Raw genomic sequence first — 56399 nt, 5'->3', positions numbered from 1 at the left:
CGGCCTGGTCCGCGAGATGGTGTACGAAGGCTTCGCCCGCATGGAGAACTACTTCTCGCACGTCACCCCCACCGAAGACCCGGTGGCGGACATGGCGCTGTTCGGCCGGGCCTACCGTCACAACGCCCTCACCAACCCCCACCTGTACGCGGTCATGTTCGGCGGCGCGTCACTCGGCGGCTTCTCGCTGTCCGCGGAGGACCGCCAGTACGGCCGCTTCACGCTGAGCACGGTCGTCGAGTGCGCGACGCGCTGCATCGAGGCCGGCCGGTTCCGCACCGGCGACGCCGAGCTGGTCGCTCACCAGCTCTGGACGGCCATCCACGGCCTGGTCACTCTCGAACTGGGCGACTACCTGATCGAGCCGTGCGACGCCGACCGCGTCTTCGAAGCCCAGCTCACCTCGCTCATGATCGGCGTCGGCGACACCCTGGAGGCCGCCACCGGCTCCGTCGCCTCCTCCGAGGCCCGCCTCGCCACCGAGATCGAACCCGCCGAACCGGCCCCGCCCACGGAAAGACCCGCCAACGACCACGACCGCACCGCCTGACCTCGCCCCGTCCACCTGATGTGGCCCCCGCGGGCTTCTTTAAATTGCGCACTTTCGCCTGTAGCGGTTGGTTTCGCCCCTCTGGGTGCACAATTGCCGATGGCCTGGTCGGGTGAAGGATCGGAAAGAGGCTGATGTGACGCCTTCGCTCCCCGGTTCAGGTGGCGCGGGTGTCGTACGTCGCACGGTTGGCGAGCACGTCGTCCATGTGCATCTCGGCCCAAGTCTTGAGGCCGCGCATCATCTGGTGCAGTGAGAGACCGAGGTCGGTCAGCTCGTAGGAGACCGTGACAGGCACGGTAGGCGTCGCAGTGCGGGTGATCAGACCGTCACGCTCCAAGGAGCGCAGCGTCTGAGTGAGCATCTTCTGACTTACGCCGGCCAGCAGGCGGGACAACTCCGAGTAGCGCATCGACCGGGGCTCACCGGCGCAGTCGGCGCCGAACTGATGCGAGCCGTCGCTGCCCAGCGCGGCCAGGACCAACGTGACCCACTTGTCGGAGATGCGGGCGAGCAGCTTGTGGCTAGGACATACCGCCAGGAAAGCGTCATATTCCGCCTTGGTCTGTGCCCTCTTCTGAGCCGCCGTCATCGTTGCCACCAACCGCTCCTTCAACCATGGGTGCGTTACGCACTCGGAGGCAACGCCGAGGGACCCCAACCCGGATCGCTCGCTGAGCCGTTCGAGACCCTCGTCGAACTCCAGCAGCAGGGCCTGATCCGGCACCTAGGAGTGAGCACCGCGACGGCGGAACAGGTCGCCGAGGCACAGGCGATCGCGCCGATCGTGTGCGTGCAGAACATGTACAACCTCGCCCACCGCCACGACGACGAGCTGATCGACATGCTCGCCGAACAGGGCATCGCCTACGTGCCCTACTTCCCGCTCGGCGGCTTCAGCCCACCGCAGTCCTCGGCGCTCTCGAGCGTAGCCGCCCGGTTGGACGCGACGCCGATGTCCATCGCCCTGGCCTGGCTACTGCAGCGGTCGCCGAACATCCTGCTCATCCCCGGCACCTCGTCCACGGCGCACCTGCGCGAGAACATCGCCGGCGCGGGACTCTCGCTCTCCGACGAGGACCTTGCCGCGCTGGACAAGATCGGCCACTGACGAGGCATCCGCCGGCCCACTCCACGTAGCAGACGTGCCCGACACCCGTGGCGTCGGGTCGTCCCGGTGAGTCCTGCGCAGCCTCGCGTCGTTCTGCTCGTGGAGTGAGGGGCCGCGAGAAGGCTGCAGATTCGACAGGGGGCGCTGAGTTAGGGTTCCCGGCGGGGTGGATAGGCGGATCATCCGTGCATCCACCCCGCCATACTTCCTTGTCCTGGCAGAAGTGGGGAGATGTGGTGAAGTCGAGGTCGGCCAAAGCGCTCAGTGTCCTGGTCGCATGTTTACTGGCGCTGGCGTCATGGATGCTCGCCGCCAGGCAGGAGACCGCGAACGTACGGTCGGCCGGCGCCCCGTCCGATCCGGCCGCATCCCCTCGTATGGTCGGGGGTGGGGGCCCTGCGCCTCGCCCGAGATCGGGCCACGGTTCGGTCGGCTACAGCAATGCCCCAATCGACGCGTGCCCGTCATTCAATGGTTATACGATTTGCCGATTATATTTTGGCACATTCGATGCGAAGCGAAATGAAGCCGGTGTCGCCCGCGTCCCTCGCCCCGTGCTCATACCGAACCGGATTTCTCTCACACTTTCCCTTAAGGCCCATACGACCGGTCAGGGACATTGCGGTGATGCCCTTCAGCGTAAGTACTGTCACCATTCTATCGTCGCCCTGCGTTCCAAGGAATACCTGATGTTCGACCGAACGAGGGAGACCGACTGCGGACCCGTCCCGGGGGATCGCTATGCCAGCCCCTCCGCGACCGGCAAGGAGAGATACGTCGCAGTTGTGGTGCGCTACCTGGTTGAGTTCGACTTCTCCATAGACAGCGCCGGGAACTACGGGTGGGGATGGACCTGCAGGGTGGCGAAAGCGACACCGGTGACCGAGGCTGCGTCGACAGGCTGACATCTGTCGCGAACGCCGCAGGCCCGTATGGCTCGCGGTATCGCCCCGGCGCCCTCGGTTGCCGGGACGGCGAGCTTTGCGACGGCCCGTAAAAACCGCGAATCGCAGCCCTTCTCTGTCAAGTACACTAATTAGTGGATGCGAGATTGAAAAAGATCGGAATCGGTGCGCTCGGTGCGCTTCTCTCGATCGTCGTGGCGGCCATCTGTGTAGTGCTGCTGCTGAACTTCGTAGAATTCGACCACAAGAGCGGATCGGGGGAGTCCAAGGCGAACGATCCATGCAACGGAGTGGTCGTGGTAAACGTCGCCCGGGTAGGTTATGTTCTCAATCTCAATTACAAGTTCTGTCCATCCGGGACTGGACGAATCGATTCTCTGTCCACCTCAAATCCGTATCTGACGGATGGGCGCCATTGGGTGGTCAGCGGGTTTGCGAAGGCGAAGAGCTACGCGTACGACTATAAGGGGTTAGGGCATGAGACGGGCCAAGCCCTTGAGTCCAAGGTAGCCCTTGTGCGGGATCCTTCATCGCGAGAAGGTTCGGGGACTATGCGCCCGCGTGGTCCTTCGCCCAGCGAAGGGGCTTTACGGTGGTTACGCCTCTGGCCATCCACCGCTTCGAGGAGCCCTGGGCATGCTGCGAGGTGTGCAAGCCGCTGGTGGTCAAGCGGCAGCTCCACCTGATACTCCAGCGGGCCCAGCGCGGCATGGTCGAGGGCGAGCTGCTGGACCGCCCCGGTCGGCGGGCGCAGCGGGCCTTCCTCAAGAAGGTGTTTCAGACGGCCTTCGAGGTGGGCCTGAAGCCCCCCGTGCCTCTCAACGACAGCAGCGACAACGACAAGCAGGAGGCGGACGGCAGTGGCGAGTAAGAAGGTCGAGGAGCGGTCCCGGGCGATGACATCGTTCTCTGGGCCAGCCTCGGTGGCGAGATCACCGCACTGGTGAAGGAGGTCCGCCGTCTACGAGCAGATGGGAGTAGTCGAGCTGCTCCTGGACGAGATCGAGTGGGCCGAGTTGAGCGCGCCCATCGGCACGGACGTCGACATGGCGAGCTGACCCCCTGAAACGACGAAAGGCCCCCGGTCCGAAGGCGAAGACCGGGGGCTGGGCTCTCCTCTGAGAGCGGGCTACGAGAGTGCCACCCACGGGACGAAGCCCTGGTGAGCCCACCCAGAGGGGTCGAACACTGTGGGCGGCGTGGTGACGCCGCTCGGAGAGCTTGCGCTCCAGTACTGGCTGGGGTTGTTGGCGACCATGGAGTTCATGTGCCTCCCAGAGAGATTGGAGTTCGACAGCGGGTAGGTGTGCAGTACCCAGACGTACCTAACCTCGTCCGAGGCGGGGATAGGCGTGGCCAGGTTGATCGTCGCGAGGCCGTTGGTCTTGAAGAGGTTGGGGTCGTTCGCCGTTCGAGCGATCTCGTTGCCGTCGTCGTCGTAGACGATGAACAGTGCGTCGCCTGTAGCTGAGGCACTGCCTAGGGCGTGAACCGTGATGGAGTTCACAGGCATACCTGCCGGAACCCCGACGCGTACGGCATAGAACTTCGTAGCCATGGCGGTCGAGAGCATCGAGTCTGCCAGAATCTCGGCGTAGCTTCGCGCCTTGAAACCTTGCTCACCGAACTCCGCAGGGACGGGGTCCGTCTTCAGGTGAACGCCAGTGAAAGTAATTTCAGCCATATGGTCTCCTGCGTCTAGGGGATTATGGGGCCGCGGTTGATAAGGGTAATGCGGGTCGGGCACACCGCGCTGTTGAGCACCGTTCGGGTACCTCCGGTCACGTGGCCGTAGAACCGGACGGTCACCTGGCCGTTGACCAGGTCACCAGCCTTAACGGTGTAGTGCGCGGAAGCTCGCGGGCCCGAGTAGTTGCCCGTGGGTACGTACCAAGAGGAGATGCCTCCGGGAGCACGGGAAGTTCCGTCCCCGGTTGACCAGTAATTAGTGTCGGTACCCGCCACGTTGGTGGCGGCCTCGAACTGGACGTCCGACCCATCGGTGTGCGCCATCAGATCCGGGATGACCTCAAGCACGTCGCCCACAGCAGCGTTAAGGGTTAGGTCCGTACCGAGTTGCGTGAACGTGGTGGTGACCGTTACCGGGCCGCTGGTGATGAAGCCGGTGTCAACCATGCGGATGCCTGCGGCCCCGCCTGAGCCGGGCTCTCCGGATTCACCAGGCGGCCCCTGCGGGCCGACGAGGGAAGCCAGCCATTCGACCTCGGTACCGGAGAAGCCATGGGACACAGCGATCTGATACGCGCTCGCGCCATCTTCGCCATCTTCGCCATCTTCGCCGTCCTGGCCGTCCGCGCCGTTGGTGCCTCCGTGCCAGCGGCCCCGGGCGGTCCCTGGATTCCCTGGACGCCTTGCGGGCCTGGGGCCCCATCGGCTCCAGCCGGTCCGGATGCACCATCGGCACCTGCCGGACCCCATGGCCCTTCGAGTCCCTGAGGCCCACGGTCACCGGTCGGCCCTCGGTCGCCGGGCGCACCGGGTGCGCCGGCCGGACCCTTGAGGGATGCGAGCCATTCGGCTGGCGTCCCCGTGAAGCCGCCCTGCACGGCGATCTCGTAGGCGCTGTAGCCTCGATCGCCCTTCGAGCCTACGCCCACGCCAGCGGGCAGGTAGCCGACCTCTACGGCCTCAATCTCCTCGGGGAACTCGAAGCTGAGCGTCCCGTCGTTGGCAATCTCGATGACGTCACTCACCGGTCGTCACCTCCGCAGAGATGGCCACCGAGCCTTGGAGCAGACGGACGACGGTCCCGTCCTGGAGAACCACCTCCAGGTCGTAGACGCCCTGAAGGGTCGTCCAGGCCGAGGAAACGGCAGGCGGTATGTAGATCAGGATCGTGCCATCCACGCCACCAAGGGTGAGGCCACCGTTGACGGTGTCGAGCCGGTGCAGCAGCGTGCCCCGGCCGCCGTGCGAATCTCCATGCGGGCTGTAGCGCCGCTGAGACCCACGGGCTCGCCAGCGCGGAGCCAGCGGAGGACTCGGCGTACTGTCGCGCCCTGGTCAATCTTGAAGCGGTAGGTTCCCGCCACTCTCAGCCCTTCCTGTGAATGAAGAAAGACCCCCGCCGCGAAGGGCGAGGGTCGAGGTCTTTCTTCTTGCGCTACGGGGTCACGTGGAGAAGCCACCTCGCACTCACTGGACAAGAGGCCCGCTGAGTTGGGAGCAAGGGCCTTCTCTTGTGGCTACACTGATAGCCAACGCCCTTGGAGTGTGGGGGCGCCGTGTGCGGGCCGACTATTATGATCTTCTTGTAACTATTGGAAACACGTACGACCTATGGGTAGCGAAACGGCCCTAGCTACCTGGTGCTTGCCGCGATCGCGGCGAGAGCACCTATCCCGTAAGGGATCGAGGTTGGCGTGCGTTCCTATCCTGCTCCAGCCTCGATCTAGTGAACTCGGAACGAGGCAGGAAGTGTGAGCAGTCAGTTTCGCGCAACCCTCTGCGTGATCATCGACATTCTGTTTTCCCTGGTGATGGGCGAGATGGCGTTCATCGTCGCCCGAGAAGGCTTCAATTTGCCTGGGGATGTGTCCCTCGCATGGGGCGCCGCTACCTTCATCGGGATGGCCACGCTGACGACGTCATTGATGGCCGCACTCGGCGCATTCCAGCAGCATCTCAAGGCCCCACAGAGCACCCCCTGATTGCGGGGCCTACAGGTCACTCGGAGGTCTGGGACTCCGCGGTCTTGTCGTTGTGCAGGAAGGACACGATGGCCGTCAGCGCGGCCTGGCTGAGGGACAGGCCCAGCAGGGTCCAGTTGATCTCGGCGTCGACCTGGAGGGCGGTGAGCACCCCGCCCACGGAGATCAGGACGGAGGCCAGGACACCCTGGATACCGGTCCGCTTGGCGCGGTAGATGGCGTTCGCAACGTTGGTGATCTTCACGTCTCCTGCTTCCTCGTTGACTTCGATAAGGTGGTCGTCGAACTCGAAGGGGTCGTATATGGGCTGGTTCGCGGTGGAGTCCATGGGCGCGAACAGGTGGTCGTCCAACGTTCCTAAATTCACCACCGGCGGTGCGATCGAGTGCGTTACCGTCCACTTCGACGCACACGGCGACGGTACGTATCGCTGGAGCTGGACGGTATCCCCGTAGTTAGATTTCCGATCTTTGCCTGGGTGCGTTATCGCGGCGACGGCGGCATGTGCTGGCCTTGTTCGTTTCCTCATGGCCGCTCTTGAGACGCGGCCGGAAGTCGTGAGCCGGGTGAACGCGCCCGAGGGGGATCGGGACCTCCGGCTTCGCGCTGCTCTGAGGCCAGCGTGGCGAAGCCGGCCGCCGCTGGGCGGCCGGCACCCGAGTCAGCCGCAGGGTCTCCCCACTCTCTATGGGCCGGGGAGACTACCTCTGGGCTGATCCAGCGTGCCCGCGTGCGCGTCGGCTCGCGGTGGTCTCGCCTGCGTTCACGTTGATTCCGTTCGACTGCCGGAGGGGCGCCGCAGATCCCAGCGAGCCCAGACGGTCTTGCCTGGGGACTCCGGGAACGGGGTGACGCCCGACCGGTCGGCGAGGGCGTCGACGATCGTCAGCCCGCGACCATGTACGGCCTCGGCCCCGAGGTCGAGACGACGGGGAAGCCCCGGCCCGTGATCGGCCACCTCGATGACGAGCTCGCCACCCTCGTCCCGCAGCGAGACCCGCACGGGAGGCTCACCGTGGCTGATCGCGTTCGCGAGTAGCTCGGCCGCCGCCAGTACCACGTCGTCGGCCAAGGCGTGCAACGCCCAAAGACGCAGCACGTCGTGCATCATGTTGCGGGTCTTACCGACCATCGCGGGGTCCGGCGGGAGGTCCCAGCTCACGGTACGGGCGTCGTCATCGGCTCGGGCCACGGTGGCTCCTTGGGAGTGCGGGGACTGCGGGGGTGAGGGGGACGCGGGCCGCTCGGCCTCGCGCATCAGGTCTCGCAGCTCGTCGGTGGTGCGGGCCTTGACGAGCAGGGGTTTCGGGGCGGTCCAGGTGGCGACGGCGTAGAAGTGCCGCGCCCCGACGCCGTACCACACGCACCAGACGGGTTCGATCAGATCCACGTGCCGCGCCTCGGCCCGCTCGGCCGGATCCCACCGCCGCGGCTCGACGTGGATGGCAGGCCCACCTCGCCGATGCCGCCCCTGTCGGCGTATCGGTTCCTCGCGGCCCGTCATACCGCCGCCCTCGCTTTAAACGGCCTCAAGAATCGGCTGCCGGGCTCAGGTTCTCCCGTACCTGTGACGCTCACATGTCACCTCTTATTCGGACATAGCTGGCGATTTTTGGCGACCTTGGCAAGCGCTCATTGAATGATGGCGAGACGATTGCGGAGGGCCCCTCTGACTTTCTGGAACCGCTTCACAGAGTGCCTCTGACCGGCTACGTTGTGCATCGGAACCTGGATTACATCGCGGGACAGTTTGTGCTCTCCGTGTGCTCGCTGTGCTGGCGGTGTAGTGATTTCTCATCGGACGGAGTCGAGATGTCCGTACCCCCCGAGCCTGATCCGACCGTTAAGCCGCTCGTCATTCTGGGCGCCGAGATGCGCAAGCATCGAATAAGGGCTAATTTGTCCCAGCTACGTCTGGCGGGGATAATGCAGTTCAGTCAAAGCCTGGTCGGCTTCACCGAACGCGGCATGCGCACGCCGAGCCACAACTTCATGCAGCGCTACGACGACGCCGTCGGCGCGAGGGGCGAACTCGTCCGCCTGTGGGCACACCTCACACGCGGCGCGAGTCCCAGATGGTTCCGCAACTGGCTGGAGATCGAACAGGAGGCTCATGCTCTTCATGCTTGGGAGCCGCTGTACGTGCCGGGTCTTCTGCAAACCGAGGAGTACGCCACCCTGGTCATACGGGGAGAACCCGGTATAACCCTGGATCAGGTGGAAAAGGCCGTTACCGCGCGCATGGAGCGACAGGCAATCTTCGACCGTCCGGAGCCACCTATGCTGCGTGTGCTCCTGGACGAAGGGATTCTCTACCGTCCGATCGGCGACAAGCAGGTCATGCATTGCCAACTGCTGCGCCTGCTGGAAGCGGTAGAGTCCCCGCGGATCGGCATTCAGATCGTGCCTATGTCGCTGGGCGTTACCACGGGCCTTCTCGGTGGCTTCGCCATAGCCCAGCTATCGGGGAGTCCAGATAGGGTGTATATCGAATCCGCGACCCATGGGCACGTGTCGGATCGTCCGGAGGACGTCGAAGCGATCCACAGCAGATATGACGTTCTACGCGCTGCGGCGCAACCGCAACACGTGTCCCTTGAGCTGATCAGAGAGGCGGAGAAACTGTGGACCTGAACGATGAACTGAAGACCGCGGCCTGGCGTAAGGCGACGAAGAGTGGCTCCAACCAGGGCAACTGCCTGGAGGTAGCTCCGTTGTCCGGAGGGCGGGTCGGGCTGCGGGATACGGAGGCCCCTGAGAAGGCTCCGTTCGTGGTCAGCGCCAGTGTCTGGGACGCCTTCATCGACGGCGCGAAGAAGGGTGAGTTCGATTGCGACACGATGTCGCAGGAGGTGAGTGAACCGAGGCGTATGGAGGCCCCCTGATCAGGGGTTCCTCGGCTCCGAGCTAGTGCCTGGAGCCCGTCCCCACTCTGGCATGCGTCGCGGGTAACGGCGGGGTGTGGAGCGCAGAGGGAAAGCCCAAGGGGCCCGGTTCCATCCCGGGCCTACAGGCGAGGGGAAGACCGAAAGGGCGAACACCAGTGAACCCTCGAGAAATCGGGCATGTCCGGTTCGGAGGGGGGCCGTCGGAAAAGGACTCGCACACCACGGGCACCTTGCCGCGCGGCCCACCCTTTACGGAGTATGTCCGGTCAACGACCGTACAGACGCGCTTGCTGGCGGGTATGACCGGCCGGTGATGCGGGCGATGTGGGCGTCGCGTTCCGCCTCGGTCCTGGGGCGTCCGGCGATCCCGGGCCGTTGTTGCCACGGTTTCGGGCCCTGCGGCCGGCGGAACTCGATCCCCATGGCTTCCAGACGCAGCAGGTCAGTTCCCATGCGCTCGCGGAAACCGGGCAGGTCACGCAGGCAGGCCGGAGTCCACAGGACTTCCGCCATCGCCGCCAGGCGGGGAAGGCGAAATAGTCGACCACACGTCCGGAGTCCATGTACTCCGTCCAGATGTTGGCCTGGCCCCCGATCACATGGCCGGCTTCCTCGGGAGAAAGCTCCGCGGGCACGGGCTCGAAGGCGTAGGCGCGGTTGAGGTCAGGACGACGGACTGCGGTATCGGCTCGGTGTCCAGGTCGGATTGCCGGTAGTCGAGGTAGGCGTAGTTGCCGGGGCAACTGATCACATCGTGTCCCCGGCGGGCCGCGACGACGGCGCCGGACATGCCGCGCCAGGACAGGAGCGTCGCCCCGGCCGGCAGGTCGCCTTCGAGCAGGTCGTCCCAGCCGAGCATGCGGTGGCCGTGCCCGGCCAGGTGACGGCCGATGCGTCCCAGGAACCATCCCGGCAACCGGTCCACGCTGTCGAGCCCGAGTTCGGCGGCTCTGGCCCGCGAGGCTGGATCGTTGCGCCGGCGGGCCTTCGGGGCCTCGTCGCCGCCCACGCAGACATACGGTCACGCCGTGCACCGGCATGAAGTGCCGTGCGACGTCGAGCAGGACGCCGCGCCACGGAAACCGCGGCGCGGCGGTGATGGTGGTCGCGCCGATGACCCGCGAGGCGCACGTGGTCGGGGGTGACCCGCAGACGGTAGCACTCGGGGGCGAGATGGGCTCGAGTTCCAGCCGGTCGATCCGGACGCCGACTCGCGCAGGGGCAGCCCGGTCCCGACGCGCAGGGCGCCCTGTAACCACGCCAGGACTCCGTGCAGGGCGTCCGGCGCCGTCAGGCCGGTTTCCGTGGTGAGGACGAAGGCGCCGCAGGCCGGGACCACGGCGGCGGGCAAGGGGACGAGGCTCATGCGGCTTTCCTCACAGGTCGCGGAAGGGATTGACGGCAGCGCGCGGACGACGTCGCCCTTCGACGGTCATGCCGGGCGCATGGCATGAACGTGTTGCGGCCCGAACAGGCCGCGCACCATCACGGCCTGTTCGAGTGCTACCTCGTAGCGGTTCAGTAGAGCCGGGTGATCTTCCACCTGTTGAGGTTGAAGCCGCCCGTCACCGCGTAGATGCCGAACTGGTGTCTCCCGGCGGGCAGGTCGACTTCACGGGAGATCGTTCGGTAGCTCGACCAGCTCCCGGTGTTCGGCACGTTGACATTTCCGAGCGGAGTGGCGCCCTCGTTGACGTCCAGCGAGATCACCCCGCCGTTGTTAGGCGACGCGACGCGGTACTCCACCAGGTAACGCCCGGCCGACGGGATGGTGACCCCGCCGAAGGCGATCCAGTCGGTGCTGTCGAAGGAGCCGACGTGCTGCCCGCCGCCGGTGTCGGGCGTGGGCTCGGTGATCACGCCCTTCATCGCGGTGTAGTTCTCGGCCTCGAAGGTGCGGGTGTGGCAGCCGCCGGGCGCCAGCTCGCAGATGTCGGCCCGGTTGGTCGACACCTTGAGGTCGTCGTACCAGATCCAGGAGTCGTTGGCGGGCGCGAAGGTGGTGGTCGCCCCGCCGAAGAAGGAGGAGAAGTAGGCCCTATCGATCAGGTCGCCGTTGCGCACGAAGCGCAGCCCGGTGACGGTGGCGGCCGAGACGCCGTTGTAGAAGATCTCGATTTCGCCATCGGGGTTGGCGTTGCCGTTGGTGACGGTGTTGACCTTGAGCCTCTGGACGATGTTGAACCACTCCCCGCGCGGATAGAGGATGTCGGCGCCGTTGCGCTGGAGCACGGCGTAGTCGCCGTACTGCCCGGCGTGACCCATGTGGTAGTAGTAGATCGCCGCCTGGCCGCTGTTGCGCCGCCAGATCATGCGCGAGCTGAAGCCGTTGTAGCCGTCGCAGACCTGGCCTCCCGAGCACGAGGCGCCGCCCGCCAGACCGAGTCCCAGCTTACCGGCGAACTCCGTGGTGCCCCAGCTGAAGTCGCTGCTGTAGCGCGCCCAGTAGGACAGGTAGTACTCACTAGCCGGGGTCAGCGCGAGCGGCGCCTGGGCACCGGAGTCGGCCGGTCCGATCTTGCCCTTGGGGTAGAAGACGCGCAGTGACTTGCCGCCCGAGTGGTTGAAGTTGCTGCCGTCGATCCAGGTGCGGGTGCTCATGCCCTCCTCCCAGGGCGCGCTCCAGCCGTCGGCCGCCCACTGGCTCAGGGTGTAGGCGGTGCCCTGTGCGGGCCGTTCAAAGGTGTTGACGCGGGGTGCGGCCAGGGCGGTGCCGGGGATGAGGGCGAATAGGGAGACGAGTGCGGTGAGGACCTTTCCTCTCATGGGCTGCTCCTGTTCAGAGATCGAGGACGAGCGTGCGTCCCCCGGGGTGACGCTCGGCTTCGGTGAAGCCGAGCGCGGCATAGAAGGCCAGGGCCCGGCCGTTGGTCTCGGCGACGCCGAGGTGCAGGCCGGGCACCTGCCGTTCCTGCAACGACGCGATCAGGGCCGACATGAGGCGGTGGCCCCAGCCCCTGCTCTGCAGTCGCGTGGTGAGCTTGATGTGCGCCTGGGCCGGGTGGCTGGTGAACCAGGGCCGAGGCGCGTCCGGGTAGTCGTGGATCACATCGACGTAGCGGTGGTCGAGGGTGCCGTCGCCGAGATCGGGACGGCGGGGGTACTGCTCGCGCAGCACCGGCCACCAGTGCTCGCGGGCCCACCCGAGGAACTTTTCGGTGCAGGCGGTGGCGACGACGTAGCCGCCGATCCCCTGCTCGTCAGCCACGACGAAGGCCAGGCCGGGATCGGCGACCGCGTACGGCCCCGCATAGAGGTGACCGGGCAGGTCGGGGGCGTGGAAGCGGAGTGCCTCCGCCCGGCCCGACCCGTCGACGAGCAGGCACACCCGGTAGATTCCAGCCAGGTCGGCAGGGTGGTAGGGCCGCAGGTGCGCTGCCATGGCGAGCTCCTAGGAGACGGTGACGGCGACGGTGCCCCTGTCGCCGGATCGGACATATCTAACGGATTGTGTACTCAATGTGGCATTTCGTGTACCTGGTGCGTGAACCGAGATCTCATACCTTCCGGTTGCTCCGCGCGGCACGGTCAGCCGCAGCTCGGACCCGGCGTAGGCCGCCGACGCCCGCTCGATCAGTGCCGCCAGTAAGGCGGTGATCTTCTTCACGCCGCCTCCAGCCACGCGTCGCGGTGCCGGGCGACGAACTCGTCGTCCACCAGCTCGGGGTAGGCCGCGATGACGCGATCGAGCTCTTCCGCTTGGCCGGGCGACAGCCCCGCGGCCGGGTCGAGCAGCCGTACCTCGGCCAGCAGGCCCTGGCGGCGCAGCACCTCGTGCACTCCGGCGATGCAGCCCGCGAACCCGTGCACCACGTCGAAGACCGCGCCGTTGGCGTCGGTGAGCCGGGCGGCGAGCGTGAGCAGCTCGGCGTCCACCCGCCCGCTCCTGACCGCCTCGTGTGCGCGGTGCAGCAGTTCCACGGCCCGGTGGGTCCACACCGCCGTCTGGCCGAGCAGGCCGCCGACGATGCGCTTGACCACTGGCTTTCCGTCCACCTGGATAGAGAACGCGGTGAGCAGGTCGACCAGGATGTTGTCGTCGTTGCCTGTGTACAGCGCGATCTCCTCGGCCCGGCCGGACTCGCAGATCGCCCGGACCACGTCGATCGTGCGGTAGCGGTCGAATGGCGCGATCTTCACCGCGCGCAGCGCCGGGAGCCGGGCCGCTTGGCGCCAGAAGTCCACGCCGAGGACGCGCCCGCCCACGGCCGGCTGCAGGTAGAACCCGCAGAGCGGCAGCACCTCACCGATCTCGGCCAAGTGGGCGACGAGTTCGCGGTCGGGCAGGTGGTCCAGGCCGCGCAGGATGACCATGGCCAGGTCGTAGCCCAGGGAGGCGGCCAGCTCGGCCTCGCGGACGGCCTCCGCCGTACCGCCCGCCACGCCCGCGACCAGCACGGGGGCCGAGCCGCCCGCCCGAGTGCCGGCCGTGGCGGCTTCGTCGGCGGCCAGCCGCAGCACCGGCTCCAGCAGGCCCGCCGTGCGGATGCCGAACTGGGTGGTGTGGACGCCGACGGCGAGGCCGCCCGCTCCGGCGTCGAGGTAGTACCGGGTCAGCGCTCGCTGGCGGCGCTCGTCGAGCGTGCCGTCGGCGGTGATGACGAGGGGATGTGCGGGGATGATGACGCCTTCCAGCAAGGTGCGTGCTGCGGGGGGCGCCAGGATGGCCGGCATCAGAAGCGTCCTTCTCGTTCCTGGAAGTGGGTGGCCTTGCCGTGCACCGCTCCCCCGGCGGCCACCCAGCGGGCGGTCGCGTCGAGGAGGCGCATCAGCGGGACGGTCGGGTAGCCGAACAGGGCGTGCGAGCGTGCGGCGTTGGAGAGCAGGGCCGCCGGCTCCTCGCCACCGGTGAAGCGCGGCGTGACCCCGAGGCGCGCGGCCAGCTGTCCGGCCAGCCAGCGGACCGACGCGGTCTCGGGGCCGGCCATGTTGAGGATCAGCGGTGGGGTGGCACAGTGCTCGAAGAGGCGCAGCGTCATGGCGTTGACGTCGCCCTGCCAGATGACGTTGACGCTGCCCGTTGCCAGGTCGATCGGCTCGCCCTGGTGAACGGCCCGCGCCAGTTCGAGCAGGACGCCGTAGCGCATCTCGACGGCGTAGTTCAGGCGGACGATGGCGGCCGGGGTGCCCTGGGCGCGCGAGAAGTGCTCGATGATGCGTTCGCGGCCGAGACAGGACTGCGCGTATTCGCCGACCGGACTCGTTGGAGTGCTCTCGTCGGCTCCGCCGCTGATCACCGGCACCAGGGGGTAGACGTTGCCGGTGGAGAAGGCGACGACGCGGGATCGGGGGAAGCACCGCATGACGCGTCCAGGCAGGTAGGTGTTGAGCGCCCAGGTGCCGTGTTCGAAGCCGTGCGTGCCGAACTTGCGCCCGGCGAGGTAGACGACGCGCCCGGCCTCGGGCAGGCGGGCCAGGTCGGCGTCGTCGAGCAGGTCGGCCCGGAAGATCTCCACGCCGGCCTGCTTCATGAACGCCTCGTCCTCCTCCGAGAGGGTGCGTGCGACGGCGATGACCCGGGCGGTGGAACCGCGGGCGTCGAGCGCCCGGCGGGCCATCACCGCGAGGTCGGGGCCGATCTTGCCTCCGGCGCCCAGCAGCATCAGGTCGCCTTCGGTACGGGCGAGGCCGTCGGCCACGGCCTCGGACGGCGCGGAGAGCGCTTCGCGCAGATCGTTCAGGTTCTCGATCATCGGATGTGCTCCATCGTCAGCGAGCGGAAGGCGGACAGGGCCTCATGCAAGGGCGCGGCCTGCGGATACCAGGCGGCCTCCCACTCCAGGGAGATCCAGCCTCCGTAGCCGAGACGGGCCAGTTCCCCGGCGCACGCGTCGAGGGGCACGGCTCCGGCGCCCGGCAGCACCGGCGCGAGATCGGTGACGGAGGCGACGTCCTTGACCTGGACGTGGGCCAGCCAGGGACGCAACGCCTCGGCCGTGACGGCCGGGGGCTCGCCCGCGCGCCACGGGTTGACCACGTCCCAGAGGGCTCCGACGTACGGGGAGCCGACCTGGTCGAGCACTCCGGCGACGGCGCGTCCGGTGAGGAAGGCGTCATGGGTCTCCAGCAGGATCCGCACACCGGTCCGTGCGGCGCTCTCAGCTCCGGCTCGCAGGGTCGTGACGGCGCGGGCCGCCACGCCGGGGTCGTCCGGGTCCCCTCCGAAGACCCGCACGAACGACGCGCCGGCCAGTCGCGCGAGCTCCAGATGCCGGGCGAGTGCGGCCCCTTCGCCGGGCATCCCGACCCGCACGTAGGAGGCGAGGCAGACGATCTCGATGCCCGCTTCCGCGAACCGGGCCCCGGCCGTCCGGGCCTCGGCGTCGGTGGCCGTGGGCGGCAGGAGCTCGCCGGTGGCACAGCGCAGCTCGATGCCCGCGCAGCCGTGCTCGCGGGCCAGCTCGATCACCTGCCCGACCGGCGCGCCGGGGCAGCCGAGGGTGCTGAAGGCCAGGCGGCCGAGGCTGCTGAAGGCAGGGCGGCCGCTCATGCCGTGCTCCTCAGCAAGGCGGAGCCGACCTTGGCCGGGCGGCCGTGGCCGGCCGACTCGTAGATGGCCAGGACCGCGGCCACGACGGACCGGCCGTAGTCGCCCCCGACCAGCGGCGGTCGGCCCGTCGTGCAGGCGTCGGCGAAGTCGGCGAGTTGATCGGTGAAGGCCGCCACGGGGTGCTCCTCGCCCGGCGCGATCTGCCGCTCGGCACCGCCGTCGCTGACGACGGTGCCCTCGGTGGTCGACCAGCGCAGCGAGCCCCGTTCGCAGATCACGACCGTCTCGTCGGTGTAGGGCAGGCCGGCGCTGGTGAACAGGAAGCTCGCCCGGACGCCGCTCGACAGGCCGAGGACGCCGATCGCGTCAGTCTCGATGTCCAGGCCGCCCCGCTTCCACAGGTGGGCGTGGACCGACTCGACCTCGCCGGCGCCGAGCCACTGGATGCGGTCGAGGCCATGGGTGCCGACGTTCATCACGATGCCGCCGCCGGCCGCGACCGGGTCGAAGAACCAGTCGGGACGTGAGCCGCGCTCGTAGTGGGCCGTTCTGCGGTGGGTGATCGCGTGGACCGGGCCGAGCTCATCGGCGGACAGGAGCGCAGCGGCCTGGCGGGCGAGAGCGCTGAAGCGCAGCACGTGCCCGACGGCGAGCGTCACCCCCGCGGCCGCGCAGGCTTCGATCATCGCGGTGCAGTCGGCGACCGTGGTGGCCATCGGCTTCTCCACTAGGACGTGCACCCCCGCGCCGGCCGCGTCCCTGGTCATCTCGGCGTGCAGGTTGTGCGGCGAGGTGATGATCACGCCGTCCAGCCGCTCGCGGGCGAGCATCTCCCGGTGCGAGGTGTAGGCGGTGGCGCCCGCCTCCTCGGCCACGCGCCGCGCGGCGTCGGCGCGGATGTCGCAGACCGCGCCGATCGTGACCTGGGGCAGGTTCGCCGCGGCCCGCAGATGCAGGTCGCCGACGATGCCGGTACCGATGAGGCCGAGCCGGAACGAGGGCTCGTTGGTAGGCACAAACAACTCCTTAGGCTTGGGCGGGCTCAGCCCTTGAGGCCGGAGGCCGCTGCGCCGCGTACGAAGTAGCGCTGGGCGACGATGAAGACCACGAGGATCGGGACGAGCGACATCAGGGCCCCGGCGGTCACCAGTTGGTCGTTGCCGACGAACTGGCCGCGCAGGCCCATCACCCCGATGGGGAGGGTCAGTTTTTCCGGGGAGGTCAGGTAGACGGTCGGTTCGAGGACCGCGCCCCAGGACGTCATGAAGGTGAAGACGGCGAGCGTCGCCAGGGACGGCTTGACCAGCGGGAGGTGGATCCGGGTGAAGATCGTCCAGAGGCTGGCGCCGTCGAGGTTGGCGGCCTCCATGAAGTCGGTGGGGATGGCCAGGAACGCCTGGCGCATCAGGAAGATCCCGAAGGGGGTGGCGAGCCAGAACGGGACGATCAGCGGCAGGAAGGTGTCCAGCCAGCCGAACTCGTGGAACATGATGAACGTCGGGATGATCGTCACCACCGTCGGCAGCATGAGGGTGGCGAGCGCGGCGGTCAGCAGGGCGTCGCGCAGTGGCAGGCGCATGCGGGCCATCGCGTGGCCGACCATCGCGCTGCTGATCACGGCTCCGGCCGTCGCCAGTCCCGCGATGACGAAGCTGTTGATCGCGTACGTCCCGAACGGGGCCCGGTCCCAGACGTCGGTGTAGTTAGACCAGACCGGCGGGTCGGGCAGCAGGGTCGGCGGGATGGCGATGAAGTCGGCGTAGGACTTGAGCGAGTTGAACAGGGACGTTACGAACGGCAGCAGCATGACCGCGGCGCCGGAGACGACGAACACGTAGGCCAGCACGCGGCCGGGTCGCACGCGGCGCCTGCGAACGGGGCTAGGCATAGTGCACCCACTTCCTCTGGAGCCACAGCTGGAAGAGGGTGAGGACGAGGGTGATGCCGAACAGCACCCAGGCGACGGCGGCCGCGTAGCCCATCTGGAAGAACTCGAAGCCCTGCCGATACATGTACAGCACGGTCACCTCGCTGGCATCGCCCGGCCCGCCGCCCGTCATGACGTAGACCTGCTCGAAGGCCTGAAGGACCGAGATCGTCGACAGCACCAGGACCAGGAACGTCGTCCCGGACACGGCCGGCACGGTGATGCGCCAGAAGCGGCGGACGGGCCCGGCGCCGTCCACCTCGGCGGCCTCGTACAGCTCCTTCGGTATGGACTGCAGCCCGGCCAGGAAGAGCACCATCATGTAGCCGACGCCCTTCCAGACCGCCACCAGGGCGAGGGTCGGGATGACCAGCGCGGGGCTTTCGAGCCAGTTCTGCGGATCGACGCCGAACCAGCCGAGGACGGTGTTGGCCGAACCGGTGCGCGGGTTGAACACAGCATCGGCGACGTACGCGATGACCACCCAGGACGACACGACCGGGACGAAGTAGGCGCCGCGCAGCAACGGCATGAACGTCAGCCGCTGGTTGAGTCCGACGGCCAGAACCAGCGCCAGGACCGTCTGCGCCGGCACGTACAGGAGCGCGAACAGGCCCGTGTTGAGCAGGCTGTTCCAGAAGTGCTCGTCCTTCAGCAGCCTGGTGTAGTTGTCCAGGCCGATCCAGGTCGGCGAGGAGACGGTGTCGTAGTCGGTGAAGCTGAGGTAGCTCAGGGCCAGGACGGGCCAGGCCGTGAGCAGGACGAGGTGAGCCAGGTAGGGGGAGGCGAACAGGCTCGCCCACAGCCTCTCGACGACCTTTCCCGATCGGATCGCGGTCGTCACTTCTCTCCCCCTTTCCGTTCCTCGATGTGCCGGGTCATCCGGCTGGCTTGAACCGGTCGATGACGGCCTGGGCGTCGATCTGCGCGGTCTTCAGCGCGTCCTCGATCCCGGTCTGCCTCGACAGGGCGCCGGTGACCTGCTTGGTGATCGCGGCGGTGTACTCGCTCCACACCGGGTTCAGGCCGATGTCATCGGCGTTCGCGAGGGCGTCGGTGAAGGGCTTGCGGTCGGTGGGAGGCGTGCCGGGGTTGAGGAACGCCGGGCTCTGCACGACCTTCTTGTTGATCGGGATGGCCTCGCCGATGGACATCCACTCGGCCTGTGGCCCCTCACCCGCGAAGAACTTGATCCACTTCCAGGCAGCCGCGGCCTTGGGCTCGGACGAGACGCGGTTGACCACCCAGGAGTTGATGTTGGCGAGGTCGCCGCGCTGCCCGTTCGGCCCCTTCGGCAGCGGCACGACGCCCATGTCGATCTTCCCCTGGGCCGCGGTCTGGATCCGGGCGTAGATGCCGAACTGCATCGCCACGATTCCGCTCGGGAACAGGATCTGGGACTTGCCCATGGCCTCGGTGGTCACCGGGTCGGGGGCGACCTTCTCCTCATGCATCGCCCTGTTCATCCAGGTGAGGGCGTCGCGGCTCTGCGGGCTGTCGATCGCGACCTTCCCGTCGTCGGCCAGGACGTCGCCGCCGAAGGCCTTGACCATCGGCCACCAGCTCTCGACGAAGCTGGGCGAGTAGGCGCGGAAGCCGTAGATGTCGGTCTTGCCGTCGCCGTTGGTGTCCTGGGTGAGCTTCTTGGCCGCGGCGAGGAGGTCGTCGTAGGTCCAGTTCGCGGTCGGCGGCTCCACTCCGGCCTTGGCGAAGATCCCCTTGTTGTAGAACAACGCGGTGGACTGGGCGCCCTGCGGGAAGCCGAACAGGCGTCCCTGCGGGTCGCCCTTCTTGATGAGGTCGATGCCGTAGTAGTCGGCGGGGTTGATGTCGGAGGCGTACTCAGTGAGGTCGCGCAGGCTGTTACGGCCGCTGAACTCCTGGACGAGGACGCCGTCGGACAGCCATACGTCGGGTGCCTGGCCGCCGGCGAGCTGAGTGCGCAGGCGCTTGTAGAACTGGTCGTAGTCGGCGGACTCGATCTTCACCTCGACGCCGGGGTTGGCCTTGGTGAACTGGTCGACCAGCTTGCGCATCATGCCGTCCGCGGGGCCACCGGCTTCGGCGTAGTAGCCGAGCGTCAGGGTGACCTTGCCGCCGGCCGTTTCGTCGCCGCCTCCGCCGCAGGCCGCGGTCGTGGCCAGGATCAGGGTCAGGGCCGTCCCGAGCGCGGCGATTCCGAAACGTTCTCTTTCAGGCATGGGGGTACCTGCTCTCCGTGGGGTGACGCGTCGTCTGGGAGGCGACGAAAAGGTGACCAGTAGTTCTGGGTGGCTAAGGAGTCGTGGGGGTCCCGCCGCAGGACGATCGCACGACCAGCCGGGGCTGCAGTTCGATCCGGTGGGCCGGGGCGGCGGGGTCGTCGATGCGGCGCAGGAGCAGCTCCGCGGCCAGCGCTCCGACCTCCGGCTTGGGCGGGGCCACCGCGGTGAGCGGAGGGTCGGTCAGGTCGACGACGTCATCGTCGTAGGCGACGAGCCCCAGGTCCTCCGGTACCCGCAGGCCGAGCCTGCGCGCCTGGATGACGAGCGACACGGCGTCGCGGTCGCCATGGCAGAACACGGCGCTCACGCGGTGGTCGCGGCAGTCCCGGGCGAAGGCGAACAGTTCCTCGGCCGGCCACTCCGTGCGCCTGACGACCGCCTCGGCGACCCGTTCGACGCCCAAGGCCTGGATCGCGCGCTCAAATCCATCGGTGACGACGTCGGCTGTCCCCGTTCTGACCCGCCCGACGAAGCCGATCCTGGAGTGGCCGAGCCCGACCAGGTGCCGGACCGCGGCGTGGACGCCGCCGACATGGTTGGTGACGACGTAGGAGGTCGGGTCGTCCGGCTCCAGCACCGTCGGACGGCGTTCGACCAGCACGTACGGGACGGGCAGTTTGCGCAGGGCCTCGATGTGCGCCTGAGGGTCGTCCATGACGTTCAGGTTCGGCACGAGGATGAGCCCCTCGACTCCACTGTCGAGAAGCCTGCGGGTCTGGGCGTGCTCCAGGCCGGGTTGGTTCTCGGAGCTGGCGAGAATGACTCCGGAGCCGGCCGCGGTCAGCGCCCGCTCGATGCCTTCGATGACCCGCGGGTAGTAGTACGAGGTCGAGGGGACGAGCACGCCAATGAGCCTGCGGCCCGCCGACGCGGGCCGGCTCGCCACGTAGGTGCCCGAACCCTGCCGCCGCACCACGATGCCTTCGTCCACGAGGATACCCACCGCCCGCCGGACGGTGTTGACCCCGACGCCGAAGGTCGCGGCCAGCTCCCGCTCGGTCGGCAGCCGGCTGCCCACGGACCAGCCCTCGTTGGCGATCCGCTCCCGCAGTGCGGCCGCGACCTTCTCCGATTTCATTCCCTGAGAGAATGAATTAGGTCCGATTGGCGGTGTCATGGCCGAAATCATGCCTGAGTCAAAAGAGGTGGTCAATAGTTGTCTAGCAGTTTTTTTCGTGGTTTCCTCCTGTCTGCCGCCCCTTCTGAGGTGCGATTTCATGGAATGAATTCATTCCCTTTTGAAGGAGGAAAGTGCTTGGCTCGAGAATGACCGTGGATTCGGTCGAATGCTTCGTCCTGCACCTGCCCGCGCTCCGCGACTTCAAGATCTCCGGCGGCACCGTCACCCGCGCGGGCGGCACGCATGCCCGTGTCCTGGTCCGCGTCGGCGCGGACGGCTTAGCCGGGTGGGGCGAAGCCACTCCGGCCCCGGCCTGGACCTACGAGACGACAGAGAGCATCGTCTCGACCATCCGCGGATACCTGGCTCCGGCCCTGGTCGGCCATCCAGTCTGGGACCTCGACGGCGCGATCCGCCTCTTCGAGCGGTCCATCAGTCCCGGCTACACCCTCGGCGCCCCCTTGGCCAAGGCGGCGGTCGACGTGGCCCTGCACGATCTCATCGGCCGGGCCCTGAACGTCTCCGTTGGCGAACTCTGGGGCCAACGCCGGGTTGACGAGATCTCCCTGGCCTGGATCGTGTCGGGCGCCGACCCTGAATCGGCGGCCAAGGAGACGGAAGAGGGCCTGGTGGCCGGATATCGGGCGTTCAAGACGAAGGTGGGCACCTCTTCGCCCGAACACGACGCCGAACGCGTGGCAGCGGTCCGCGCCCGCGCGCCCGACGCGCCGCTCTGGATCGACGCTAACCAGGCCTACACCCTCGACCAGGCTCTCCGCCTGGCACGCCGCATCGAGCCACTGACGATCAGCCTGCTCGAACAGCCGCTCCGGGCCAACGACCCGATCGGCCTGAGCCGGCTGCGCGAGCGGCATCGGCCTCGTCGGCTCCGGTCTCACGGACTCCGCCCTGGGCCTGGCGGCCTCCCTCCATCTGTTCGCGGCGTTCGGCATCACTCACCCGGCCGACCTCAACGGCCCCCAGTTCGTCCGATCACCTTACGTACGCGGTCCAAACGTTGTGATCAGCAACGGCACCGCTCAGGTGCCCTCGGGGCCCGGCCTGGGCGTGGAGGTCGACGAGGACGCGGTCCGGGCCCTGGCCGTCCCTCAATCGGCTTGGTCATAGGCCGTGCCCACCACCCGCGCACCTCGGTGTCGATGCGCGATCTGGAAGCCGCGCGGAAACTCACGGCGCCCTGGATCATTGCCAGATTCGCCACCAGTGTCCTGGAGGCGTTCAGACGGTAACCGGGGGGCAGACCAAGTCGAGAGAAAGGGACAGTGGGGTGTTGAGGTGCTGCTCAGAGGGTGTTTGTCGGATGATGTGACCCTCCGCCTGGGTTTGGTTGCGGCTTGATGAACAAGACCGTTCGGCAGGGTTGATCACCGCTACGGTTTTCGGTGTCTGGACGCCGGGATAGAGGCGAGGGCCGGCCCGGGATGACGTGGATCGAGCGGACCGCCTATCCACAGTTCGAGCGGCTGGTCGGCGCGGGTGCTGCACGTGTTCTTCACGCCGTCGCCGGAGGAGGTGACCTGGGCCGACCAGCACCTGGCCACCAGTATCCGCGCTGAGGTGGACGCGACGATCTTCGCCACGATCCTGCAGCGGATGGGCGAGGCCGGCCGGGCCCGGATGGAGGGGTCTGCTCGTCGTCGGGCTGGACGGCAAATCGACGTTCAACCAGCTCAAGAAGCCCGCCCAGCGGGCCACCTGGTCGCGATTCCGTGAGCAGGTGAAATGGCTGGATCAGGTGGACGCCCTCGGCGACACCGACGCGTGGCTGGACGGCATCGCCCCGTCGAAGATCGCCGACTTCGCGGGGGAGGCCGACGCCCAGGACGCCGACACCTTGTCGCGCTACGAGGCGGTCAAGCAGGTGGCGTTGCTGGCGTGCCTGACGCACATGGCCCGGATGCGAGCCCGCGATGACCTGGCCGAGATGTTGTGCAAGCGGATTGCCTCCCACGTCAAGCGGGCCAAGGCGGAGCTGGAGGAGATCCACAACGCCGTGGACATCTCCGACGTCGTACGGCAGTTGGTCGCCGAGGGCTGGAACATCACCGCCGACCAGCTCGGCCAGATCGCCCCCTACGCCGGCCCACATCAGCCGCTTCGGCGCGTACGCCACCGACGAACTACGTCATCGGCCAGATCCGTTCGACCCCTGCTGAAGGAGGTCGACTTCACCTACGTCGAGCTGGCCGCTTGATCACCAGCTCGCAGGCCAGGCGAGGGGAAGTTAGGAGAGCTCCGAACTCAACTCAGGAACTGTTGCTCACCCAACTCCGCCACATCCACCACCACCGAACTCATCAACAACGGCATCTCCATCGAAGCCGACGCAGTGCTCGGTCTGACGCCCGCATCCAGCGCTTCGGCGGCTACGCCACCGACGAGGTTGCCCACGCGCCCGAGCCGTTCGACGCCCGCCACCACTGGTCAGGATCTTCGCGATCGACCATCGCCCGCGAGCTCCACGGCGGTGAAAGTCTGATCAAGTGGTTGGGAACGGCGTACATGCTCGCCATGGGTGTCCTGCTGCGACCTGCTTGAGCCGGATGCGGTTGACGCCGCACGTCCGGTTCTGAGGAGGCGGGGCACGGAAACGTGCCCCCGCTATCCGGCCTTCTAGCCGTGGACAGACGCTACGGAGGCGTCCCCAACCGCATGTACCATTTGGTACATGCGGTTTGAATCTGCGGTCACGATCGCCGCCGGCCCGGAGCGGGTGTGGGAGGTGTTCAGCGACGTGGAACGCTGGCCCGAATGGACCGAGACCGTCACGTCGGTGGCGCTCGCCGAGCCGGGTCCGCTCAAGGTCGGCTCCCGGGCGAAGATCAAGCAGCCGAAGCTGCTGACGGCGGTCTGGGAGGTGACAGAGTTGGTGGAAGGGGAGTACTTCGTCTGGGTGAGTAGGAGCCCGGGCATACGGGTCACCGGAGGCCACTGGGTGGAGGCGACCCCGGACGGTACGGTCGCCCGGTCGACCATCGACCAAGAGGGGCCGCTCAGCCCGCTCATCGCGCGACTGACCGGCAAGCTCACCACCCGCTACCTCGCGCTGGAGGCCCAGGGCTTCAAGGCGCGCAGCGAGCGGGCGTGACCCCCAGGGAGAAGTGGCTGGCCCAGGCGATCGAGTACTTCGCCGCCAACGGGATCGGGGACGCCAGCCTCCGTTCCATCGCGGCCGGCCTCGGCACCAGCCACCGCGTGCTGATCCACCACTTCGGATCGCGTGAAGGGCTGCTCGCCGAGGTCGTACGAGCGGTCGAGGCGCGGCAGCGGTCGAGCCTCGCAGACCTGGCCGGGGACGAGTCGCCGCTGCGGGAGACCTGGCTGCGTTTCCGGGAGAAGGTGGTCGAGGCCGCCCTGATCTACGGGCGTCTGTTCTTCGAACTCTCCGCGCACGCGATGCAGGACCGTCCGTACGCTCGGGGCCTGCGGAACGATCTCATCGACGGCTGGCTGCCCCCGCTGACCGAGATCTGCCTGCGGAGCGGGATGGGCCCGGCGGAGGCCCGCGCGTACGCCCGGCTGAGCCTGGCCGCCACCCGCGGCCTCCTCTTCGACCTGCTGCTGACCGGCGACCGGACGGGCGTGGACGAGGCGTTCCTGCTGCTCGACCGGCTCTACCAGGAGCTGGTCGCCGGCGGCCGGTGACCGGGCGCGTGACCGTGGTCGCGATCCGACGTGCCATGCGGTGAACTCAGCGTGGGTCTCCCTGACGTCCGGCTTCGCCCTCCTGGAGGTTCATGCGGTGTGCGGCGGCTGCCGCCTGTGCGCGGTTGGCCACGCCGAGCTTTTGCAGTACCGCGGAGACATGGTGCTCGACCGTCTTGGCCGACAGCGTCAGGCGCTGCGCGATCTGCGCGTTCGACAGCCCGTCGGCGAGCAGCGCGAGCACGTCGACCTGCCGCGCGGTCAGGCCGGCCACGTTGGCGGCGGTCGCCCGCCGGGGACCGCGCGGAATCCGGGAGAGTCCGCGCACGCGCAGCTCCGCCCGCAAATGCTCGGCGGCCACGGTGGCGCCGAGCCCGTCAAGGATCCGTAGCGCTTCGACCGCCGCGCTCCGGTCACCGCCCGAGAGCGCCTTGGCCCGTAAGAACACGGCGCCGCGCCGAGCCCATTCCTTGGCCGCGCCGTCCCAGTCGCCCGTGATCATCATCTGGTACGGCGCGGCGATGGTGGCCGGGAGCGGATCGGTGCCACCGGCCCGCCACAGTGCGTAGGCGATCCTCCCGATGACGAACGGCTGGCGGCTCACCGACAGTGCCAGGGCCAGTCCGCGACGGGCCTCTTCCTGGGCGCGTTCAGTGTCGCCGTACCACAGAAAGTACTCCGACCGGGCTGCCGCGACGGGTAGGACGAACTGTGCGTCGCGGATCCCCGCCGCCTGGCGTGCCGCTTCGTCGAGCGTGGACAGCGCCTCGGGGTGGCCGCCGGCGGCCTGGATCCGGCCACGTACGATGAGCGGCCACACCGCGCCGACGCCGAGCAGACCCATTCGCCTCAGCGCCGCGTCGGCATCGGCCAGGGCGCCGCTCCAATCGCCGCGTTCCATGCGGATCCTGGCTCTCGTCCCGAGTATGTGGTGGATCCACCCATCGAGGTCGTGCCGCTTGGCGTATTCGAGCACGCGATCGATCGGCGAGGCCGCCGCGGCATACTGGGCGAGCTCGTCGGCCGCGATGTTGCCCAGATTGCTCAACGCGCGAGCGCCGTGTTCGAAGAACCCGTGCGCGGCCGCCCTCTCGTGTGTCTGTTCCATCGCCGTCCAGGCGTCGGTGTCGCCGTCGGCGAGCCGGGCGGTGTTCACATTGATCGTCACGTGGATGGCGGTGTCCAGATCGCCGAGCCGTTCGGCGAGCTCGCGGGCCCGCTCTCCCCATGTGACGGCCTGGTCGAACTTGTAAGCGAGCATGTAGAGCTGCGACTGATTGCTGTATGCCATGGCGAGCCGCCGGCTCGGGGGCCCGGCTTCGAGGAGGGTCACGGCCCGGGCCGCCGTCTCCCAGGCCAGCGTGGCGCGTCCGGTCAGCCACGCCAGCCGGGAGATCCAGCGCAGGTTCTCGCCGGCTTCTTCCGGTTGTCCGAGCGCCTCCCGGATGGCCAGGGCGGTCTGCCGCGCCTGCAGACCTTCCTTGTACAGCCCGGTCAGGTGGGCCTCGACCGCGTACGCTTCGAGCAACTCGGCCCGCTGCGGTTCCGGTAATCGGTCGGCGGTCGCCGCCGCGGCCTGGTAGTGCGCGGCCGCCTCCCGGTGCGCGCCCTGCCTGGCCGCGTCCGCTCCCGCGGTCCGCGCGTGCCGGAGCACGGCGGCGGAGTCTCCCGCGAGCCTCGCGTGGTGGACCAGCCGGGACGGGTCGATCCCGGTGACCTGACTCAGGATGCCCAGCGCCCGCTGGTGCAGAGAGGCCCGCCGCGCCGGTGACAGCGAGTCCTCCACCGCGTTGCGTAACAGCTCATGCCGGTACGACACGCCGTCGCCGGCCGGCACGAGCACCCCGGCGCCGATGCAAAGATCCACGAGTTCCGACGCGCTGGCCACGATGGCGGCATCCGCGCGGGTCGGAATCACCGCCACCAGCTGGGCCAGCTCCCGTGCGGGCGACGGCAGGGCTCGCAGCCGATCCAGAATGAGATCCTGCACGGCCCCGGGCACCGCATCGCCATCGGTCTTGAGCAACTCGGTGACCAGTAGCGGGTTTCCGCCGGTCAGCCTGTGGATTGTTCCGGCGTCTCGTCCCATCCGGCGCGCCTGTTCGGCCACGCACGCCTCCGACAGCGGCGGCAGCGTCACCCGTCGCACGATGGTGCTGGGCAAGGACGCGAGAGTGCCCCGCAGCGGGTGCTCGACCCCCACTTCGTCGTCGCGGTAGGTCACCACCAGCAAAGCCGAGAGCCGGCCGATACGCCGGCCGAGGAAGGCGAGCCAATCGAGCGTGGCCCCGTCGGCCCAGTGCGCGTCCTCCACCACGACCACCGGCCGGGGTCGCTGGCGCGGCCCGGTGAGCTCGTCCAGGAACGCCGTGAAGATCTCTTCCTGAGCCCCGTAGGCGTTCAGCCGGTCGGCGAGGAGTCCTCCTGTCTGCCGGCCGATGTCATGCAGAGGGCCGAGCGCGCGCGGCGTGACCATTCGATCGCAACCGCCCCAGAGCACGCGGGCTCGCGTGCCGCATCTCCTCGCGAACTCGGTGACGAGCGAGGACTTCCCCAGGCCGGCCTCGCCCGCAACGAGCGCGATGCGACCACCCCCGGAGCTGCCTCGCAGAAGATCATCAAGAACGTCCAGTACCGAGGTGCGTTCCCACAGCTCCACGATCAGTGATGATATTGGGGTCCAGTGCCCGATCCAATCCAGCGTCGTGTAGTGCCAGGTCAGGATCCCCGCATCGGCGAGCGGTACGAATCGCAGTCGGACTCATCGAGCCGGACCACGTCATCTGCGGAGTGCGCCTCGGCTTGTGCGTTGAGGCAGGACATTGAGGATTCTCCAGTCCTCACTGCGGGCCGGATCACGAGACCAGCGGCTCAGCGTGCCGCTCGCCACGGGCAGGCGCGAGGACTGGAGGCCGGCGTCGGCGGCGCCCGCCACGATGGCGGCGCTGCCCGCTTCGAGCTGAGCGGAGGCCGCCGTCCGGCCACCCAGCGGCAGGCCCCTGGGGGAGCCCGGGACTGCGGTCGCCATTTCTCGAAGCGCCGCGGAGACCTCGATGCCGAGTTCACGTCGCAGGATGTCTTGGCATACCGTGATCTGCCGCAGGGCCGCGGTTCGGTTCCCCGCCGCCGCAAGGGCCCGGACCAGCAACTCGTGATTGCCTTCGTCGAGCGGGTTGCAGGCCACCGCACGCGAGGCGTACGCGATCGCCTCGCATGGCAGGCCGGCTGCCAGCAGGGCGACCGCCGCGTGGCGCAGCCGTGCCTCCAGCGTGGCCGAGACGCGGTGCCGCTCCACCAGCAGCCACGACTCGAATTCTGGGCTTGAGGCCAAGCTGACGCCTTCGAGCAGCTCGCCACCGAGGTCCAGGAGCGCGGCGGGGGCGGTGTGCTTGTCGGTGAGCCGGCGGACATCGACCACGACATCCTCATCGAGCGTTGTGATCACGGGGTCGCCGTTGAGCATGTCGGGGAGGCCGAACGCCCGGCGTAGCTCGGCGAGCGTCCATCGCAGCGCTCCCAGCGGGTCGTTGGCGTCCCCGAAGAGCAGTTCGGCAAGGCGCTTGCGGCTGGGTGGCCGCTCCGCCAGCAGCAGGTAGCTGAGCAGCGCCCATGCCTTGCGGCCCCTGGGCGGACGGACCGGCCGGCCGTCCCGGACGATGGCCGGTGGTCCCAGCAGCCGGATCGTCAACATGTACCGACCCCCTCAGTGTGATCGGCGTCCGACCATCTGGACGGACCCCGGCCGATCGATGCCCCGAGCGGCGGCCCACCATCGGCGTCCAGGGTGGAGAAGAGGGGGGTGGTGTCGACGCCGTCGCGCATCCGCTCGTTGACGGTGGCGGTCATTGCTTTAGTTGCCTTTCGGTGTGGTGGCGCGGGCGTGCGGGCTTGCCGAGGCGCGCGATGAAAGTGCGGTCAGGCGCGAGCGAAGTCCCGATCGCCTGGAACGGGCGGGCGGCCATTTCCGCCGCCTCGACCTCGATGGTCATGCTGAGCTGCTTCCGCGGTTCGACGAACTTCGGTATGGCGGATAGCCGGCCGGCGACCACGACGACGTCGTGGTGGCTTTCAATAGGCACTGGGTGAGCTCCAGGACTGCTGGTCAGAAAGGGCTGCTGGTCAGAGAGGAGGAGATCAGGCATGTGAATGGTCGGAGTGGCATGCGCGTAGCTTCGGTGAAGCTCCGTTTTGGGACCGCACGTGCGAAACAATCTGTCAGAGCGACCAGATGGTTCCCGTACCGAGATAGGTCACGATTTCCTTCAGTGGGAGCCGTTCACAGGGAACGATAAATCCACTGCCAGTCGTGACAAATGGGGGGATCTACCTAAATTCTGGCTTCCCCGTCCCTCAGGCTAATGCGGTGCGCGGCGGCTGCCAGGCCGCGGTCAATGAACGGCCCGAACGTTGCCGGTAGAGGGTGAGGCGTTCACGGCTTCTCCTCGCCGGTCATCCGCCGCTTCGATCGGGTTCACGGCTTCCGCGAGACCATGCGGCAGGCGTGCACGGACGACGACCGGCCGGTACGCGGGCAGGCGTTCACGCGGGCAGGCGTGGCGGTTCTTTCGCCGCGACCGGCGTGACGAGGCCGGTCTCGTAGGCCGTGACCACGGCCTGGACGCGGTCACGGAGGCCTAGTTTGCCCAGAATGTGGCCGACGTGAGTCTTGATCGTGTGCTCGGACAGGACCAGCTCGGCGGCGATGGCCGCGTTCGTGAGCCCTCTCGCGACCAAAGTGAGGACCTCCGTCTCACGCGGGGTGAGCTCCGCCAGCCGTTCCGGGCGGATCGGCGGCGTCGTGCGGTCGGCGCGGAGAAAGTCCGCTATCAGCCGCTTCGTCACGCCCGGGGCCAGCAGAGAGTCCCCCGCCGCGACCACGCGCACGGCGTTGACCAACTCGCCGGCAGTGGCGTCCTTCAGCAGGAACCCGCTCGCCCCCGCCCGAAGCGCCTGGTAGACGTACTTGTCCAGATCGAAGGTGGTCAACACCAGCACCCTGAGCGGCCGCTTGTCATACGACGGCTCGGCACCCACCACGTGCCGGAACGGCACTGCCAGGCGCCGGTCCGGTTCGACCTGGTCCGCGGTCGGCCGTGGTGGCGGCGGCAGTTGTTCGGATGACGGCGCGAGCAGGCGGCGGGTCGCCTCCAGGCCGTCCAGTTTGGGCATGCGGATGTCCATCATCACCACGTCGGGCCGCTCGCCCCGCAGGCTCAGCTCGGCGATCTTCGCCAGCGCCTCCGCGCCGTCCCCGGCCGTCCCCACCACCGAGAGATCCGGCTGCGCGTCCAGCAGGAACGTGAACCCCTCGCGCACCATGGCCTGGTCGTCCACGACGAACACCCGCGTCACCACGACGTGCCACCTCGCTCGCCCGTGAGCGGCACCGCGACGCCGACGGTGAACCCGCCGTCGGGCCGCGGCCCCGCGCGTAACTCGCCGCTCACGATGGCCGTTCGCTCCCGCATGCCCGCCAGGCCGTGACCAGGCCTTGCCGCCTCCTCCCGTAGGGCCACCAGGTCGCGGCCCGGCCCCGCCGTCCGGGCGGGACGGGGCGGCGGGTCGTTGTCCACCTCGACGCGCACCTGGTCATCCGAGTACCGCAGCTCCACCCGGACGGGCGCGCCGGGGGCGTGGCGACGTGCGTTGGTCAGGGCCTCCTGCGCCACCCGGTAGAGGACCAGGCCGACCGTGGACGGCACCGTCCGAGGGGCGCCGCACACGGTCAGCGTCACGGGCGCGCTGGAGGAACCGGCCTCGGCGACCAGGTCCTCGATGTCGGCCAGGCCCGGCTGCGGCGCGAGCTCCACCTCGTCGTCGTCCCGGCGCAGCACGCCGAGGAGCCTGCGGGTGTCGTTGAGCGCCTGGCGGGTGGCGTCGCCCACCGCGGCCAGTTCGGCGCGCACCGGATCGTCCTGCGGGGCCTGCCGCAGCGCCGCCAGCCGGTACGGCGCGGTCTCCGTCCGCACGGCGATGAGGGACAGATGGTGGGCTATGACGTCGTGCAGTTCGCCGACGATGCGGGCCCGCTCCTCCAGGACAGCCCGCCTGACCTGCTCCTCGGCCACCGACCGGCTCACCGTGTCGAGCCGCTGCTCGATGCGGTCCTGTCGCCCGACGCCGAGGCCGGCCAGCGTCGCCGCGCCCACCGCCAGGACCCCCGCCGCAGCGGCCCCGGACAGCGGCCCAGCCCCGGCCACCAGCCCGGCCGGGAGGACCAGGACGAGGCTCAACCCGGCGATGGCCATGTCACACGGCAGCGGGGCGCGCGCGACCGCCATCATCACGACCGGGAGGTATAGCAGCATTCCGGGTGTCCAGGGCGAACCGATGGGGTACCCGGCGTCCCCGTGCGCGAGCATCGCCGCGACGGCCATGGTCAGCACGGTGCCCGCCACGGTGAGCCGCCAGGCCGTCAGCGGCAGGCGCCGCATGAGCAGGACAGGGACCATGTGCAGCAGGATGACGACCGGGACGAGCGCGCCGCCCCGGTCGGGGAGCCAGCCGTTGCCGATCTCCCCGCTGAACAGAGCCGCCACCGCCACCACGAGCAGCACCCGCTGCGCGTACCGCCTGCGTCCGGTGCCCCACGCGGACGGCGGCAGGTCGCGGTCGCGCCCGGATACCAGGACGTACCAGACCGCCCGCGAGACCCGGGCGGTGAACCCGCCGACACCGGCCCGGGCGGTGAATCCGCCGGCATCGCCCTGGGGCATAAATCCACTGACACCGGCCTGGGTGGTGAAACCATCGACACCGACCTCTGGGGCCAACGCGCCGACACCGGACTGTGGGGCGACCCCACCGAGCCCATCCCCGGCCGCCGTGCTTTTCATATCGGCCCACGCTATTCGACCCGAAGGCCCTCCACATCGCTCTACGGAGTGATCCTGGGCATCACCGCGAGGTCGCGGATTCGCCTTCTGGCGGGAGGAAAGGGCCAGTCCGGAAATCGACCGGCGTACCGACGCGAACCAGCGGCCGTACCGTCCAGCCTGGGCACATGAACACCACCGAACCGCCCTCCTCAGCCACCGCGAGCCAGGCACCCGAAACCGCCCCCGCGCGGGAGACCACTCCCGCGCCCGAGACCGCGGTGGCCGAGATTGAGGGGGCCACTGTGATTCCGATCGGGAGGACCGTCGCCGGAACCGTGACGGCCAAGCCCTCGGCAGGAACCGCGTCCGCCACCCCTGCCACTGGAAGTGGCCCGACCGAGCCTGCGGCCGGAAACGGACCCGCCAGGCTCGCGGCCGGGACTACGATCAACTGCCCGACCGGGACCGCCGGTCGGACCCCGACCGTCAACTGGACTCCGTTCGTCGGCCCGACCGCGACCTCCGACCCGACTTCGATCACGGGCCGGACCCGGATCGCTGGCCCGACCCAGATCGCCGAACCCGCTGTCGGGGACCGGCTCGCACGGATGCTCGCCCGTGCTGGAGGGCTGTGGCTCGCGTGCGGGGTCGGTACCGCCGTCGCCAGCGAGCTGGGCCGCAGAGGCGGAATCGACCTGATCCGTCCCACGTTCAGCGAGCTGATCTTCACGAACCCCGGCACTCGCCTCGTCGGTCTCAGCATGGTGTCGCTCGCCTTCGCGGCCGTCTGCGTCGCCTTGGCGCTGGACGGCCTGCGGGCCCCAGTGGACCGCCTGACCTGGACGCTCGTCGGGGGATGGAGCGGCACCCTGATCGTGGCCGCGATCTTCCCGATGACGTCCGCCGGAGCCCCGCCCGCATGGCACGACTCGCTGCACCGCTACGCCGCGCTGGCCGGGCTTCTCTGTCTCCCCTTGGCGGGGCTGCGGCTGGCCCGCCGTTCCAAGGCCGATCCCCGCAGGTTGCCCGCGATGCCGCTGGTCCGGCTGCTCTGCGTGGCGAGCATGCTCGGCGTCGCCGCCTTCCTGGCCACGTTCGTTCCCGTGGGCCACCCGCTGTGGCTGCTCGGCGCGCGTCAGTACAGCGGCGTCACCGAGCGCGTGGCTCTGGTCGCCGACGTCGCGCTGCTCGCCACCCTGATGGCGGCGGCGCTACGTACGTCCGCTCGGTCCCGGCGCGGTTGACCCAGCTGGCGGGCCGCCGTCCGTCACGGCAGGAAGCACCTGCCGGGGTCGCGGACGACGCGGCCGTCGCTGGTCAGGCGCTTTGCGCGATCCGGCACTGTGAGTGATCGACCCAGGTCAGTGCTGGGCGATGTGCGGAAAACGGGGCTAGGTGGGGTCTGCGGTAGGGGTGGGGCGTCGTGCCGCCGGCGTTATGCCCGGCACCCTCCGAGGAGTCGATGCCGTACGGTGACGCAGTCATGGTCGCGGTGCGTCCGCTCCACCGAGGGGGATCCCGTCACCGAGCCTGAGCTGGAGCGGCATGGTGAGTCTCGCCGTGTTCTGGGCCACCGGAAACCCCTCCACGCTCCACGTTATGCTCGCCGTGCAGTCGCCCGCGCGCAGGCTCATCAAGCGACCGTTGCGAATGCTCGCCTGGAGCAGGACGATGTCGAACTCCAGGTCGATGCCGAAGTCGACGCGGGCCACGTGCTGGCCCTCGACGTACACGTCGACGTAGGGGGCGTGCTTCGACGTGATCGTGTGTCCGGCCAGCCGCACCATTTCAGTGCTTCCGGGTTGTTCGACGCTCCTGCGTGCGGCCAGCCGCAGTTCCCGGTACCGCTGCCAGCCGCCGAGCAGTACCGCACCCAGGTCGATGCCGCGTAGCAGTTCGCCGCCCGCTTCGGCGACCCTGCCGTTGAGCGCGTCGCGGAAGACCGAGCCCGCCCGCTGGGCGCCGTCCTCGACCCGCTCGAGCGTGCGGCGCGCGTCGAGGACCCGCGACAGCTCCGCCGCCGCGTTCCTCGGGTCCGCGAAGAGCAGGAGATCAGCGGTGCCCGGCTCGGTTTCGATGTGAACTGTCACGATATGACCTCTCTCAGTTCCTGGCGGCCGGGGTCCGCGAACAGCTCCACCCGAATGTCCGGCACCGGGGCGGACGGGGCCGCGCCCGGCGGGGGAGAGCCGGTCAGGCGGATCTCCAGGCGCGGGGCGGGATCGGGGTGCGGATCGCAGTGGATCGACGGCACCTGCTGGGGCTGGGTTTGGGATGGGAACTGGGGATACGGCTTGGTTTGGGACGGGGACTGGAACTGGGCCTGGTGCGGGTCGCTCGTTGGCACGGGACGGCGGGCCCGCAGGGTCCGGGCGACGAGGACGAGGGCGAGGGCCAGTCCCACGAGAATGACCCCTATGAGCACTATGGGGACCAGCGGCGAAGAGGAGCCACTGTCGGTCACCCCAGGGCCCGTTTCGCCCCCGTCTCCACCGCCGCCCGGGTTCGGCGGCGGCTCCGTCACCGCCTCCCGTAGTGACACCGTCACGGTCGCGCCCTCGGGGACCTGGCTACCGGCCGCGGGATCCTGACTGCCGATCTTTCCCGTCTCGGGCGAATCGGGATCCACGCGGAGCACCAGGCCGACCTCCGAGAGCCGCCGCCTGGCCGCTGCCGGGCCGAGTCCGATCAGCGGCGGCACGGTCACCTGGGGCGACTTGACGGGTGCAGGAGTGGTGATCTCGGGCGAGGGCGGATTCGGGGAGACCAGGTCTAATCGCACGGTCGTGCCGAAGCTCACCAGTCGGCCCGCGGGCGGATCCTGTCCGGCGACCTTCCAGTCGGCGCTCGCGCTCGCCGGCTGCGGGTCCTTGCCCAGGCCGGCGGCGTCGAGGTCGGTTTCGGCGCGGGCGCGGGAAAGGCCTTGCACATCGGGGACTTTCGGGCCGACCTCGAGGATGACCGTGTAGACCACGTCGTCCGGGATGTTGCCGTTGATGCCCTGGGCCGCCGAGCAGTTCTCCACCACGTAGTCGATGACGTAGGACGTCGAGGTCGGCAGGAGGGTCTCGGGAATCACCTGGACGTCGATGTCCGCGCCCGGCACGCTCAGAAGCGTGTCTCTCGCCACCTGGAGCTCCTGACCCCGTACGTCGGGTGGCTCACAGCCGCCGGGCACGATCGGCGTGGGGGACGGTGACACCGGGCTTAGGAACACGGCCAATGACACGGCGAGTGTCGAGAGGTGGCGGAACATCGGCTACTCCGCGGGGGATCCGGTCATGACGCCCTGAACACGGCTGGTGCTTGGCATTTGATTCACTCCCCTTGAACGAGGTCACTTACCCAGGGCGATGATGAGGAAGAAGAGCACGATCAGCACGACCCCCGCCACGACCGCCCACTTCACTTTTCCTGCCGAACCTGTCGAGGTGACCGGCACCGAAGGCGTGGCCGGCCCTGGAGGCGTGGCAGTGATCGGGGCCGGTGTCACGGCCGACTCGCCCGTGGGCCAGGGCTTCTTGATGAAGCCGTCCACGTTGACGTAGAGCCGCTCCCCGATGACCATCCTCGGCCACACCGCAGCCGCCTCTCGGAGTCGCTCCCGCACACCGGGCGGCGGCAGGGTACGGCTGCACTCGATGAGCGTGTCGGCGAGGGCCGACGGCATGACCCTCCGCAGGACCGCCGGATCCGGCTGCCAGGTTTCGACCGTCTCCTGGACGCAGCGCACCACCGCCCAGGCGAACTTGTAGTAGTCCGAGGTCACGTCGAAGGGCACCCCACGCTGCTCCACCGGAAGCTTCCACTGCTCCGGGTCGACGGGAGGCATCGCGCCCTCGCCCAGGAGGGGCACGCAGGAGTCGCAGTCGAGGAGGTACGCCTTGGGACGCGGATCGATCGTGAAGACGGCGTTGCGCAATTGCAGATCTCCCACCGCGTACCCGTGCTGGTGCAGCCAGGTGACGGTGTCCAGCAGCTCACCGAGCACGGCCAGCTTGTACGGCGGCTCGTAGTACGCCTTCTTCACCTCGTACCGTTGCGCGATCCGCCTCGCACGGTCCGGGCTCCGGGTGAGCTCGTCGAGGTGACGCGGGGTCTCGGTCGTCTCGCCCAAGCGGGAGGTCCGCTGTTCGAACATCGACCCTTCGGCGAGCCTGATCAGTATGCCCTCGGCCCTGGCGGGCGTGCCCACGGCGGCGATCGGCCAGGCGCACCTCTCGTCCAGCACCGCACGCTCCTCGTCCGGGAGCTCTCTGCGCCAGCGGATCATGGAGTGCAGCGCGGTGACGCGCACCTCGTCGGCGGTCTCGGACTTGTACCTCTTGAACAGGTAGGTGCGCTGGTCGGGGGCGACGCAGAGTCGCAGCCCGTCCGTCTGCCCTCCGTCACGGAGCACCGGCCCCTCCCCGGTGAACGTCAGCTCGCCGATACGGACGATCATCGGAAGATCCGTCATGGTACGGCCGTATCGTGGCGCCCGGCCCAGATCGCGACCACCGTCCGGTCGTCGTCGAAGGTGGAGAGGCGGAAGTCGACCTCCCGGACGAAGTCCACCAGGCTCGGCGGCGTGCGCCATGTCTGGGACAGCCGCTGGGTCAGCGGGGTCCGGCCGCCCGCGACGCCCGCGGCGAAGCCGTCGCTGCTGAGCACCAGCAGGTCACCCGCGCGCCACGAGAACACCTGGACCTGGATGTCGGCGAGGTCGCCCGGGATCGCCGCCGTCACGTTGTCGCCGCCTCCTCCCCCGCCCGCCAACGCCTGCCACTGGCCGCCGGTGACGAGGATGGCCGGGGAGTCGCCGACGGCGGCGCACACGGCTTGCCCCTCTCCCTCCGAAGGGAGGACGGCCACGGTCAGAGTGGTCCCGGGACGTGCGGAAGGGACGCGTTCGGTATTCGTGCCAGGCCGCGGCGCGCCCAGGGACTCGGTGGTCCGCCTGACCGTGTCGGACACGTAGACGAACACCGATTTCCAGTCCCAGCTCTGCGGGCGTTCACCGGACCGCAGCGCGGAGTCGATGCCGTCCAGCGCGGCCCTGACAGCGACCGTGGACGCGATCTCCGCGTGGCGCGCGCTGCCCAGGCCGTCGGCCACGACGGCGATGACCCACCGCTCGTCGCTGCTGAGCCGCACGCCGTATGCGTCCTGCCGGGTCTCGCCGCGGAAGCTGTGCGTGCGGCCCCGTACCGTGGCGGCGCGTACTGTCGTGCCCTTGACCAGGCCTCCGTCGAGCGCAAGCCCGGCATCGGCCGAGGTGGTGCTCCAGGGCAGGTGCACGGCGATCCGCCTGGGCTCGGGGCCGACGACCACGCGGGTGTCCTGCGTGGCAGCGGACTGCGGCGCATCGGGTGTCGCCACGTCCGGCTGCCTCCCCTCACGCACGGCGGTCGTCGCGGGACGCCAGCCGAGGCGGTAGAGCGCGGTGAACGCCACCGCCCCGCCCAGCAACAGGGCCAGGATCATCTGTGCCAGAGGGAACCCGGACGACGTCGGCACGTTGTCGCCCGCCCAGTCCCTCGCCACGTCGGCCGGCCTCTTCCCGTTGTTCTTCACCTCGGTGAGCAGACGGTCGACGACCTGCGGGGTGAGCGCGTCCGTCACCTCCTGGAGCACCCGCTCGGCCTCCGGTTCCGCCTTGGCGACCTGGTCGCCGGCGAACACGCTCAGCGTCCGGGGGGGCAGGATATTGTCCGGGTCTTCGAGCGGGACGAGGTTCCCCTTCTTCGAGCCGGCCGGGACGATCGCGCCTCCCATGAAACCGGACCGTGTCAGGGCGGCGTCGAAGGCGGCCTGGTCGGCCTGATCGCTGACGGCGAGTCCCCGGTCGGTCAGCGCCCGGTTGAACACGCCGAACTCTGGCGGGACCAGGACAGTGACGCGGGCCGTTTCGTTCTGGTACTTCTGCGCGAATTCGGCGATCGTCCGGACGCCCCGCTGCAGCGAGGGGGACACGGCGAGCACCGCGCGGCTCTGGATCGCCGTCCTGCTCACGAGTGTGTGCCCGGGGAGGGCGGTGGGGAGTCGCCGGTCGTCCGGCGTCGCCGGCCCCGGCGACGCGGCCGCGAGCACGTCGAGATCGTAGTCGACGGCGACCCGTGCGTCGTCCGGCTGCTTCGCGTAGTCCGCGACCTCGGCCACCTTCTTGGCAACGCCGTCGACGCCGGCCCGGTCGAGCGCGGCGGCGTAGATCTCGGCGACGAGCTGCTCACGCTCTCCCGCCCGCGCGTTGACGATGATCTGCCGCCCCGAGTCGCCGGACCCGCTGCAGCCCGCGACGGCGAACCCGATGACGAGGGCGGCGACCGCGCTGGTACGGACCCGGCCCGGCGGGCCCATCAGGAGCCTCCGCACGAGAGCCGGCGCATGCCGGCCGGAATCGGGATCACGAAGTCGGAACTCCTGATCGAGCTGCCGATGCTGTCCTGGACCGCCTGGGCTATCGCCGCCACCACCTTGACCGCCTGGATCGACTCGTCCGCGACGTACGCCAACGGGTTGTTCCGGAAGGATGTCGCCACCTGGCAGAGGGTCTGCTCGGTGACCTGGCCGAAGCCCATCGCCGTGATGTGCGGGCGGTGCGGGAACGCGGGGTCGGTCAGCCTGGCACGGGCGGGCAGCCAGACCTCGGCAGGCTGGCGGCCATTTCCGACGAAGGGCTCGCCGTCGGTGATGAAGAAGACCACCGGGGTCTTGAGCTGGTACTGCCCGGCCAAGCGGGCGCAGTCGGTCTGGATGAGGTGCCGCAGGGCCAGGAACACCTGCTCGTAATTGGTCTGACCACCCTTCGGCAGCGCGGGGATGTTGCTCGCGTCACAGGGCCGGGTGAGCGGGAGCACCACGTCGGCCCTGTCATGGAAGGCAACGATGGACACGTGCGCGGCCTCGCTCACCCCCGGATCACCGGCCTCGAGCTGAAAGAGCAGCTCCCCGACACAGTTGGAAAGGATGTCGAACGGAGTCTGCCTGCCGCCCTCGCGGGGGGCGTGCATCGAGTGGGACACGTCGCACGTGATGTAGAAGGGAAATGCCCTCGGAAGGGCAAATGCCCTCGGATGGGCATAATTGTAGACAGGCTCCGGAGAATGCGACACGGTGACTACTCTCCTCAAGATCGCTGACGCGGACGGCCCGAGGCGCGCGATACGGGCCCCCAGAGCGGGCCCCCTCACCCATTAGATACGCCGTGACGGCCCCGGTATTACTCATTTTCGGGAATTCATGGCCGCGGCACGGTGACAGACTCTGACAACGCCGGTCTGAAAATTACTCAAGTTGAGGTCAGGTGGCGATGGCAGGGGTGGGGAAGGCGAACATGTCGATGCCGTTCTTGATCAGGAAGAAGTGGACCATCGCGGTGTTGAACTCCGGTCGGCGGCCCGCGGGGACGCTGACGGCGTCGATGCCGTAGCACATTAGATGTCCCTTCATCATGATGCCGCCACTGTGAAATGAAGCCTCTAACTCGCTTCAAGTCGATGACCCGGCCACGTGGTGGAGCTGCACCTGGCCGACGGTGCGAAATTGCGACCTAGAGCGTGTCTGATAAATGATCAACGTGGGTGCGGTTAGATGATCCCTCGTGGTGAGCGTGGTGAGCTGACTGATAAGGCCTGGCAGCGGATCGAGCCGCTGTTGTACAGAGCTGAAATGCGAGTGCAGGTTCGCAGCCGTCACAGGACGGATACGCCGTCGCCGTACGGCGCGAACCTCGCGGCGGTTCTGCTCGCCCTGGCGGCGGCCGCCGCGCACCTGTCATGGCGAAACAGGCGAGGCCCGGGGCCCGTCGCGTCAGCGCGCGTTCGTGAGGGTGCGGGACAGCCAGCGGCGCGCGACCGCGTAGGCCAGGGGGAGGGGGACGGTGCCGGCGCCCAGGCCGACGTCGACCAGGAGGTCGAAGACCTCGCGGCGGCGGGCGGCGGTGGCGATGGCGGCGTCGATGAACCCGGGGGACTGCGCGGCGCGTGACAGCAGGTCGGTGGTGCGCAGGTGGCGTCCGAGGGCGGCTCGCAGGCCACGCCGGTACGCGCGGAGCGGGTCCCCGGGCGCGGTGACGGCCGCCTCGCCCGCCAGCCGTCCGGACAGCAGCGCGTAGTAGATGCCCTCACCGGTGAGCGGGTTTATCAGGCCCGCGGCGTCGCCGGCGAGCAGCACGCGGCCCGCGCCCGGCCTCGGCCGCCCGGGGGACAGGGGCAGGTGGTGGGCGCGCAGGTCGCGGGCGGGCAGGTGGGGGAGCAGCTCGGCCAGGCGGCCGTGCAGCACCTGGCGGCCGGGCAGGCCGGTGGCGCGCAGCCGGGGCAGCAGCATGCCGAACCCGACGTTGGCCGTCCCGTCGCCGACCGGGAACGACCAGGCGTACGCGGGCCAGCCGTCCCGCTGCATCGCGATGAACTGCACGTCGTCGTCGGCGGGCACGTCGGCGTACCCGCGTACCGCGATCGCGGTGTGCCGCTCCGGGCTCGGCGGCAGGCCGGCGAGGCGACGGACGACGGAGTTCGCGCCGTCGGCCCCGATGACCACCCGGGCGGCGAGCCCGCTGAAACCGTCCCCGAGGCCAGGGGAACCGCGGCCGTCCTTGGCGGCCGGCGCGTCGTCCGCGGGGCGGGGGCCGTCGGCGGCCGGTGTGCCGTCCAGCACGACGCGGTCGCCTTGGACGTGCAGCGCTCGGACGTTGTGCCTGCGCACCACCACCCCGCGCTCGCGTGCGGCCTCGACCAGGCGGGCGTCGAAGACCATGCGGGGGACGACCCAGTTGGGCCGGGTCACGGTGGCGTGGACGCGCGCACCGCCGGGGGAGATGACCTCCAGGTGCCGGGCCGGGCGGTGGTCGTCGATGAGGTCGGGGACGCCGAGCAGCGCCAGCTCGTCCCGGCCGTGGGCCGCGATGCCGTCGCCGCAGGCCTTGTCGCGGGGGAAGTCCGCCTTGTCCAGCAGGAGCACCCGCGCGTCCGGCCGGAGCCGCTTGGCGCGCAGGGCGGCCGCGGACCCCGCGGGACCGCCTCCGACGATGATCAGATCCCAGACGTCGTCCACGCGGCCCAGCCTCCCACGCCGCGGCCCATCGGGAACGCGCCGCGTGGCGAAGATCACCTCCGCGAACCGGGGAGGTGGGCCGCCGGGTGGGAGAGGGAGTTGTGGGCACGTCGTGGCCGGGTAGGGCGTCAGAGGACGGGGTTTTCCCAGGCCAGGGCATTGGCCGGGCAGGATGTCGCGGAGGGGGAGCGCATGGACGACCGGAGCGGGGCGCCCGTGCCGGAGGAGATCGGCGCCGAGGAGTGCATGACGCTGATCTCCCCAGGAGGCGTCGGCCGGGTGGGCTTCTGCACGTCGGCGGGGCCGCTGGTGCTCCCCGTCAACTACACGACGCACCAGGGCGGCGTGCTGTTCCGCACCGCGTTCGGCGGCCCGATGGACGAACAGCTCGACACCGGGGTCCGGGGCGTCGAGTTCAAGGTCGCCTTCCAGGTGGACCGGATCGACACGTCGACCCGGGAGGGGTGGAGCGTCCTCGTCCAGGGGGGCGCGCACCGGATCGCCGGCGAGGACGAGCTCACGGCCGCCAAGGCCGCCGCCGTCGAACCGTGGGCGGGCGGCGAGCGGCGGCTGTACATCCGGATCGACCCCGTGCAGATCACCGGCCGCCGCATCCGCAACCCCTGAGTCGAACTCACCGAGCGCGGCCGCACCGGACTGCGCGCGGGCGGTGGGGGCGTCGCGGGGACCCGGCACCGGTCGAGGGTGGCGTCAGGGCGGGACATGGGCGCGTGCCTGTGGGGAACGGGCCATTCCCTCGCGTTCCCGCCGGTGCCGGGGGCGAACGGGCCGGGGCCTGCTCGCAGCGTGTCGCATCGGGCCCCGTCGTGGCAATGAGCGGGCGCGATCGCGCCGACCCTCAGGCCGGTTCGGTATGACGGTCATCCACCGCAAGGTCCAATTCGAATGGAAGGCGGCCTCTCGTCGCGTCTTCGCCCGAACCCGGCGGCCATGGCCAGGATGGGATGGACGGAAGTCGTCGCGGGCCGCGACTTTCGTCCACGGCGCCGCCACCGGAACGCGACGACGGTCACCGCGCGAGATCCCCGAGCCCGATCCGCGCCCGGCCCGCGGTTCCTAGCGTCGGAGCATGCGCAGACGTGGTGTTCGGCGCGGTCGCGGTCGTGATCCTCCTGGCGGCGTGGCTCCGGCTCCGAGCCCGTTTCTCGCGGTGGTGAAGAGAGGGTCAGCGTGATGGGGAGACGAACTCGGGCTGGTCGAGCAGGCGCAGCCAGCTCCCGTCCGGCTGACGCCGAACGACCTGCGCCCGGGCACCGGCCCCGGCAGTCCCGGCCGGACACCCCTTGGCGAAACAGCGGCGGGTCATGCTGCGTGACCTGGGCGCCTACCCGATCGTGTGCATGCCACCCGGCACCGGCCTTCGCACGGTATTCGACCAGGCATGCACCGCACAGAGCCTCCAACCCGTGATCGCGCTACAGGCCAGCGCCGCGGATGCCATCGCCGACCTCGCCGCCCGGGGGCTCGCCGTCGCCATCCTCAGTGACTCGATGGCGGCGCACTATAGCGACCGGCTCACCGCTCGCACCATCGACGACGTCGAAACACCCGTCCTACTCGCCCTGACATGGAAGAGCACACACAGCCCCGCGGTACGTGAGCTGCTCGTGCACAGCCGGCAAGCCTTCGCCTACACCAAGCCCGCTCCTCGCAAGAAACACCCCCACTGAGACTACCGAACCCCACGTCACCGACGCGGCCGAGGCGACCGCCGCGATTCTCGCCGCCCGGCTCTGACGCCGGTGTCACGACGCGGGCGTGCCGTCGCGGAAGGCGGTCAGCAGGCGCCGGGCGTAGTACGACTCCCAGGGCTCTCCCGGCGCCTCCCGGCCGTACGCCTTGTCCAGCCCCACGAACTCGTAGACCAGTTCGCTCGGCACCGGGGTCGTCCCGAGCAGGCTCGGCAGGTCGGACAGCCTGATCAGCCAGTCCGCGTACCAGGACGCCCAGTCGGGATCGACGCCGTCCGTGATCTCGTAGACCCGGTGATGCACCTCCGCCGCCTCGTGCAGCAGGTCCCGGACCTGCCCCACACGCGCGTCCATGTGACACCGCCTCCCCGTGTCACGAACTTCGCATTATGCGCATGACCCTCTAACTCCAGGATCTCACGCCATATCGCCATTACCGACATCGCGGACATGGCTTCCCGACCTCAGTAAGGTGTCGCCGACCACATGGAAGATCGACGACACCGAAAGGGCTGTGGTCACGGCCGTCTTTGCGTCCAGCTTCCAGCCTTTCTCGTACGCCGCGGCGAACTCTTCCCCGCCCAGCGCGGCCTGACCCCGGCGGATGAGCTCGCGGACCTGCGGATCGGTGTGGTCGTGCGCGCCCCGCAGCCGGGCGGCGGCCCCGAGCAGCACGGCCGACTCGTGCTGCCGCCCGCGCGTCTCGGCGAGCGCGGCCGCGTTCACCGTCACCAGCGACAGGATCGGCAGTTCCCGGGTTGCCAGCGCGGCCGCGTACGCCTCCCGCAGCGACTTCTCCACGCCGGGCAGGTCGCCCAGCGCCAGGCAGAGCGCGGCCCGTGCGCTGCAGACCAGCGTCCGGGCGTGGTCCGCGGGGAACGCGGTGTCGCCGAGCAGGCCCCGTTCGGCGTCGTCGAGCAGGTCGGCCGCCCTGTCCAGGTCGCCGAGCCGCACCCGCAAGTCCGCCTCCCGCGCGTCGACCAGAACCAGCATCTCCGCCGAGGACGCGTGCAGCGCCCGCTCCCGGGCGGAGTCGATCATCGCCAGGGCCCGGTCGGTGTCGCCGCGCCGGATGTGCACGTCGATCCAGCGCAGGTCGCTGTAGAGCTGGTCGCCGAGGCTGAGCGAGCCGAACTCGCGCGCCAGCGTCCGGGCCTCGCGCAGGTCGGCCAGCGCGCCGTCGAGGTCGTCGTATCGCCGCAGCCGGGCGCGCATCGGCAGCGTGGCGGCCTGGCCCCAACGGTCACCGACCTGCCGGAAGCAGGCCAGGGCCGCCTTCACGTGAACACGCGTCTGGTCGAGCGCGCCCCCGTTCTCGGCGATCTCGGCCTGGAACATGTGGGCCAGCCCGGACAGCCACACGTCGTCGCCATCGGCCAGGCGCTGGAAGATCGCGAGCGCGGCCTGATCCTCCTGCAGGAAGAGCAGGACCGGGCCGAACACGCGGTAGTGGCTCGGCAGCTCCGGATGCGCGAGCAGCCGCTCGGCCACCTCGCGCATCTCCGCCTGGTCGTCCGCGGCTTCCCCGGCGGTGATCCCCGACAGGATGTCCGCCCGGTTGAGCAGGTAGACGGCTCGGGCGCAGTCGCGCTCGGGCGTCGGCCCGCCGCCGGGCAGCGCCAGGGCCTCGCCCAGCCAGTAGGCGGCGTCGGAGTGGCGGCCGAACATCTGCCAGTACCAGGTCAGGGTCAGGGCGAGGGCGGTCGCGCCGGGAGAGTCGCGGGTGGCGCACAGGTGGCGCAGGGCGGCGAGCGTGTTGTCGTACTCGGCGCTGATGACCTTCATGGCTGTCAGCTGGCCGGCCCCGCGCAGCTGAGAGTCGTGGCGGGCCATCAGCTCGGTGAAGTGGGCGGCGGCCAGGTCGCGGGCCGCGCCGAGGTCGCCGGTGCCGGTCAGGCGGTCGGCGCCGTACTCGCGGACGGTTTCGAGCATCCGGTAGCGGCCGGTGCCGGGCGCGAGCTGCAGCAGTGACCGGTCGACGAGGGTGGCGAGCAGTTCGGGGATTTCGGCGGTGGGCACGGTGGTGCCGGCGCAGACGGCGGTGGCTGAGGCGGGTGTGACGCCGCCGGGCAGGATGGAGATCCGTTCGGCGACGGTGCGTTCGTGCTCGTTGAGCAGCTCCCAGCTCCAGGCGATGACCGCGCGCAGGGTGCGGTGCCGGGGCGGTGCGGTACGGCTGCCGGTGGTGAGCAGCCGGAACCGCTCGGAGAGCCCGTCGGCCAGGTCGGGCAGTGACAGCGTCCGCAACCGGGCGGCGGCCAGCTCGAGGGCCAGCGGCATGCCGTCCAGGCCGTGAACCACGCGCACTATGTCGGGCAGCGTGATCTCATCGACGTCGAAACCGGGTCGCACGGCGGCGGCCCGCTCGGTGAACAGGCGCACCGAGGCCGCCCTTCGGGCCTGTTCGACGCCATCGTCCGGGTCGGGCAGCGCGAGCGGGGCCAGCGGCACGAGCGCCTCGCCGTCGACCGCGAGGGGTTCGCGGCTGGTGGCGAGCACGCGCAGGCCGGGGCAGCGGGGCAGCAGCGCCGCGACCAGGTGGGCCACGGCGTCGATCAGGTGCTCGCAGTTGTCGACCAGCAGCAGGCTCTTCCGGCCGCCGAGCTCGCCGACGAGGACGTCCAGCTCGTCACCTTCGACTCGCTTGCGGGCGTCGAGCATCGCGCCGCCCCGCAGCCCGATCCCGGCGAGCACGGCCGTGGCGATCTTCGCTGGTTCGGTGACCGGCGCGAGGTCGATCAGCCAGGAGCCGTCGGGGTATTCGTGGCGGTGGCGGCGGGCGGCCTCCAACGCGAGCCGGGTCTTCCCGGCGCCGCCGGGGCCGAGGACGGTGACCAGGCGTCCGGTGGTGAGCAGGCTGCCGATGCGAGTGAGGTCGTCGTCGCGGCCGATGAAGCTGGTCAGCGGCGCGGGCAGGTTGGTCGGCCGGATCTGGTCCGGTTCGGTGGCCGCCTGCCACCCGGCATTGCGACCGGTCACAGCCGCGGCGCTCCCGCCCTCGGCGTTCGCGCCCGCCGGGCTCATGCCTGCCGCGCTCGCTTCCGTCACGCTTGTGGCCCGGGCGGTCGCCGCAGTAATCGGAGCCGAGGCCCTCGAATTCACCGCGCTCCCGGCCAAGGCGCTTGAAGCCGCCGGGCTCCTGGCCGGAGCGCCTCCAGGCGAGGCGTCTGGCACCAGGATGGGCTGGTAGGGGCGCAGCAGGCGCAGATGGCGTTCCCACAGGGCGGTGCCCGGGTCGGCGCCGAGCACGTCGGCCAGGGTCTGGCGGACCCTCTCGTAGACGGCCAGCGCCTCGGCCTGACGCCCCTGAGCGGCGAGCGCGTCCATCAGCAGCGCGGCCGCCCGCTCGTGGACCGTGTGCTCGGCCAGCACCCCCGTCAGCCGGGCAGCGGCCACCTCGGCCCGCCCCAGCGACAACTCGGCGTCGGCGAGGTCGGCGACCGCCTCGATCGACACATGTGCCAGCCGTGTCGCGACCGTGGGCGCGACCGCGGCGATGACCGCGGGTTCGGCGCCAGGATGGTCGCCCCACAACGCCACGGCCTCGGCGAGCGCGGCGCCCGCGGCCTCCGGATCACCTGCCCGCAGCCTCTCCCGACCGGCAGCGGTGAGCTGCTCGAAACGCAGCGCGTCCACATCGGCCGCGTCCACCGCCAGCCGGTAGCCGCCCGCGACCCGCACGACCACGCCACGGGCCGCGCCGGTCGGGGCGAGGGCGCGACGCAGCCGCGAGACGAGGGTCTGCAGGGCGGGGGCGGGGCCGGACGGCGGCTCCTCGGCCCAGATCGCGTCGACCAGCACGCCCGGCTCGACCGCGCGGCCACCGGCGAGCGCCAACCGGACGAGCAGCCCCTGCAACCGTGCGCCTGGAACGGGCAGGACGGCGTCACCGCGAGACACCTGGAACGCGCCGAGCAGCGTGATGCGAAGCCGTGCAATCCCGTCCATTTCCCAATCTTCGCGCGCTCACCCGCAAGACCCAAAGCAGGGCAGTCGTGTCAGCGCCGTATTTGCCCCGTGTCAGCGACCCGCCTCAGTCTTCGCATGCCGCAGCACCTTCACGAACAACGGAGGCAACAGATGACCATGACGAACAACGCCGGCAGTTGGGTCCGGAGCTGGGGCGCCTCGCCCCAGGCGGCCCACGATGGGCTCGGCTCGCTGGACGACCACCGGCCCCTCGCCGACGTGACCCTGCGCCAGGTGGTGCGCATCAGCGGCGGCGGGCGCCGGGTGCGCATCCGCTTCACCAACGAGTTCGGGACCGCGCCCTTCACCATCGGCGCGGCGCAGGTGGGCCTCGCGGCGCCCGGCGGCGGGGTTCAGCCGGGCAGCGAGCGCGTGCTGACCTTCTCCGGCGCGTCGGCCGTCACCGTCCCGGCGGGCGCGCCGATCCTCAGCGATCCGGTCGACCTGCCCCTGCCCGCCCTCGCCAAGCTGTCCATCGGCCTCTACCTGCCGGGGCTCGTGGAGACCTGCACCTGCCACGACCCCGCCCTGGAGACCGGCTGGACGATCCCGGGCGACGCCGTTGCCGCCCCCACCCTGCCGGAGAACGCCGAAGTTCTGCCAGTGCGGGCCCTGATCTCCGCTGTCGAGCTGCTCCCCGACGCCCCAGCCAAGGCCATAGTTGTGGTGGGCGACTCCCGCACCGACGGCGCCGGCTCGACCCTGGACGCCAACCACAGCTGGCCGGAGCTGCTGGCCGAGCGTCTCACCGAGCGGGGCGTGGCCACCGGCTACGTCTCCAACCAGGGCATCAGCGGCAACCGGATACTCAACGACGGCATCGGTGTCGCCGCCCTGGCCCGCTTCGACCGTGACGTGATGGCGACGCCCGGCCTCGGCTACGTGGTGCTCTCCGCGGGCGGCAACGACATCGGCATCTCCTTCGCCCCACGGGACGACGATGGTCCCCTGGCGGATTTCCTGAAGATGTTCCCCGGTGCGCCGGTGACGACGGACGATGTCATCGCGGGCTACCGCCAGCTGATCGCCCGGACGCACGAACGCGGCGTGAGGGTCTACGCCACCACGATCGCGCCCTACGAGGGCGCGGAGATCTACACACCGGAGGGCGAGAGCGCACGCCGGACGGTCAACGAATGGATCCGCACCGGCGGCGCCTTCGACGCTGTGCTGGACTTCGACGCCGTCTGGCGCGACCCGGACCGCCCCAGCCGAATCAGGGAGGACTTCCACTGCGGCGACCATCTGCACGGCAACGATGCGGGCTACCAGGCCCTGGCCGACTCCATAGACCTGTCGCTGTTCAGCTGAGTCAGCCGGAATCCAGCCGGCCTGCCGCTGAGAACACCCCGTGTTCCGGCGGTTCCACACACAACCACGACAGGTAGCCCAGTCCTGGACACGGAGCAGTGTTCTGGCGCGACAGCATGTGCCCCCCAAGAAGATTCGAACCACAGAAGGAAACCTTGAACGACATCAAGCCCGAATCGGCAGTCCACCAGCCGCTTCAACTACCCTCGGCCCCGCAGCGCCGCAGGGCGGGGCGGCGCTCATAGCCGGCGGAGGCATCTACTTCACCGCCGAGTTCATCGCCGCGGCAGCGTGGACGGATCCGCCCTACAGCTACACGTACCACTTCATCAGCAACCTTGGGGTTCGCGGCCTCTCAACCGCGTTCGGGCAGTTCATGTACTTGCCGCCTGAGTGCGGAGGGCGTGCAGGATCATGGGGCCAGTCGGGCGACTGCTCCTGTTTCCAGGGCGGTCCACACAGCACCGTCCGGGCCCACGGCGATGCCGTGGGGTTCCGATGAGGGGGTGGGCAGGTCGAATTCGGTGATCACCCCGGCCGGGGTGATGCAGCCGATGCGGTTGGCGCCCCATTCGGTGAACCAGCACTCTCCGGAGGGTGCCGTGGTGATGGCGTGGGGTTTGGCGCTCCGGTCGGGCAGCGGGAATTCCCGGATCGTGCCGTCCACACCGAGCCTGCCGATCTGCCCGGCGGCGATTTCCACGAACCACACCGCCTCGTCGGCCCCGCACGTGATGCCCACCGGTGCGGCGCCGGCGGTGGGCAGCCTGTGGAGCGTCACCTTGCCGTCGAGGTCGAGACGGCCGATGGCGTTGGCCTGGTTGAGGGTGAACCACAACGCCTCGTCGGGGCCGGAAGTGATCATCGAGGGGAATGCCCCCTGTGTGGGGAGGGGGAAGTGGGTGATCCGGCCGTCGGTGGTGATGCGGCCGATCCGGTCGGTGTTCATCTCGGTGAACCACAGGGCGCCGTCCGGGCCCGCGCAGATCCCGTAGGGGCCAGCGCCGGGTTCGGGCGGCGCGAACGCCGTGAGGCTCCCGTCGGTGGTGATCCGGCCGATGTGGTGGTCTGCGGAGCGGGTGAGCCACAGCGCCCCGTCCGGGCCTGAGGTGATGATGGTCGGCCTGCTCTCCGCGGAACCCACAGGATACCGGCTGAGTTCACCATCGACGGCTAGGCGGGCGATCTCACCGCTGTGGACCAGGGTGAGCCACAACGCGCCGTCGGGCCCGGGCGTGATGCCGTACGGGCCCGCTTTCGCGTCCGCGACCGAGAACTCCCGAACCGATAGGTGATCGGAGCGCTGCATCTTTGTGTCCTTTCCAGTGCCAGGGCCAATACTGCTCGGGCGTGCTCGACACGGGCGCGCCGTGCCCGCGCCCACGCAGGTCCACCGCCACCGGGTGACAGTGACCCACCAGACGGGACGCCACATCAGTCCAGAAATCCAACCCCGACAGCACACCGTCGCCAACGGGCAACTCGATCTGCCTTCCCAACATCGTCGACATCCTTCCCGTCAGCACTCAAGCGCGGCAACTTGTTAACTCAGTGGATAACGAAGCCGTGGCGGGCCCACTCGCGGGGCGGAACTCAACGGATAAGAGGGAGTCCCCGATCGTGGCCGCCTCTGTCGTCCCGCGCGGCGCTCGTTTCGTCCTGCGGGTGCCGCCGGCCCCCGAGATGCGGACGGAGCCCCGGCTCGGGTAATGTGCGTCTCCAGCGACGGACCTACCGGGGAGGTGAGACCCATTACCGCCAGATCAGGCTGGGTGCTCTCGCCTCACGGCCGTGCGGTCCACCGGCAGTAGTCCGGCCCGACGGAGCGCCCATCGGCACTCCGAAGGACTTACATGTCGGTTTCCCCTGCTTCTCTTCCTGAACTTCCCGAGCTTCCCGGACTCCCCGAGCCCTCCGAAGCAGTGATCGTCTCCACGCTCCGGGCCGCCGGCTGCGTCTTCGCCGAGGACGAGGCACGGCTGCTCGTAGAGACGGCCCGCACACCCGCGCACCTGGCCGGCATGGTCGAGCGCCGCGTGGCCGGGCTTCCCCTGGAGCACGTCCTCGGCTGGGCCGAGTTCTGCGGCCTGCGCGTGACCGTCGCCCCCGGCGTTTTCGTCCCCCGCCGCCGCACCGAACTCCTCGTCACCCAGGCCGTCGAACACGCCCGGCGGGCCGCGTACGCGCCGGGGGCGATCCCTCGCCGGCCGGTGGTCGTCGACCTGTGCTGTGGCACGGGGGCCCTCGGGGTCGCGCTGGCCGCGGCGCTCGGCCCGGTGGAACTGCACGCGGCGGACATCGACCCCGTCGCCGTGGAGTGCGCCCGCCACAACCTCGCAGCCATGGGCGGGCACGTCCACGCCGGCGACCTGTACGCGCCGCTGCCGGTCACGCTGCGGGGCCGCGTCGACGTCCTGATGGCCAACGCGCCCTACGTCCCGACCGGCGCGGTGGGCCTGCTCCCGTCCGAGGCCCGCGACCACGAGCCGAGGGTGGCGCTGGACGGCGGCGAGGACGGGCTGGACGTCCTGCGGCGGGTGATCGCCGAGGCTCCGGGCTGGCTGGCCCCGGGCGGCGTGCTGCTGGTGGAGACCAGCGAGCGCCAGGCGCCGCTGCTGGCCGAGATGGCCCGGGGCGACGGGCTGGCCGCCCGCGTCGTGGAGGACGACGAGATGGACGCCACCGCCGTCATGTTCGTCCGGCCCGGGGGCCACCGGACACCAGCTTGAGCTCGACCTCTGGGGCGCTCCCGGCGAGCCGGCGACCCCGTGAACGACCACCGCTCGGCCTCGCCGCGTGGCCGCCCGGGGCGAGGACCGGGCGGCCGGAGGTCAGACCCTGAACCAGGCGGTGGAGGACGGGGCGACCGTGCCCGGCCCGGCGTCGGCCGAGGCCAGGAGCGGCTCGCCCCACGGCACGGCGTACGGCTCATCGCCGAAGACCGTGACGCTGGCCAGATCGCCCCGCCGGAACGCGACGACGTCCCGGCGATCGGCCGGAATCCACTCCAGCGGCCCGCCGATGCCCCGGCGGATCTCCAGGGCCCGGCGGTGCAGCTCCCAGGTGGACCCGGGCCGGCCGATCTGCGGCTCGATGGCGAACTCACCGAACCAGTCCGGCTGCGGCAGCCACGTCCGCTCCGAGGAGGAGAAGCCGAAGGACGGCCCCGAGGCGGTCCACGGCAGCGGGACGCGGCAGCCGTCGCGCCCGTAGTCGGCCGTGCCCGAGCGCAGCCAGGTCGGGTCCTGGCGGGCCTCGTCCGGCAGGTCGAGCACCTCGGGAAGGCCCGCCTCCTCGCCCTGGTAGAGGTAGACCGAACCCGGCAGGGCCAGCAGCAGCATCATCGCGGCCCGCGCGCGCCGCACCCCGAGGGCGACGTCGACCGTGCCCCGCGGGCGCGTGGGCGGGCCGTCGGTGTAGGAGACCAGGCCGTACCGGCTGACGGTGCGGTGGACGTCGTGGTTGGCCAGCGTCCAGGTGAGGGTCGCGCCGGTGGCGGCGATCTGCTCCAGGCCGCCGCCGATCGAGGCGCGGAACCGGGCGGCGTCCCAGGGGCACAGCAGCAGGTCGAAGTAGAACGCCTGGGGCAGCTCGTCGGGCCGCAGGTAGAGCGCCAGGTCGTCGATCGCGGGCACCCAGACCTCGCCCACCAGCGTGAGGTCGCGGCCGTACCCGTCGGCGATCTTGCGCCAGCGGCGCAGCACGTCGTGCACCTCGGGCTGGTTCTGGGCGAGGATGTTGTACTCCGCGTGGTCCGGCCAGTCGGGCAGGTCGGCGTGCTTGAACATCATGTGCGCGACGTCGATGCGGATGCCGTCCACCCCGCGGTCGAACCAGAACCGCAGCACCTCCTCGAAGTAGGCGGCGACCTCGGGGTTGCGCCAGTTGAAGTCCGGCTGCCCCGCGTCGAAGCTGTGCAGGTACCACTCGTCCCCCGCCTTCGACCAGGCGGGGCCGCCGAAGGCCGACCGCCAGTTGTTCGGCGGCCGGGCGCCGGGACGGAAGATGAACCGCTCGCGGGCCGCGGGGTCGCCCGCGAGCGCGGCCTGGAACCAGGGGTGCGCGGCCGAGCAATGGTTGGGCACCAGGTCCATCAGCACCCTGAGGTCGCGGGCGTGCGCGTCGGCGAGCAGGCGGTCGAAGGCGGGCAGGCCGCCGTACCGGGCGTCGATGTCGGTGTAGTCGGACACGTCGTAGCCGTGGTCGGCGCCCGGCGAGGGATAGATGGGATTGAGCCAGAGCCCGTCCACGCCGAGGTCGCGCAGGTAGTCCAGGCGCAGGCGCAGCCCTTCCAGGTCGCCGACGCCGTCACCGTCGGTGTCGGCGAAGGAGCGCAGGTACACCTGGTAGACGACGGTGTCCTGCCACCACGATCCGTTCACTCGGCCTCCTCGGGAAGTCCTCGGGAAGATGGATGACGTGCCCGCGCGGGACGCGGCCACGGTACGTCCTTGCCCACCCGCCGCCTCCCTGCACGCCCCCGAGTGCGAGGGATGGGACACCACAGACTTGCCGGGACCCCCCGAGACGCCCGCGCGGCGGAGGAATACGGTGACCGTGGCGCGGATTCTCCCTGTTATTCCCGCCGGAATATCGTGGAAAGAGGTTCGGATGCACCCGCTGGACAACCCCGCGTGGGCCTCGCTCACGGGGCCCCACGCGCACTTCGCCGAGCGGCGCGGCAACGCGTTGCGCTACCCGGCCGAGGTCTCCCCGTTCGTGGCGCTGCCGACGGCGCCCGAGGCCGCGGACTGGGAGGACATGGCCGCGCTGGCCGGTCCTGGGGGACTTGTCCCGTTCGCGGCCGTCGCGGCCACGCCCCCGGACGGCTGGGAGGTCGTGGACAGCGTGGACGGCGTCCAGTTGTCCGGCGAGGACGTGACCGGCACGCCGGACCCCGAGGCGGTCGTGCTCGGCCCCGGCGACGTGCCCGACATGCTGGCCCTCGTCGCGCGCACCAAACCCGGCCCTTTCGCCCCGCGCACGTTCGAGATGGGCACCTACCTGGGCATCCGCCGCGACGACGTGCTGGTGGCGATGGCCGGCGAGCGCCTGCACCCGCCTGGGTGGACGGAGGTCAGCGCCGTGTGCACCGACGAGGCGTTCCGCGGCCAAGGGCTCGGCTCCCGGCTCGTGCTCGCCGTCGCCGCCGGGATCCGGAGCCGCGGGGAGATCCCGTTCCTGCACGCCGCGTCCTTCAACACCACCGCGATCCGCCTGTACCAGACTCTCGGCTTCCGGCTGCGCCGCCCGGCGATGTTCCCCGCCGTGCGCGTGCCCGCCGACGTCCCGGTCGCGTAGACGCACGGCCGCCGCGGCAGGGCACGGGGCCCGCCGCGGCGGTCAAGGTGCCCGCCGGCTTGGAAATCTACAACGTAAAGCGGCCTCCGACCTGGCGCGCGCGCTCACAGGGAGGGCACGGCCAGCGTGACCAGCACGACGTTCAGCGCGATGATCACCACGGAGGCCGCGGCGGCCGCGAGCGTGGTCGCGCGCCGGTTCGCCCACGCGCCCATCACGTCCGCGCGGCGCGTGAGCAGGACGAGCGGCACCAGCGCGAACGGGATGCCGAACGACAGCACGACCTGGCTCACCACGAGCGCGTGGGTGGGGTCGACGCCGAAGGCCAGCACCGCCAGGGCGGGGACGACGGCCACCAGCCTTCTCACCCACAGCGGCACCCGGCGGCGCAGGAACCCCTGCATCACGATCTGCCCGGCGTAGACGCCCACGCTGGAGGACGCCAGCCCTGAGGCGAGCAGGGCGATGCCGAAGAGCAGCGCGGTGAGCGGGCCGGACCCCTCGGCGAAGGCGGAGAACGCCCCGTGCAGGGTCGGCTCGGCGCCGGTGCCGTGCAGCAGCGACGCCGCCGACACCAGCATCGCCATGTTGACCAGCCCGGCCACGCCCATGGCCAGCACCACGTCGAGCCGCTGCGCGCGCAGCAGCGTGCCGCGCTCCGGCTCGCGCACCCCGGCGAACCGTTCCTGCGTCAACGCCGAGTGCAGGTAGACGGCGTGCGGCATGACGGTCGCGCCGACGATCCCGGCCGCCAGGAGCAGGCTGGCCGGCCCGTCGAACCTGGGCACCAGCCCGCCCGCCACATCCGCAGGCGCGACGGTCGCGCTCAGCGTCTGGTAGAGGAACGCCCCGGCGACGATGGCCAGCAACGCGGTGATCGCAGCCTCGAACCGCCGGTGCCGGGCCGAGCGGACGGCGAGGACCACGAAGGACGCCACCGCGATCAGGATGCCGCCGTGGAGCATGGGCAGGCCGAACAGCAGGTTGAGCGCGACCGCGCCGCCGATGAACTCGGCCAGGTCGGTCATGATGACCACGATCTCGGCCTGGAACCACAACCCCCAGACGACCGGGCGCGGGTACCGCTCGCGGCACAGCTCGGGCAGGCTGCGCCCGGTCGCGATGCCGAGCTTGGCCGACAGGTATTGCAGGAGCATGGCGACGACGTTGGCCGTCAGGACCACCCACAGCAGCAGGAACCCGAACCGCGCGCCGCTCTCGACGTTGGTCGCGAAGTTCCCCGGGTCGACGTAGGCGACGGCCGCGACGAACGCCGGGCCCATGAGGCCCACCACCCGCGCCCGTATCCGCCCGGGCGTGGGGAGCGGGGTCGGGGGAGCGGCGTTCGTCGCGGCCGGCGCCGGCGTCGTGGTCGCGGCGGTCTCGGGATCGGAGGTCCCCGGCGGGGGCTCGGGTTTCTCGGCACGCGGAACGGGATTCACAGCACCTGCCTTCGGGGTCGTGGGGGACTGCAGGAGGGCACGGCGAACGCCGGTGGTGAGGTGCGGTGGCTCGGGCTCGCGGGCGTGAACGATCCGGGACAAGCCGTCCGGGCGGCTTACACGCTTTGTTGTACTGCGTCGATGCATCAGCGTAACTAGGCGGCTACGCTATGTTCTGCTAACTGCGCCCCTTTCGTCGGCGCCGGAGTCCCACCAAGGCGCCGGCGCGAGACGCGGCCGGCCCCCGGCTCGTAGAGGCCTCGGCGAGGGCGGGGCCGTCATGCAGAGCCGTCATGCAGGGTGGTCGTGCGGGGCGGTCCTGCATGACGGGCCGTGCGGGACGGTCATGTACGGCGGCCCGATGTCCGTGCCCGGCATTCCGTCCCGGGCCTCACTTACCGGCGGTCACGGCCTTCAGCTCGTCGAGTGACTCCCGGATGATGCGTGGCAGGTCCGGCTCATCGGTCTCGTCGGTTTCGCCGATCCAGCGTTCGAAGGCGACCCTGAAGACGGCGATCCCCGCCTCGGCGGCCAGGCTCGCGGCCGGATCCGGGACGCCGCGCAGGCGCAGCGCGCCGGCGAGCGCCGAGGCCAGCGTCGCGAGCTTGATGAGCTCACGCTCGCGAAGCTCCGCGTTCGCGGCGATGACGGCCTGGCGCCGCCGGGCGTGTTCGCGGCGCTCCTGGAGCTGGACCCCGGCGACCTCGATGGCCGCGGCGATCGCGTCGATCGGAGCGGCGGAGCCGGGCGCGCCGGCGACGGCGCTGACCATGTGCTCCTGCAGCGTGCCCGAGCCCCAGAAGAGGACCTCGCGCTTGTCGGCGAAGTGCCGGAAGAACGTGCGTTCGGTGAGCCCCGCCCGCTCGGCTATCTGCGCGACGGTGGTCTGTTCGTACCCCCGCTCGCTGTAGAGCTCCATCGCCGCCCGCTCGAGCCGGCCCCGCGCGTTCGGCTCCCATCGACCCATGGTCCGATCGTAGTGGATGACAGTGGCTGACATCAGGGCTATGCTGATGACAGCAACTGACATCAGTCGGCCCGCGTTCCCGTCCGAGGACGGGCCGGCTCATCGGGAGGTCTTCTCATGCGCGTTTTCGTCACCGGGGCGTCCGGCTGGATCGGCTCCGCCGTCGTTCCCGAGCTCATCGGCGCGGGCCACCAGGTCATCGGCCTGGCACGCTCGGAGGCCTCGGCCGAAGCCCTCGCCGCGGCCGGGGCGGAGGTCCGGCGCGGCACCCTCGACGATCTCGACGTCCTGCGGAGCGCGGCCGCCGCGTCCGACGGCGTGATCCACCTCGCGTTCAAGCACGACATCGCCTTCTCGGGGGACTTCCAGGGCGCCGCCGACGCGGACCGCCGCGCCGTCGAGACGTTCGGCGAGGCACTCGCGGGTTCCGGCCGGCCGCTGGTCATCGCCTCCGGTCTGCTCGGTCTCGCGTCGGGGCGCACGGCGACCGAACGGGACGGACGAGGATCCTCGGACGCGGGCCTGGCCGGCGGTCCCGGGACCCGTATGGCCACCGCGGAGTTCACGCTCTCCCTCGCCTCGCGCGGCGTCCGCTCCTCCGTCCTGAGGCTCCCCCCGACGGTGCACGGCGAAGGGGACAACGGCTTCATGGCGACCCTGACCGGCATCGCCCGGGACAAGGGCGTCTCCGGCTACGTCGGCGACGGGTCCGCCCGCTGGCCCGCCGTCCACCGGCTCGACGCCGCGCACCTGTTCCGCCTGGCGCTGGAGAACGCCCCGGCGGGATCGGTGCTGCACGCGGTCGGCGACGAAGGCGTGCCGATCCGCGCCGTCGCCGAGGTGATCGGCCGCCACCTGGACCTGCCGGTGGTCTCGGTCTCCCCGGAGGACGCGGGCGAGCACTTCACCTGGCTCGCCCACTTCCTCGCGACCGACAGCCCCGCCTCCAGCGCCCTGACCCGCGAGCGGTTCGGGTGGCGGCCGGTCCAGCCAGGTCTCATCGACGACCTCGACAAGGGCCACTACTTCCACCGGTCGGCTTCTCGGCCGTGAACTGAACGACCGAGCTTTCAGCTCCTCGCCGCCGAAGGCTTCGATGGTCCGGTCCGCGTCAGGCAGCGTGACTCACTGCCCAGCCCGCCATACCGCGTGAGGCGATGTTGCGGGCTGCGTTGACGTCGGCGTTCTCAGCGAAGCCGCAACGAGGTACGGCAGAACGTTTCCCGGTCCGGCCGGTTCTTCCTGTCCACGTGC

General features: G+C 69.9%; 57 protein-coding genes and 1 pseudogene (1 of these 58 only partly in view). 20 read left to right on the top strand and 38 right to left on the bottom strand.

Annotated features, from left to right (window positions below; all coding sequences use genetic code 11):
* Window positions 1-550, top strand: the 3' portion of a protein-coding gene (locus AB0H21_RS26100; RefSeq protein ID WP_358521269.1) for a TetR/AcrR family transcriptional regulator. The gene continues 161 nt to the left of window position 1, outside the view; only the last 550 of its 711 coding nucleotides appear in the window; its start codon lies beyond the left edge, outside the window; the stop codon is at window positions 548-550.
* Window positions 551-707: 157 nt separating this feature from the next.
* Here AB0H21_RS26100 and AB0H21_RS26095 read toward each other — a convergent pair whose 3' ends face one another.
* Entirely contained in the window at window positions 708-1151 is a 444-nt protein-coding gene (locus tag AB0H21_RS26095; RefSeq protein ID WP_358521267.1) for a helix-turn-helix domain-containing protein, read from the bottom strand.
* Window positions 1152-1172: 21 nt separating this feature from the next.
* Here AB0H21_RS26095 and AB0H21_RS26090 point away from each other — a divergent pair, with 21 nt between their 5' ends.
* The 3 genes from AB0H21_RS26090 (at window position 1173) to AB0H21_RS26080 (ending at window position 3437) form a co-directional block, all read left to right on the top strand.
* Complete coding sequence (locus AB0H21_RS26090; RefSeq protein WP_358521264.1) at window positions 1173-1661, top strand: aldo/keto reductase; 489 nt, start codon at window positions 1173-1175, stop codon at window positions 1659-1661.
* Window positions 1662-2350: 689 nt separating this feature from the next.
* Entirely contained in the window at window positions 2351-2566 is a 216-nt protein-coding gene (locus tag AB0H21_RS26085) for a hypothetical protein (RefSeq protein ID WP_358521262.1), read from the top strand.
* 592 nt (window positions 2567-3158) lie between these two features.
* Window positions 3159-3437 (top strand): hypothetical protein, encoded by a 279-nt coding sequence (locus tag AB0H21_RS26080; RefSeq protein WP_358521260.1) that lies wholly within the window; start codon window positions 3159-3161, stop codon window positions 3435-3437.
* A gap of 258 nt (window positions 3438-3695) precedes the next feature.
* Here the strand turns inward: AB0H21_RS26080 and AB0H21_RS26075 are convergent, their stop codons facing one another.
* The 3 genes from AB0H21_RS26075 to AB0H21_RS26065 form a co-directional block, all read right to left on the bottom strand.
* Window positions 3696-4250, bottom strand: a complete 555-nt coding sequence (locus AB0H21_RS26075) for a hypothetical protein (RefSeq protein ID WP_358521258.1) — start codon at window positions 4248-4250, stop codon at window positions 3696-3698.
* 14 nt (window positions 4251-4264) lie between these two features.
* Window positions 4265-4816, bottom strand: a complete 552-nt coding sequence (locus AB0H21_RS26070; protein WP_358521255.1) for a hypothetical protein — start codon at window positions 4814-4816, stop codon at window positions 4265-4267.
* A 456-nt stretch (window positions 4817-5272) separates the two neighbouring features.
* A complete protein-coding gene (locus tag AB0H21_RS26065) occupies window positions 5273-5434 on the bottom strand; it encodes a hypothetical protein (RefSeq protein WP_358521253.1) in 162 nt (53 codons plus the stop codon).
* Window positions 5435-6006: 572 nt separating this feature from the next.
* Here AB0H21_RS26065 and AB0H21_RS26060 point away from each other — a divergent pair.
* Window positions 6007-6237, top strand: a complete 231-nt coding sequence (locus AB0H21_RS26060; protein ID WP_358521250.1) for a hypothetical protein — start codon at window positions 6007-6009, stop codon at window positions 6235-6237.
* Between the two features lie 16 nt (window positions 6238-6253).
* Here AB0H21_RS26060 and AB0H21_RS26055 read toward each other — a convergent pair whose 3' ends face one another.
* Window positions 6254-6607, bottom strand: coding sequence for a hypothetical protein (locus tag AB0H21_RS26055; protein WP_358521248.1), 354 nt, complete (start codon window positions 6605-6607; stop codon window positions 6254-6256).
* Window positions 6608-7000: 393 nt separating this feature from the next.
* Entirely contained in the window at window positions 7001-7627 is a 627-nt protein-coding gene (locus AB0H21_RS26050) for an ATP-binding protein (RefSeq protein WP_358521245.1), read from the bottom strand.
* Between the two features lie 422 nt (window positions 7628-8049).
* Between AB0H21_RS26050 and AB0H21_RS26045 the strand changes: the two genes are divergently transcribed.
* A complete protein-coding gene (locus AB0H21_RS26045; protein ID WP_358521243.1) occupies window positions 8050-8871 on the top strand; it encodes a helix-turn-helix transcriptional regulator in 822 nt (273 codons plus the stop codon).
* Window positions 8862-9122 (top strand): DUF397 domain-containing protein, encoded by a 261-nt coding sequence (locus AB0H21_RS26040; protein WP_358521240.1) that lies wholly within the window; start codon window positions 8862-8864, stop codon window positions 9120-9122. Before AB0H21_RS26045 ends, AB0H21_RS26040 begins: the two co-directional genes overlap by 10 nt.
* Before the next feature lie 269 nt (window positions 9123-9391).
* On the opposite strand, the gene AB0H21_RS26035 is transcribed toward AB0H21_RS26040, so the two are convergent.
* The 13 genes from AB0H21_RS26035 to AB0H21_RS25975 all read right to left on the bottom strand — a co-directional run bounded on the left by AB0H21_RS26035 (window position 9392) and on the right by AB0H21_RS25975 (window position 20884).
* Window positions 9392-9760: a hypothetical protein gene (locus AB0H21_RS26035; protein WP_358521238.1), complete on the bottom strand. Its 369-nt coding sequence runs from the start codon at window positions 9758-9760 to the stop codon at window positions 9392-9394.
* Complete coding sequence (locus AB0H21_RS26030) at window positions 9721-10134, bottom strand: family 20 glycosylhydrolase (RefSeq protein WP_358521235.1); 414 nt, start codon at window positions 10132-10134, stop codon at window positions 9721-9723. Before AB0H21_RS26030 ends, AB0H21_RS26035 begins: the two co-directional genes overlap by 40 nt.
* 509 nt (window positions 10135-10643) lie before the next feature.
* A complete protein-coding gene (locus AB0H21_RS26025; RefSeq protein ID WP_358521232.1) occupies window positions 10644-11891 on the bottom strand; it encodes a carbohydrate-binding protein in 1248 nt (415 codons plus the stop codon).
* Window positions 11892-11904: 13 nt separating this feature from the next.
* Window positions 11905-12507: a GNAT family N-acetyltransferase gene (locus AB0H21_RS26020; protein WP_358521230.1), complete on the bottom strand. Its 603-nt coding sequence runs from the start codon at window positions 12505-12507 to the stop codon at window positions 11905-11907.
* 9 nt (window positions 12508-12516) lie between these two features.
* On the bottom strand, window positions 12517-12732 hold the full coding sequence (locus tag AB0H21_RS26015; RefSeq protein WP_358521227.1) for a hypothetical protein: 216 nt from the start codon (window positions 12730-12732) through the stop codon (window positions 12517-12519).
* Window positions 12729-13799 carry a dihydrodipicolinate synthase family protein gene (locus tag AB0H21_RS26010; protein ID WP_358521224.1) on the bottom strand — a complete coding sequence of 357 codons (1071 nt, stop codon included), beginning with the start codon at window positions 13797-13799 and terminating at the stop codon, window positions 12729-12731. Before AB0H21_RS26010 ends, AB0H21_RS26015 begins: the two co-directional genes overlap by 4 nt.
* Window positions 13799-14818 carry an NAD-dependent epimerase/dehydratase family protein gene (locus AB0H21_RS26005; RefSeq protein ID WP_358521221.1) on the bottom strand — a complete coding sequence of 340 codons (1020 nt, stop codon included), beginning with the start codon at window positions 14816-14818 and terminating at the stop codon, window positions 13799-13801. The genes AB0H21_RS26010 and AB0H21_RS26005 overlap by 1 nt, the downstream gene beginning before the upstream one ends.
* Window positions 14815-15615, bottom strand: coding sequence for a sugar phosphate isomerase/epimerase family protein (locus AB0H21_RS26000; RefSeq protein ID WP_358521219.1), 801 nt, complete (start codon window positions 15613-15615; stop codon window positions 14815-14817). The genes AB0H21_RS26005 and AB0H21_RS26000 overlap by 4 nt, the downstream gene beginning before the upstream one ends.
* Window positions 15612-16631: a Gfo/Idh/MocA family oxidoreductase gene (locus AB0H21_RS25995; protein ID WP_358521216.1), complete on the bottom strand. Its 1020-nt coding sequence runs from the start codon at window positions 16629-16631 to the stop codon at window positions 15612-15614. Before AB0H21_RS25995 ends, AB0H21_RS26000 begins: the two co-directional genes overlap by 4 nt.
* 26 nt (window positions 16632-16657) lie before the next feature.
* Window positions 16658-17503, bottom strand: a complete 846-nt coding sequence (locus AB0H21_RS25990; RefSeq protein WP_358521215.1) for a carbohydrate ABC transporter permease — start codon at window positions 17501-17503, stop codon at window positions 16658-16660.
* The gene (locus tag AB0H21_RS25985) at window positions 17496-18386 is read right to left on the bottom strand and encodes a sugar ABC transporter permease (RefSeq protein WP_358521213.1); all 891 of its coding nucleotides are present in this window, start codon (window positions 18384-18386) and stop codon (window positions 17496-17498) included. Before AB0H21_RS25985 ends, AB0H21_RS25990 begins: the two co-directional genes overlap by 8 nt.
* A 34-nt stretch (window positions 18387-18420) precedes the next feature.
* Complete coding sequence (locus AB0H21_RS25980) at window positions 18421-19743, bottom strand: sugar ABC transporter substrate-binding protein (RefSeq protein WP_358521210.1); 1323 nt, start codon at window positions 19741-19743, stop codon at window positions 18421-18423.
* Between the two features lie 73 nt (window positions 19744-19816).
* Window positions 19817-20884: a GntR family transcriptional regulator gene (locus AB0H21_RS25975; protein ID WP_358521209.1), complete on the bottom strand. Its 1068-nt coding sequence runs from the start codon at window positions 20882-20884 to the stop codon at window positions 19817-19819.
* A 188-nt stretch (window positions 20885-21072) separates the two neighbouring features.
* On the opposite strand from AB0H21_RS25975, the pseudogene AB0H21_RS25970 reads away from it, so the two are divergent.
* The 4 genes and pseudogenes from AB0H21_RS25970 to AB0H21_RS25955 form a co-directional block, all read left to right on the top strand.
* Window positions 21073-21786 (top strand): annotated as a pseudogene (locus AB0H21_RS25970) (enolase C-terminal domain-like protein); the annotation flags it as partial.
* A gap of 13 nt (window positions 21787-21799) precedes the next feature.
* Window positions 21800-22054, top strand: coding sequence for an enolase C-terminal domain-like protein (locus AB0H21_RS25965; RefSeq protein ID WP_358521365.1), 255 nt, complete (start codon window positions 21800-21802; stop codon window positions 22052-22054).
* A 369-nt stretch (window positions 22055-22423) separates the two neighbouring features.
* Window positions 22424-22660, top strand: coding sequence for a hypothetical protein (locus tag AB0H21_RS25960; RefSeq protein WP_358521206.1), 237 nt, complete (start codon window positions 22424-22426; stop codon window positions 22658-22660).
* Window positions 22661-22664: 4 nt separating this feature from the next.
* Window positions 22665-23141: a hypothetical protein gene (locus AB0H21_RS25955; protein ID WP_358521204.1), complete on the top strand. Its 477-nt coding sequence runs from the start codon at window positions 22665-22667 to the stop codon at window positions 23139-23141.
* A 47-nt stretch (window positions 23142-23188) separates the two neighbouring features.
* Here AB0H21_RS25955 and AB0H21_RS25950 read toward each other — a convergent pair whose 3' ends face one another.
* A complete protein-coding gene (locus tag AB0H21_RS25950) occupies window positions 23189-23365 on the bottom strand; it encodes a hypothetical protein (protein ID WP_358521202.1) in 177 nt (58 codons plus the stop codon).
* Between the two features lie 250 nt (window positions 23366-23615).
* On the opposite strand from AB0H21_RS25950, the gene AB0H21_RS25945 reads away from it, so the two are divergent.
* Together AB0H21_RS25945 and AB0H21_RS25940 are read left to right on the top strand one after the other, a co-directional pair.
* Window positions 23616-24035, top strand: coding sequence for an SRPBCC family protein (locus tag AB0H21_RS25945; RefSeq protein ID WP_358521200.1), 420 nt, complete (start codon window positions 23616-23618; stop codon window positions 24033-24035).
* Window positions 24032-24592 carry a TetR/AcrR family transcriptional regulator gene (locus AB0H21_RS25940; protein ID WP_358521198.1) on the top strand — a complete coding sequence of 187 codons (561 nt, stop codon included), beginning with the start codon at window positions 24032-24034 and terminating at the stop codon, window positions 24590-24592. Before AB0H21_RS25945 ends, AB0H21_RS25940 begins: the two co-directional genes overlap by 4 nt.
* 46 nt (window positions 24593-24638) lie before the next feature.
* On the opposite strand, the gene AB0H21_RS25935 is transcribed toward AB0H21_RS25940, so the two are convergent.
* From AB0H21_RS25935 to AB0H21_RS25915, 5 genes are all read right to left on the bottom strand, one after another.
* Complete coding sequence (locus AB0H21_RS25935) at window positions 24639-27251, bottom strand: LuxR C-terminal-related transcriptional regulator (protein WP_358521195.1); 2613 nt, start codon at window positions 27249-27251, stop codon at window positions 24639-24641.
* A 120-nt stretch (window positions 27252-27371) separates the two neighbouring features.
* Window positions 27372-28283, bottom strand: coding sequence for a BTAD domain-containing putative transcriptional regulator (locus tag AB0H21_RS25930; RefSeq protein ID WP_358521192.1), 912 nt, complete (start codon window positions 28281-28283; stop codon window positions 27372-27374).
* A 151-nt stretch (window positions 28284-28434) separates the two neighbouring features.
* Complete coding sequence (locus AB0H21_RS25925; RefSeq protein WP_358521190.1) at window positions 28435-28671, bottom strand: hypothetical protein; 237 nt, start codon at window positions 28669-28671, stop codon at window positions 28435-28437.
* Window positions 28672-29131: 460 nt separating this feature from the next.
* Window positions 29132-29947, bottom strand: a complete 816-nt coding sequence (locus AB0H21_RS25920) for a response regulator transcription factor (RefSeq protein ID WP_358521185.1) — start codon at window positions 29945-29947, stop codon at window positions 29132-29134.
* A complete protein-coding gene (locus AB0H21_RS25915; protein ID WP_358521182.1) occupies window positions 29941-31308 on the bottom strand; it encodes a histidine kinase in 1368 nt (455 codons plus the stop codon). The genes AB0H21_RS25920 and AB0H21_RS25915 overlap by 7 nt, the downstream gene beginning before the upstream one ends.
* 287 nt (window positions 31309-31595) lie before the next feature.
* Between AB0H21_RS25915 and AB0H21_RS25910 the strand changes: the two genes are divergently transcribed.
* Window positions 31596-32654, top strand: a complete 1059-nt coding sequence (locus tag AB0H21_RS25910; protein ID WP_358521179.1) for a DUF998 domain-containing protein — start codon at window positions 31596-31598, stop codon at window positions 32652-32654.
* A gap of 237 nt (window positions 32655-32891) precedes the next feature.
* On the opposite strand, the gene AB0H21_RS25905 is transcribed toward AB0H21_RS25910, so the two are convergent.
* From AB0H21_RS25905 to AB0H21_RS25875, 7 genes are all read right to left on the bottom strand, one after another.
* Window positions 32892-33500: a hypothetical protein gene (locus AB0H21_RS25905; RefSeq protein WP_358521176.1), complete on the bottom strand. Its 609-nt coding sequence runs from the start codon at window positions 33498-33500 to the stop codon at window positions 32892-32894.
* Window positions 33497-34540 carry a PASTA domain-containing protein gene (locus AB0H21_RS25900; protein ID WP_358521173.1) on the bottom strand — a complete coding sequence of 348 codons (1044 nt, stop codon included), beginning with the start codon at window positions 34538-34540 and terminating at the stop codon, window positions 33497-33499. The genes AB0H21_RS25905 and AB0H21_RS25900 overlap by 4 nt, the downstream gene beginning before the upstream one ends.
* A gap of 207 nt (window positions 34541-34747) precedes the next feature.
* The gene (locus AB0H21_RS25895; protein WP_358521170.1) at window positions 34748-35869 is read right to left on the bottom strand and encodes a hypothetical protein; all 1122 of its coding nucleotides are present in this window, start codon (window positions 35867-35869) and stop codon (window positions 34748-34750) included.
* On the bottom strand, window positions 35866-37749 hold the full coding sequence (locus AB0H21_RS25890) for a protein phosphatase 2C domain-containing protein (protein ID WP_358521165.1): 1884 nt from the start codon (window positions 37747-37749) through the stop codon (window positions 35866-35868). The genes AB0H21_RS25895 and AB0H21_RS25890 overlap by 4 nt, the downstream gene beginning before the upstream one ends.
* A complete protein-coding gene (locus AB0H21_RS25885) occupies window positions 37749-38414 on the bottom strand; it encodes a hypothetical protein (RefSeq protein WP_358521163.1) in 666 nt (221 codons plus the stop codon). The genes AB0H21_RS25890 and AB0H21_RS25885 overlap by 1 nt, the downstream gene beginning before the upstream one ends.
* Before the next feature lie 277 nt (window positions 38415-38691).
* Window positions 38692-38826 carry a hypothetical protein gene (locus AB0H21_RS25880; protein ID WP_358521160.1) on the bottom strand — a complete coding sequence of 45 codons (135 nt, stop codon included), beginning with the start codon at window positions 38824-38826 and terminating at the stop codon, window positions 38692-38694.
* Between the two features lie 375 nt (window positions 38827-39201).
* Window positions 39202-40443, bottom strand: coding sequence for an NAD(P)/FAD-dependent oxidoreductase (locus AB0H21_RS25875; RefSeq protein WP_358521157.1), 1242 nt, complete (start codon window positions 40441-40443; stop codon window positions 39202-39204).
* 192 nt (window positions 40444-40635) lie between these two features.
* Between AB0H21_RS25875 and AB0H21_RS25870 the strand changes: the two genes are divergently transcribed.
* Both AB0H21_RS25870 and AB0H21_RS25865 read left to right on the top strand, forming a co-directional pair.
* On the top strand, window positions 40636-41070 hold the full coding sequence (locus AB0H21_RS25870) for a pyridoxamine 5'-phosphate oxidase family protein (protein ID WP_358521155.1): 435 nt from the start codon (window positions 40636-40638) through the stop codon (window positions 41068-41070).
* A gap of 698 nt (window positions 41071-41768) precedes the next feature.
* Window positions 41769-42134 carry a LysR substrate-binding domain-containing protein gene (locus AB0H21_RS25865; protein WP_358521152.1) on the top strand — a complete coding sequence of 122 codons (366 nt, stop codon included), beginning with the start codon at window positions 41769-41771 and terminating at the stop codon, window positions 42132-42134.
* 75 nt (window positions 42135-42209) lie between these two features.
* Here the strand turns inward: AB0H21_RS25865 and AB0H21_RS25860 are convergent, their stop codons facing one another.
* Together AB0H21_RS25860 and AB0H21_RS25855 are read right to left on the bottom strand one after the other, a co-directional pair.
* A complete protein-coding gene (locus AB0H21_RS25860) occupies window positions 42210-42509 on the bottom strand; it encodes a hypothetical protein (protein ID WP_358521149.1) in 300 nt (99 codons plus the stop codon).
* A 63-nt stretch (window positions 42510-42572) separates the two neighbouring features.
* Window positions 42573-46103 (bottom strand): BTAD domain-containing putative transcriptional regulator, encoded by a 3531-nt coding sequence (locus AB0H21_RS25855; RefSeq protein WP_358521147.1) that lies wholly within the window; start codon window positions 46101-46103, stop codon window positions 42573-42575.
* 132 nt (window positions 46104-46235) lie between these two features.
* Here AB0H21_RS25855 and AB0H21_RS25850 point away from each other — a divergent pair, with 132 nt between their 5' ends.
* Window positions 46236-47435, top strand: a complete 1200-nt coding sequence (locus AB0H21_RS25850; protein WP_358521144.1) for a GDSL-type esterase/lipase family protein — start codon at window positions 46236-46238, stop codon at window positions 47433-47435.
* A gap of 412 nt (window positions 47436-47847) precedes the next feature.
* Here the strand turns inward: AB0H21_RS25850 and AB0H21_RS25845 are convergent, their stop codons facing one another.
* Entirely contained in the window at window positions 47848-48744 is an 897-nt protein-coding gene (locus AB0H21_RS25845) for a virginiamycin B lyase (RefSeq protein ID WP_358521141.1), read from the bottom strand.
* Window positions 48745-49288: 544 nt separating this feature from the next.
* On the opposite strand from AB0H21_RS25845, the gene AB0H21_RS25840 reads away from it, so the two are divergent.
* The gene (locus AB0H21_RS25840; RefSeq protein ID WP_358521138.1) at window positions 49289-50164 is read left to right on the top strand and encodes a putative protein N(5)-glutamine methyltransferase; all 876 of its coding nucleotides are present in this window, start codon (window positions 49289-49291) and stop codon (window positions 50162-50164) included.
* 102 nt (window positions 50165-50266) lie between these two features.
* Here the strand turns inward: AB0H21_RS25840 and AB0H21_RS25835 are convergent, their stop codons facing one another.
* The gene (locus AB0H21_RS25835) at window positions 50267-51817 is read right to left on the bottom strand and encodes a glycoside hydrolase family 13 protein (RefSeq protein ID WP_358521135.1); all 1551 of its coding nucleotides are present in this window, start codon (window positions 51815-51817) and stop codon (window positions 50267-50269) included.
* A 229-nt stretch (window positions 51818-52046) separates the two neighbouring features.
* Between AB0H21_RS25835 and AB0H21_RS25830 the strand changes: the two genes are divergently transcribed.
* Window positions 52047-52736 carry a GNAT family N-acetyltransferase gene (locus AB0H21_RS25830; protein WP_358521133.1) on the top strand — a complete coding sequence of 230 codons (690 nt, stop codon included), beginning with the start codon at window positions 52047-52049 and terminating at the stop codon, window positions 52734-52736.
* 104 nt (window positions 52737-52840) lie between these two features.
* Here AB0H21_RS25830 and AB0H21_RS25825 read toward each other — a convergent pair whose 3' ends face one another.
* Together AB0H21_RS25825 and AB0H21_RS25820 are read right to left on the bottom strand one after the other, a co-directional pair.
* Window positions 52841-54178: an Nramp family divalent metal transporter gene (locus AB0H21_RS25825; RefSeq protein WP_358521130.1), complete on the bottom strand. Its 1338-nt coding sequence runs from the start codon at window positions 54176-54178 to the stop codon at window positions 52841-52843.
* Window positions 54179-54569: 391 nt separating this feature from the next.
* The gene (locus tag AB0H21_RS25820) at window positions 54570-55145 is read right to left on the bottom strand and encodes a helix-turn-helix domain-containing protein (protein WP_358521128.1); all 576 of its coding nucleotides are present in this window, start codon (window positions 55143-55145) and stop codon (window positions 54570-54572) included.
* 117 nt (window positions 55146-55262) lie between these two features.
* Here AB0H21_RS25820 and AB0H21_RS25815 point away from each other — a divergent pair, with 117 nt between their 5' ends.
* The gene (locus AB0H21_RS25815) at window positions 55263-56198 is read left to right on the top strand and encodes an SDR family oxidoreductase (protein ID WP_358521126.1); all 936 of its coding nucleotides are present in this window, start codon (window positions 55263-55265) and stop codon (window positions 56196-56198) included.
* Window positions 56199-56399: the final 201 nt, after the last annotated feature.

Origin of the sequence: Sphaerisporangium sp. NPDC051011, from assembly GCF_040653595.1 — a bacterium.
GTDB lineage: Bacteria > Actinomycetota > Actinomycetes > Streptosporangiales > Streptosporangiaceae > Sphaerisporangium.
Note: the sequence above shows the minus strand (reverse complement) of the source record. Positions and strands in the feature narration are given on the sequence as shown.

Bases quoted from the DNA above. Each gene is read 5' to 3' on its own strand.
- AB0H21_RS26085 (WP_358521262.1), top strand. From the start codon at position 2,351: ATGTTCGACCGAACGAGGGAGACCGACTGCGGACCCGTCCCGGGGGAT.
- AB0H21_RS26075 (WP_358521258.1), bottom strand. From the start codon at position 4,250: ATGGCTGAAATTACTTTCACTGGCGTTCACCTGAAGACGGACCCCGTC.
- AB0H21_RS26045 (WP_358521243.1), top strand. From the start codon at position 8,050: ATGTCCGTACCCCCCGAGCCTGATCCGACCGTTAAGCCGCTCGTCATT.
- AB0H21_RS26025 (WP_358521232.1), bottom strand. From the start codon at position 11,891: ATGAGAGGAAAGGTCCTCACCGCACTCGTCTCCCTATTCGCCCTCATC.
- AB0H21_RS26020 (WP_358521230.1), bottom strand. From the start codon at position 12,507: ATGGCAGCGCACCTGCGGCCCTACCACCCTGCCGACCTGGCTGGAATC.
- AB0H21_RS26010 (WP_358521224.1), bottom strand. From the start codon at position 13,799: ATGCCGGCCATCCTGGCGCCCCCCGCAGCACGCACCTTGCTGGAAGGC.
- AB0H21_RS26005 (WP_358521221.1), bottom strand. From the start codon at position 14,818: ATGATCGAGAACCTGAACGATCTGCGCGAAGCGCTCTCCGCGCCGTCC.
- AB0H21_RS26000 (WP_358521219.1), bottom strand. From the start codon at position 15,615: ATGAGCGGCCGCCCTGCCTTCAGCAGCCTCGGCCGCCTGGCCTTCAGC.
- AB0H21_RS25990 (WP_358521215.1), bottom strand. From the start codon at position 17,503: ATGCCTAGCCCCGTTCGCAGGCGCCGCGTGCGACCCGGCCGCGTGCTG.
- AB0H21_RS25980 (WP_358521210.1), bottom strand. From the start codon at position 19,743: ATGCCTGAAAGAGAACGTTTCGGAATCGCCGCGCTCGGGACGGCCCTG.
- AB0H21_RS25975 (WP_358521209.1), bottom strand. From the start codon at position 20,884: ATGAAATCGGAGAAGGTCGCGGCCGCACTGCGGGAGCGGATCGCCAAC.
- AB0H21_RS25945 (WP_358521200.1), top strand. From the start codon at position 23,616: ATGCGGTTTGAATCTGCGGTCACGATCGCCGCCGGCCCGGAGCGGGTG.
- AB0H21_RS25930 (WP_358521192.1), bottom strand. From the start codon at position 28,283: ATGTTGACGATCCGGCTGCTGGGACCACCGGCCATCGTCCGGGACGGC.
- AB0H21_RS25915 (WP_358521182.1), bottom strand. From the start codon at position 31,308: ATGCCCCAGGGCGATGCCGGCGGATTCACCGCCCGGGCCGGTGTCGGC.
- AB0H21_RS25910 (WP_358521179.1), top strand. From the start codon at position 31,596: ATGAACACCACCGAACCGCCCTCCTCAGCCACCGCGAGCCAGGCACCC.
- AB0H21_RS25895 (WP_358521170.1), bottom strand. From the start codon at position 35,869: ATGACGGATCTTCCGATGATCGTCCGTATCGGCGAGCTGACGTTCACC.
- AB0H21_RS25890 (WP_358521165.1), bottom strand. From the start codon at position 37,749: ATGGGCCCGCCGGGCCGGGTCCGTACCAGCGCGGTCGCCGCCCTCGTC.
- AB0H21_RS25880 (WP_358521160.1), bottom strand. From the start codon at position 38,826: ATGTGCTACGGCATCGACGCCGTCAGCGTCCCCGCGGGCCGCCGACCG.
- AB0H21_RS25870 (WP_358521155.1), top strand. From the start codon at position 40,636: ATGGACGACCGGAGCGGGGCGCCCGTGCCGGAGGAGATCGGCGCCGAG.
- AB0H21_RS25865 (WP_358521152.1), top strand. From the start codon at position 41,769: ATGCTGCGTGACCTGGGCGCCTACCCGATCGTGTGCATGCCACCCGGC.
- AB0H21_RS25860 (WP_358521149.1), bottom strand. From the start codon at position 42,509: ATGGACGCGCGTGTGGGGCAGGTCCGGGACCTGCTGCACGAGGCGGCG.
- AB0H21_RS25855 (WP_358521147.1), bottom strand. From the start codon at position 46,103: ATGGACGGGATTGCACGGCTTCGCATCACGCTGCTCGGCGCGTTCCAG.
- AB0H21_RS25850 (WP_358521144.1), top strand. From the start codon at position 46,236: ATGACCATGACGAACAACGCCGGCAGTTGGGTCCGGAGCTGGGGCGCC.
- AB0H21_RS25845 (WP_358521141.1), bottom strand. From the start codon at position 48,744: ATGCAGCGCTCCGATCACCTATCGGTTCGGGAGTTCTCGGTCGCGGAC.
- AB0H21_RS25840 (WP_358521138.1), top strand. From the start codon at position 49,289: ATGTCGGTTTCCCCTGCTTCTCTTCCTGAACTTCCCGAGCTTCCCGGA.
- AB0H21_RS25830 (WP_358521133.1), top strand. From the start codon at position 52,047: ATGCACCCGCTGGACAACCCCGCGTGGGCCTCGCTCACGGGGCCCCAC.
- AB0H21_RS25820 (WP_358521128.1), bottom strand. From the start codon at position 55,145: ATGGGTCGATGGGAGCCGAACGCGCGGGGCCGGCTCGAGCGGGCGGCG.
- AB0H21_RS25815 (WP_358521126.1), top strand. From the start codon at position 55,263: ATGCGCGTTTTCGTCACCGGGGCGTCCGGCTGGATCGGCTCCGCCGTC.